The following is a 57671-nucleotide window of genomic DNA, read 5'->3' on the forward strand; positions in this document are numbered from 1 at the left end:
CCCCGGCACTTCCGGCATCGGAGGGATACCGGGCCAACTCGGAATCGGCAGGCCGGGTGGTGGCGGCGAGGGTTTCGGCGCGGGCCAGCAGACCGGCCAGCGCGGTGCGTTGTGCCGCGGTGCGTGCGGTCGCGGGCACCCGGACCAGCGCGGTCCATCCGGCCTGCACGGCGACCGCGGCGTCGTGCCGGGCACGCGGCACTCCGGCATCGTCGAGCGGCACTCGCAGCAGCCGAGCGGTCGATTCGAGGGCGCGCGCCACGGCGAGCCGCTGCGGCCCGTGCGGGCGGATCAGTGCCGGGGCCATACATACACACCACGCCAGGACGCCGCCCAGCAGGATCAGGGCGAGGTGGCCGGGGAGTTGCTCAGTGCGCTGCGGGATGAAGGCCGCGCTGGAGACCACGAAGGTGAAGATGATGTTGCCGGGCGGGCCCATCCGGGAGGCATCGCAGACCAGCTTGTACAGCCCGGCGAGCACCGCGATCACCAGGACCCGCACCGCCGCGGATTCGATCAGCGCCGACGCGGTCAACGCGACCGCGGTGCCGGCGAACATCCCGAGCACCACCCAGGCCAGCGTGCGGCCGCGGGCGGCATACGGCAGGCCGTGCCCGTACAGGGCGCACAGACCGCCGGCGCTGGTGTAGAAGGCCAGCTGCACCTGTCCGGTAGCCAGCAGCACGACCTCCGGCCCGCCGATGGCGATCACCGCGCACAGCGCCGCCTGATACCAGGTGTCGGCGACCGGTCGCATCCGGAACACGCCTCGCAGCGACAGCATCCGCAGGGTGGTACGGAAACCGGCAGCTGGGGAGGAGGGGGCACGATGCGACACCCGAGAAGATTAACAGGTATTTTACTAGGAAACTATATGACGGGCAGCACTCGCTTCCGACAGGGCGGGCGACGGAGCGGCCACCCACTCCGCTCGGCGCAATTTTTCGGCATTCGGTCGCCATATTGCGAATGCAGAATGCGGGCTGCGAAATGTGCCGCAGTGAGTTATCCGGGACACCGTGCCACACATTGTTTCGGGCACCGGAAATCACGGATTCGGCGAAATCCGAATACGGGTCAGGACACGGTTCGCTATCGATTTCGAGTCAGCGACTGGCGGTATGCCCGCGGCGACATCCCCATCCACCGCGTGAAGGCATGAGTGAAATTAGCCGTTTCCGCATATCCGAGCCGGCGGGCCACATCCTCGACCGTCGACCCGGCGCGCAGCAGTTCCGCCGCGGTGCTCTCCCGCACGGTGTTGAGCAGGCCGCGGAAACTGGCGCCCTCGGCGGCGAGCTGCCGGCGCAGCGTACGGACGTTGATGTGCAGCTCCGCGGCTACTTCGGCCATCGACGGCACCGAACCCGGTTCGCGCAGCAGGCGCTCGCGGACCAGCGTCGACAACTTCCAGCCGCCGTCCAGCAGCACCTGCAGCGCCTCGCGGCACTGCCGTTCGATCAGGTTCGCGGTATGCGAATCGGCATGTGGCATGCGCAGATCCAGGAACGAGCGCGGCAGTACCAGCGCGGTCCGCGGACAGTCGCTGAGGATGTTGTCGATCGAGGCGAACTCGGCCAGTGCGGCAGCCCGATCGGCACCCAGCTCCAGTTCCAGGCGCACGGCGGGGATGGTCACATCGAGCGCCCGCTCGGCGACGAAGATCAGCGCCACCTCGCGTTCGACGAAGTATCCACGCAGGTCCGCGGGTATTCCCGAGCCGTCGGCCACCAGTGCGACCTCGTCGCCGCCGGACTCCTCCAGGTGATAGCGCGCCGAGACCGAGACCAGATCCTGGTAGCGGACCGCGATGTTGAGCACATCGCGCATGGTCGCGCTGGCCAGGGCCGCGAGGCCGACCAGACCGGCCTTGCCGAGGGAGGCCTGCGCGGCGGTCTGCACGCCGAGACCGGGCCGGTCGCCGAGCGCGCGAATCAGATTGCGCGCGACAGCGAATTCTTGATCCGGCCAAATTCGCAGCTGTTCATCGGCCAGATCCGCGGGCTCGATTCCGGTGCCCGCCAATAACAGCGGTTCGTCCAATCCATGCGCGAGCCCGACACTGACCATCATTCGCACACTGACGCTGCCGTGCGGCAACACATCGGACGGCGTACCGATCCCAACCACAGTCCGAAATTACCAATATTCGGTCCGTTCGGCACATTCCGGCCCCCGAAAGTGGGGGCATAACCTCGACAGACCGACATCGGCACGGGATGGCCGATGGGCAGGCAGGGATCGAGGAGGGCGACTACACCGTGGATATGTTCAGCACCTGTTGGATGGAACCGCTCGACCTCACCCCGCAGAAGGCGCATCAGATCATGCAGATGCACCGGGGCTGCCGGACCGACGAATGCCCCCGCCGGCGCGCCGCGCTGCGAGTGCTGGTCGAGGAAGGCCGGCTGATTCCGGATTCCTCACGGGTGCACTGACAACGCACCAGCGGTGGTCGCTAGCCCGCCCAGCGACCGGTCCAGCCACGCGCGATCCGGCGCGCCCGGGCAGGCGGCATGCGATCGGGTTCGGTGAGGACCGCGAGCGTCAGCCCGTCGAGCAGCGCCAGCAGTTCCGCTGCGGCATCACCGGATTCGGCGGCCCGCTCCGGATTCACGGCGACCAGCGCCCGGGCGATCAGATCCTCCGTGCGCTGCCACTGAGCACGATGCAGCGCCGCGATCTCGGGGTCGTGGGCGGCGCGCGCGACCAGCGCGAACCACACCCGGGCGAGGCGATCCTCACTGTCGGGAGCGATGAGCAGGTCGACGAGGCGGGACAAACGCTGCGCCGGCGGGAGTCGCGCCACCGCCGCCGCATCGAAACGGTGGGCGGCCTCGTCCCGCACGTACTCCCAAACCCGATGGAGGAGTTCGTTTTTCGTCGAGAAGTAGTACTGCACCGTACCGATCGACACCTCGGCGCGCGCGGCCAGCGTGCGGATGCTGACGCCCTCGATACCGTCCTCGGCGATGACATCGGCCAGCCGGTCGAGCAGGTGGCCACGACGGTCCGTCGCGGTTGCGTCCGCCGCTGCCCCGGTCCGCTCAACGCCCACCGCGTCGACTCCTCTCCCGCTGATCGCGAGCCCGATAGTAGTGCCACGCCTGTGCCCCCACTCGACGCGCCAGCGCCACGGGTTCCCGGCGGCCGTCGCCTCGGGAGGTCCGCTCCACGACGGCCGCGAAGAACAGCAGCAGCACCCCGGCACCGCCCAGACCGAAGTAGACGGTGTCGCCGAGCAGGGTGACGAGCATGCGAGCCGATTCGTGGTCCGGCCCCGGCAAGGCGGGCAGGACCGCTTCGAGTTGCAGCAGGCGTACGCCCTCGGCAACCAGCCACAGCACCGCCGCCGCGGCCAGCGACCACCCGGCGATGCGATAGCTGCGCGCCAATCGCGTCGCGGCCACCAGCGAGACCCCCGCCAGTACCACCACCGCCAGTTCGCCGGCGCCGAACACCACCTGCGCGCCGCTCATCGCACCTGCTCCGGTCGCGCCGGACGGCGCAGGATGGCGACCAGCAGCAGCGCCCAGGCCAGCACCAGCAGGAGATTGCGGACGCCGGCGCCGAACTCCATGCGATGCGTCATGCCCTCGGCGCCACCGGATCCGAACCACATCGCCCGGCTCGTGACCAGCCCGGCCACCGAACCGATCATTGCCACCACCGCGGCGAGTACCGCACTGCCGAAGGCGCGCCCCAGCCGCCGGCGGTAGTACAGCACGAGCGCCGCTCCCAGCAGCGGCGCGCACAGGCCGAGCAGTTCCACGAGACGAAACATCGACGCCCACCCTTTCATACGTTCGTATGAGACCTACCATACGAACGTATGAGGCTTCGGTCAATACGACCGTATGAGAGCGATCAGGGCACGGCGAAGCTCCACTCGTCGCCATCGGGCCAGATGACGCGGGAGCCGTCGCGGCGGCGCATGGTCCCGGACGGGTCGACGATCCAGTCCGCCGGGTCGAAGCCGTCACCGCCGGTGGCCGGGTGCTCGACGGCGGTGTGGTCGCGGCGCACATAGGCCCCGTCCTCGCGCGGCGTCCAGACGGCCGAATCGTAGGTGCGCAGCGCGTTGTCCGCCGTGATCACCGCCATCGGGCCGTAGCGACGCAGACGGGAGCCGTCCGAACGGGTGGTCCAGGCCGCGTCGGTCATCGGCTCGGCGTGGTCGGTACCGGCCCAGACGATCTCGGACGTACCGGGCGCGTACAGGTCGCCGCGGTCACCGTGCTGCCAGTATCCGGGCTCGTGCCGCAGCCACGGCCGGTCACCGACGAGAGCGACGACGGCGTCGAGATCCTGCGGCTCACCGAAATGCGCTGTGCCGATGCCCTTTTCCGATCGGCGCAGCATGGATGTAAGACGTGCGCCGGGCCCGGCTTCGATCACATATCGAACACCGCGGGCCGCCAGTCCGGCCATCACCACATCCCAGCGCACCGGTGCGCAGATCTGCGCGGACAGCGAGTCGACCGGGTCGGCGTCGGTTCGCCACCGCCCGGATGTGCCCTCCACCAACGGAATTCGCGGCGGCATGAATTCGGCGCGGGCGAGTTCGGATCGGAACGCGGCGGCGGCCGGTGCCATGAGTGCGCAGTGGAACGGCGCACTGACGTCGAGCGCACGGGTGATCGCCCCGTGTTCCTCGGCGAGTTGCCGGGCTCTGCCGACGGCGCCGGTGTGCCCGGAGATCACCACCTGACTCGCGCCGTTGTAGTTGGCGACCGCGACGACCTCGGATTGCGCCGCGGCGGTGCAGATCCGGTCGACCTCGTCGGCGCCGAGACCCATCACCGCCACCATCGCGCCCGCCCCCGGCGGCACCGCTTCCTGCATCAGGGCGCCCCGGCGACGCACCAGACGCACCGCGGTCTCGACGTCGAGGGCGCCTGCGCAGACGTGGGCGGTGATCTCACCGAGGCTGTGCCCGGCCACGACCGTCGGATGAATGCCGGTCTCCGACACCAGCACTCGATAGGCCGCCACACTGGTGGCCAGGATCGCGGGCTGGGCGTACTCGGTCCGGGCCAGCTCCGCCGGGTCGCCGGCGAAGCACAGCTCGCTCAGGCCGAAGTCGATCGCGGCGTCGGCACGGTCGAATATCTCGCGCGCGACCGGGTAGGTGCCGGCCAGCGCCTTGCCCATGCAGGGCATCTGCGCGCCCTGACCGGGGAATACGAATGCGAGCATGTCAGGCGATCCTCAACAGTGCGACGCCCCAGGTGCCGAACCCGTGGCTGATGGTCATGACGATCTCCCCCGGCGCGACGCCGTCCTCCAGATACGTCTGCAGATTGATCAGGTTGTCGGCCGAATGCACATGCGCGTAGTCGGCGATGTTGTCCAGATAGCACAGGTCGTGGTCGAGTCCGGCCGAATCGGCCATGAATCGCACGGCCTCCTCGTTGACGTTGTTGGCGATGATGCGCCGCACGTCGCCGCGGTCCAGGCCGGCGCGGTCGAGCATATCGGCGACGGCGCGGGACAGGCCCCGCTTGGTCAGCCCGGCCAGGGCCGGCATCTTCGCCACCCGGATCAGCTGGTTGGTGCCCTGGTTCGAGCCGAGCACCTCGATCCGCGACGGTTCGGCGGAGGTGATCAGACAGGCGGCGGCGCCGTCGCTCAGTACCGAGAGCGCGTCGCGCAGAATGCGGGCGTGCGGGTCCGGGCACGCGTCGGAGGTGACCACCAGGACGTTGCGGGCCGATCCGGCGGCGACCAGGCTGTGCGCGATGCGCAGGGCACTGCCGAAATTCGCGCATTCGGCCAGCGTGACACCGATCGGAGTGGCGCGGGTGAGGCCGAAACGCTCACAGAAGCGCAGGAAGTCTCCACCGGCCAGGGCGCCGGTTTCGGGGCTCGACGACGCGTAGACCAGCAGGTCGATCTCGGCGGCATCGACCGGGATCCGGTCGAGGGTGCTCGCGACCACTTCCGCGGCCAGTTGCAGCGGCGTCTGTTCGGTGCGGCAGTAGTGGTACAGGCCGAGGCCGTGCATATCGCGCAGCATGGCCGGATCGTCCCGCAGCGGTTCGAGGCCGGCGATCGGCTCGCGGGCGCCGACCGCGTAGGAGATCCCGTGCAGATAGACGCTCATCGGGACTCCTCCTCGCGTAAGCGGGCGGACAGATAGCGGTGCATCGCCCGTACGGTCGGATGTTCCCAGTGCACCGCGCCGGGCAGGTCGATGCCCAGGGCGGCCGACAGTCCGTTCTTGAATTCGAGCAGCGCCAACGAACTCATGCCGAGCTCCAGAAACGATGTGGCCGGATCGATTTCGTCGGTGTCGATGCGCAGAACCGTCGCCGTCCTGCTCAGCAGCAGCTCCCACAGCGCGGCCTCGCGCTCCTCGGCCGGGAGGCGGCGCAACTCCTCCGCCAAGGCCGAGGTGGCGCCGGAACCCATGGCGCGCAACGGTTCGTACAGCGGTACGGCACGCGCGAAGGGGTGCGCGCCGAGCCAGGCGTCGGCATCGAGACCGATGATCGCCGCGCGGGGGCGGCCGTCGTCGAGCAGCGTCTCCAGCAGTGTGTACCCCGCCGCCGGTGTCAGCGAGCGGATTCCGCGGCCCGCCAGAAACTCCTCCGTCGCGGTGCTACGCGCGGCGAGCCCGGTATCGCGGAAGGGACCCCACGCCACCGCGGTGGCCGCCAGCCCCTGGGCGCGCCGGTAGTGGGCCAGGCCGTCGAGAAACGCGTTGGCGGCGGCATAGTTCAATTGACCGCCCGAGGGCAGCACCGTCGCGGTGGAGGAGTACATCACGAAGTACTCGACGGGATCACCCGCCACGGCGCGGTGGACATTCCACGCTCCCAACGCCTTCGGGCGCAGCACCGGATCGAACTGGGCCCAGCTCTGATTGGTCAGTACGCCGTCACGCAGAACGGCCGCGAGATGGAACACACCGCGCACGGGACCGACCCGGGAGCGCAGCCGCGCGACGGCGGCGCCGACCTCGGCCGCATCGGCGACGTCGGCGTGCTCCACCCGGACCCGTTCTCCCCCGGCATTGAGTTCGTCGATGATCGCGCGTTCCTCGGCATTCGGTTCGCGGCGGGCCAGCAGCCCGATCTGCGCGCCGCCGCGTTCGACCAGGGTGCGGGCCAGGTCGAGACCGAGCCCGCCCAGGCCGCCGGTGATCAGGATGCAGCCGGGTTCGGCCAGCCCCTGGGCAGCGCCGCGCACGATGTCGGTGGTGGCCGCGTCGTCGGTCACCAGCACCAGTTTCCCGGTGTGCGCGCCGGTGCTCATGAGACGAAAGACCTCGGGCGCCGCGGCGATCGGATAGGTCCGCACCGGAAGCGGTGTCAGTTCGCCGGAGACGACGCGGTCGAGGGTGTGGTGCAGCAGTTCGGCGAAGACGGCGGCACGTTCGCGATGCAGTCCGGCCATATCGACGGCGGTGTAGGTGATGCGGCGTTTGAAATGTTCCAGCGGGAGCCGCCCCGAGCCGTAGATATCGCGTTTGCCGAGCTCGAGGAAGATTCCGTCGGCGGCGACCGTGCGCAGACTCGCCTCGGCGGCCGCGCCGGTGAGGGAGTTGAGCACGATGTCCACGCCCGCACCGGCGGTGACGTCGAGCACCTGTTGCTCGAATTCCGTAGTGCGCGAATCGAAGACGTGCTCGATGCCCAGCTCGCGCAGGTAGCGGCGCTTGTCCTCGGTACCCGCGGTGGCGATGATCTCCAGTCCGTGTCGCCGTGCCACCGCGATGGCCGCCGAACCCGTTCCCCCCGTACCCGAGTGGATCAGGATGCGCATGCCCGCGCGCACCCGGGCGAGATGTTCCAGCGCGTAGCACGCGGTGGTGTAGGCGGTGGGCAGCGCCGCGGCGTCGGTGAGCGGGAACGTCTCCGGCAGCCGATGGACCAGCGCCGCGTCGGCGACGGCATGGGTGGCCAGGCTGTTCAGTGCCACCGCCACCACTCGATCGCCCACGCGCACCGTATCGACCTCGGCGCCCACGGCGACGACGGTGCCGGCGCATTCCGATCCGAGTGGCACCTCGTCGAGATCGGAGAAGAAGCCCATCGCCCACATGACGTCGGCGAAGTTGAGACCGGCCGCCGCCACGGCGATGACGACCTCGCGCGGGCCCGGTCGCGGCAGGCCGCGTCCGCGCAGCGTCAGCGTCTGCAATCGGCCCGGCTCGTCGATATCCACCCCGAACCCGCGGGTTCCGGCTGCGACGACGGGCGGATCCGGATTCAGCCGGACCCGGTCGAGGCGCGCGACCCAGCGCGTTCCGGCGCGCAGCGCGATATGTCGCTCACTGCCGTCGGCGAGTTCCGCGACCAGGTCGGCCGCGTCGTCGCCGTCCACGCCCGCATCGGCGGCGAGGTCGATGAGCGTGGTTCGCAATTCGGGGTGTTCGGCGGCCAGGGCCGTGCCGAAGCCCCACAGACCGGCCTGCCACGGGTCGACGCATTCTCGCGCCACCGCCTGTCCGCCGCGCGTGACCACCCACAGGCGCGGCGCGGAGGGCATCCGCACGAGGGCGCGCGCGAGGCCGAGCAGGGCGGCGAGATCAGCGAATGCCGTTGCGCCGTCCTCGGTTCCGGCGAGGTAGAGGATGTGGTCCGCGGGTTCGTCGAAGGTCGCGGCCTCCGATTCGCTCTCGTCGGCGCTCGGCGCGGCGGCTGCGATGGCGGTCTCGGCGCCCGCTGCGACGAGCGCCCGGATCAGCGTCGCGGATCCCAGCGGTGCGTCGTCGTCCGCGTCCCCGCCGACGACCACCCAGCGCCCCGAGAGCCGGCCGGTGGTGCGCGGGCGCTGCTGCCAATCGACCGCGAGGACGGCGGCCTCGGCGGTATCCGCGCCGTCGACGCGGGTCGCGGTCAACTCGCGCACCGTGGCGACGAGGGAGCCGTCGTCGGCGTAGATGTCGAGATCGGCGGTCTGCAGGCGTCCCGCACGGGAGTAGCGGCGCACATGGGCGTGGACCTGCGGCGGAATGTGATCGGCGACGGACAGGGCGCCGATCGCGGACGGCAGGAACAGTTCGTCCCGGGCCAGGGCGCCGACCACCTGGAAACATCCGTCCAGCACCGCGGCCGCCGTCACCCCCTGCTCGGGATCACGCGCGCCGGTGACCGCGCTCACCCGGCCGAGCGCCTCGCCGTCGCCGACCGACAATTCCGTCACGGTGCGGAACGCGGGCCCGTAGCGGGTGCCGTTGCGGGTGTAGGCCGCGTAGAGATCCTGCGGGTCGACCGCGGTGCGACAGCGCCGCTGTGCCGCGCTCAGGCCCGGCGCCTCGGGAAGGTGCTCGCCCGCGACGATCCGTCCGCGAGCGTGCTCGGTCCACACCGTGGCCGCGCCGCCCGGCTCGGCCGAACGGGCGCTGATCCGAAATTCGTTGTCGCGCAACACCACCTGGACTCGGCGGCCGGACTCGGACAAGGTCAGCACCCGTTCGAACCGGATATCGGCGAAATGGCATCCCGGTCCGAAACCGTGCTGCAAGCGTGCCGCGGCGGCGAGATTGACCAACCAGGCACCGGCGGCGACGGGGGTGTCGCCCACGGCGTGGTCGAGCAGCCAGGGCGAGCGGGCGGGATCGACCACCCGCTGCAGAAGGCGTTCGCCGCTGACGGACGATTCGACCACCGCCTGGCCGCCGTGCTGTTCGGCGGCCACGTCCCAATCGGAGCGCGCCCAGAACCGCTTGTGCTGCCACGGATACGACGGCAGGTCGACGATCCGGCCGCGCACCCCGGCAGCCGCCCAGTCCACGGGGAGTCCGTGCACGTACAACCGGGCGATCAGCTCCAGGATGTCGCGGCGCGCGTAGCCGTTGCGTTTCAGGGAACCGGCCACCGCGCCCCGGTCGTTCGAGGCGTCGATGCGGGCGCGGATACCGTCGACCAGAACAGGATTCGGCCCGATCTCGACGAAGGTCGCCGGACCCTCCGCGAGCACCCGCTCGACCGTCTCGTCGAGCCGGACCGTGCTGCGCAGATTGCGGGCCCAGTAGTCGGCGGTCAGCGCACCGGTGGGGACGTAATCGGACTCGACGGTGGACAGGAATGCGGCCCGGCCACCCGGGATCGCGGTGATGCCGGCGATCCGCTCGGCGAAGGCGTCCAGGTGCGGATCCAGCTGGCGACTGTGCGCGGCCGACTCGATCTTCACCCGGCGCGGGTCGTAACCCGCTGCGGCGAGAGCCTTTTCGAGCCGGTCGAGATCGGCGACCGAGCCGGAGACGACGACCTGCGCGGGACCGTTCACCGCGGCGAGGTCGAATTCGCCTTCGATCCGTTCCAGCCATCCGTCGAGCTCGCCGACGCTCATCGGCACCGACAGCATGCCGCCGGTTCCCTCGATCGCGCGCAGCACCCGGTTGCGGTGGACGATGACCGCGGCCGCGTCGGCGAGGCTCAGTGCCCCCGCGACCCGGGCGGCCGCGATCTCACCGACACTGTGGCCGATGACGGCATCGGGGCGGAATCCGTTCGCCGCCAGCAACTCCGCCAATCCGATCTGCACGGCGAAGGACATGGGCTGGGCGAGATCGATACGGCCGCCGTCGGATTCGCCGGCGGCCAGCAGTTCCGCGATATCGATGCCCAAGTGGGGTTCGAACGCGGCCGCGCATCGCCGCGCCGCCTCCGCGAAGACCGGATGTTCGGCCATGAGCTGGGCGCCCATCCCGGGCCAGTGCCCACCGAATCCGGCGAAGACGAAGACCAGCGCGCCCGGTTCGCCGCGGCGGCCCCGAATCACGCCCGCGCGGTCACGGTCCTCGGCGATGGCGGTAAGGCCGCGTTGCAGCGCGGCGGCGGTTTCGCCGATCACCACGGCACGATGGTCGAGGGCGGCGCGGCGGGACGCGGTGAAGCACAGGTCACGCGCCGGCGTACCGGTCCCCAATTCGTCGCGCAGGCGAAGTGCCGTCTCTCGCAGCGCCTGCCCGGTTGCCGCCGACAGCGGCAGGACCAGCAGTTCCCGCGCCGGTTCGGCGGCTTCCTCGGGTGCCGGCCCGGTTACGGGGGCCGCGGTGATGATCGTATGGGCGTTGGTCCCGCTGAATCCGAACGCGCTGACCCCGGCGTAGACCGGTTCGGCGCCGGGGATCTCCTGCGCCTCCGCTGGGATCACGATCGGCGTGGCATCCCAGTCGATCAGCGGATTCGGCGCGTCGAAATGCAGTGTGGGCGGGACGATCCGGTCGCGGACGACCGTGATGGCCTTGAGCAGCCCGGCGATCCCGGCGGCCGGTTCCAGATGCCCCAGGTTGCCCTTGGCCGATCCGACGAGCAGCGGACGGTCGCGTTCGGCGCCGAAAACCGCCGAGAGCGCGCGTAATTCGATCGGATCGCCGAGCGGGGTGCCGGTGCCGTGTGCCTCGATGTAGTCGATGCGGCCGGCTTCCACCTTGGCCTCGCGCAGCGCATCCCGCAGCACCTGTTCCTGCGCGCGGCCGTTGGGGGCGGTGAGGCCGTTGCTGCGACCGTCCTGATCGACGGCGGTAGCCACGATCGAGGCCAGTACGCGGTCGCCGGCGGCGTGAGCGGCGGATTCGCGCTTCAGCACGACCACGCCGCAGCCCTCGCCGCGTACCAGTCCGTCGGCGGCCGCGGAGAAGGGTGCGCAGCGATTGCTCGGCGAGGGCGCCCGCAGTTTCGACATCGAGATCATCGACTGCGGGGAGACGATCAGATTTACTCCGGCCACCAGGGCCAGATCGCACTCGCCCGAACGCAGGCTCTGTACCGCCAGATGCAGCGCGACCAGCGCGGACGAGCATGCGGTGTCGACGACCAGGGCGGGGCCCTGCAGTCCGAGGTGATAGGCGATCCGCCCGGCCGCCACCGACGGCGCCAGACCGGTCGCGGAGTAGATGTCGATCGCCGCCGGGTCGGTGGCCGCGGCACCGTAATCGTTGGGGCACATGCCGACGAAGACGCCGGTTCGGCTCTCACGCAGGGTTTCCGGTGCGACAGCGGCGTGTTCGAGCGCCTCCCACGTGACCTCGAGCAGCAGCCGCTGCTGCGGGTCCATGGCCTCGGCCTCGCGCGGTGAGATACCGAAGAAGGCGGCATCGAAATCGCCGATATCGGTGAGGGCGCCCATCTTCGCGATGAAGGATCGGCCGGGTGCGTCGGCATCGGCGTCGTAGTAGTGCTCGACGTCCCAGCGGTCGGACGGAATGTCGACCACACCGTCGCCGCCCGCACGCAGGAATTCGGCGAATCCGTCCAGCGAATCGACCCCGCCGGGCAGGCGGCAGCCCGCACCGATCACGGCGACCGGCTCACTGCGCTGGGCCAACGCCCCACGGGCGGTACGCAAGGCGGCGATGGCGCCGCGTAAGGCCTCGCTGCTGTCGCCGCCCTCGGGCAGCGCACTCGGATTCGTCGCGGTCGGGGTCAACGCAGCACCTCTTCCAGGGCGGCCACTTCCGCGCGAGCCAGCGCGATGAGATCGGATTCGCTCAGCCCGTCGAGCGGCGTGCGGGTCGTGCTGACGGGGATGTCGAACGGCGCGGGGTGCGGGTCCGCCGCGGTCGCCGGTTCCGCGACCGGTTCGGGCGGAATCGTCGGCGCGACGGCCAACCGAGCGGTGAGTTCGGTGATTTGCGCCGTCGCCGTGGGGAATTCGAAGGCGAACGCCGCCTCGATCGGCAGTGCGAGCGCACGGCCCAGGACGGTGCGCAGTTCGATCGCCATCAACGAGTCGAAACCGAGTTCCTGCAACGGGGTGTGCAGATCGACGGGATCGGACTCCGGCATCTGGAACACCTGCCGGATACTCGCCACGACGACCACGCTCACCCGGCGGCGCAGGAGAAACAGGTCCGCGTCCGACCGCGCGGGTGCGACGTCCGCGATCGCCGGGGCGTTCGGCACGGTCGCACCGGCTCCGGTGCGCGCGGGCGATTCGGCGACGGTGGAATCGGCGGCAGCTCCCCGGACTTCGCCCGATGCGGTCGTGGCCGGACGCGACGCGTCGGCCGCGTCGAGTCCGGCCGTCCGGGCGGCGTCGCGGGCGTCCACGCCGAGCGCTTCGGCATGCGGTGGGAGCGCCGTCGCGGCCGGTGCACTCGGTTCACCGTGGGTCGAGCCGGGTGCTTCCACCCAGAACCGGCGGCGTTGGAATGGATAGGTGGGCAGCGTGATCCGGGGGTAGTGGGCGCCGTGCAGGTCACGCAGGTCGTCGACGGCTCCGGCCGCGAACAGTCCGGCCGTGCACCGGGTCAGCTCGCCGCGGGTGGTACCCGTGGTGAGCCGGCGGTTCTCGGATTCGGTCAGGCGGGTGCCGCCGAGGTCGGTCAGCGTCGCCCCCGCGACTTCGGCGACGACGGTGCAGTCGAGTTCCCGCAGGGTGTCGAAGGCTCGGTCCAGGTGTGCGGGCCACAGCGGGCGGGCCGACCAGTAGGCGGGATCGGCTGCTTCGCGGCCGAGGCGCGTCCCGGTGTGCGCGGAGACGACGGTGAGTTCCGGCTCGCCCGGCTGCCCCAGGTCGGGCACGGCCGTTCCCAGGTGGTCGCGCAGTTCGGCGTGGGTCGTGGCGGCGATACCGGCGGCGCGCAGGCGGTGCAGCAGCGGCTCGCGGCCGCCGGGACCGGCCTCCAGCAGGTAGCGGTTGCCGGTGTGACCGCACAGGCGCGCACCGGTTTCGCGGACCACCGCGTCGAGCAGCTCACCGTCGTCGGTGCGTGCCACCGCACGCTCACCGAGCAGGGCCGCCGTCGACACCGAGGCGCGCAGTGCCACAGCGGGTTCCAGAATTCCGGCGATCGCGGCGACGACGTACTCCCCCACCCCGACGCCCAGGACGGCCGCCGGGCCCAGTCCGAATGCCAGCAGTTGGCGAGTGAGGGCGTAGCGGTGTACGAAGGCCAGCGCATCCGCCAGGCCGGGTACCCGCTGCGCCTGATGGGGTGCGAGCCCCGCGAACAGGGCGGTGCGGAAACTCTCCCGGGACGAGGTCGCGTCCAGGCATTCGTCGACCGCGGCGCGGAAAACGCCGGAGCCGGTGTAGTTCTCGCGATCGAGCGGCTCCACACCGGGTTCGCGATGGCCGATCAACAGGGCGGTGCGCACGGCGCGACCGCGCGGCACATGGCCGGTCACGACCGCCGGCTGCCACTGCCCTGCGGAGTGGGCGTCCAAGGCGGCCGCCATCGCGGTCGTACTCCCGGCCACGACGGCGAGCCGATGTTCGAACGTATTCCGGCCTAGATTCGCTGTCGCACAAATAGATTCGAGCTGGGTGGGCTCGGCGGTGCGCAGCGCCAGCGCGAAGCGCCGCGACTGCGCCCGCAACGCTTCGTCGGTCCGCGCGGACAGCGTCAGCAGACCCGAGGGCACGGCGGTGCCGGGTGCAGCGGCCACCGGCGGCTGTTCGACCACCACGTGCGCGTTGGTCCCGCTGAACCCGAACGAACTGACACCCGCGATCCGCGATCCCGCCGGCCACGGCGTGGTCTCGGTGACCACCCGCGCCGAGCCGGACGCCCAATCGATGCGCGGATTCGGTTCCCGCACATGCAGCGTCGGCGGCAGCACACCGCGTTGTACGGCCAGGGCCGCCTTGATCAGGCCGGCGATCCCCGCAGCCGTCTCGGCGTGCCCGAAATTCGATTTGATCGACCCGACCCACAGCGGCGCCCGGGCGGCGCCGAAGACGGAATTCAGCGCGCCGATTTCGATCGGATCGCCCAGGGCGGTGCCCGTGCCGTGCGCCTCGATGTAGTTCACCTGCGCCGGTTCGACATTCGCAGTCCGCAGCGCGGCCCGCACCACCGCCTCCTGGGCACGGGCGCTCGGCACGGTGAGCCCGCCGGTCCGGCCGTCGTGGTTGACCGCGGAGCCGCGGATCACCGCGTAGATCCGGTCGCCGTCGCGCTGGGCCTGCGACAACCGCTTGAGCACCACCAGACCGGCCCCCTCGGCGCGGCCGTACCCGTCGGCGGAGGCATCGAAGGTCTTGCAGCGGCCGTCCGGCGAGAGCGCGCGTATGCGGCAGCAGAACATCGTCGAGAACGGCGAGAGGATCAGATTCACGCCACCGGCCAGCGCGGTCGAACAGTCGCCGTTGCGCAGGCTCTGCACCGCCTGATGCACCGCCACCAGCGACGACGAGCACGCGGTGTCGACCAGCGACACCGGTCCGTGCAGATCGAGGGTGTACGCCACCCGGCCCACCGCGATACTCGGTGTATTACCCAGTCCCGCATAGGCGTTCATGGCCTCGGGGACATCGGCGACGGCGACGCGGTCGTAGTCGCGCCAGCTCAATCCGACGAACAGCCCGGTATCGGATCCGCGCAGCCGCTGGGGCGCGATACCCGCGTTCTCCACCGCCTCCCACGCGATTTCCAGCAGGAGCCGCTGCTGCGGATCCATCGCGTGCGCTTCGCGCGGGGAGATGCCGAAGAAGTCGGCGTCGAACATGTCCACGGCGTCGAGGAATCCGCCGCGGGTGGTGTAGATCGTGCCGGGCTTGTCCGGGTCCGGATCGTAGAACCGCTGCACATCCCATCGATCGCCGGGCTGTTCGTCGGTGGCGTCGACACCGCCGGCGACGATGTCCCACAGGCTGTCCGGATCGGTGATGCCGCCGGGGAACCGGCAGCCGATGCCGACGATCGCGACGGGTTCCGCCGGGCGGGGTTCGGCCAGCCGCTCGCGGGCCGCACGCAGGGCCGCGGCGATGCGCTGTTCGCGGTCGGGTGTCGCACCGCCGGTGCCGGCGGATTCGGAAGGTGCTGCGGACATATCCCTCACCACTGTGCGTCGCTGTGTAATGCCGCCTCCAGCAGAGCCAGCTCGGCGGCGATCGGGTCCTCCGGCGGTGGTGCCGCGGGCCGGGCCGACGGGGCCGGTGGCGACTCGGCCGAAGCCGACGCGGCCGCACCCGAGACAGGCGGAGTTGTCCCGGCCAAGGTCGGTTCACTCGAAGCCGTTGTGTCCGAATACGACTCGGTCGGCGCGTCCGGCGCGTCCGCTTCCCCGGAACCGATTGCGGCCGAAAGATATTCGGCCGCTTTCTCGACGGTCGGATAGTCGAATCCGAAGGTCGCGGGCAACGCGAGTCCGAAACCGTCCTGCAGGCGCGAGCGCAGTTCGACGACCGCGAGGGAGTCCATGCCGAGCCGGGTGAAACCCTCCTCCGGGTCGATCAGATGCCCGTCGTCGAGTCCCAGCACCGCCTTCACCTCGGTGGCCGTCAGATCACGGACGAGGGCCGGCCGGTCGGTCCGGGCAGCGGCCAGGACCCGTTCCCGCAGCGAGGCGGCCGGTCCGGCAGCGGCGGGGGTGGCGGCGATACTTCCGTACCACGGGTCACCGCCCGCGGCCGCGGCCAGTTTCGGCCAGTCCAGATCCGCGGCGACGACGGTCGGTCCGGCTGCGACCAGATTGCCGGCGAGCAACCGCAGCCCCTGTTCCGGTGAGAGCGGGCGATAACCGCGCAGCCGGGCCCGCTCGCGTTCCTCGGCGTCGAGACGGGCCGCCATCCCGATCTCCCCCCACGGGCCCCACGCGATGCTGGTGGCGGGAATGCCCTGGGCCCGCAGCACGGACGCGTACCCGTCCAGATAGGCATTGGCCGCGGCGTAGTTGGCTTGCCCGCCCGCACCCACGGTCGCCGTCAGCGACGAGAAGCACACCACGAAATCGGTTTCCGCGCCGATGATGTCGCGCAGCGAACGAATCCCGCCGACCTTGGGCGCGAGGACCTTTTCGAACCGGCCGGCGTCCAGCCCGGCGATCGTCGCATCGTCCAGCACACCGGCCGCGTGCACGATCCCGCCGAGCGGATGCGGCGCGGCGGCGACCACGCCGGCGAGCGACTCGGCGCCGATATCGGCGGTATGCACGGTGACCGGGCAACCACCGTCGCGGATCTCGTCCAGCAGCTGCGCGGTCTCCGGATCGGGGGCGGCGCGGCCGACGAGTACGAGGTGGCCCGCGCCCTGTTCGGCCAGCAGCTGCGCCACGCGCGGGCCGATGCCCCGCAGACCACCCGTGACAAGATAACTGCGATCGGACCGGATCCGCACATCCGTCCCCGGATGTGCACGGCGAAGGCGCGCGACGTAGCGATCCTGCCCGCGATGCGCGATCCGCATCTCCGGCGACCACCGGTGGATCTCTTCTGCCAGACGCGCCAGCGAAGAATCGGAGTCGTCGTCCAGATCGACTGTGCTGCACTGCAATTCCGTATACTCGCGACGCACGACCGTGGCGATACCCCACAGCATGGTCGCGGCCGGATCGGTGACGTCGGCGTCGCCGGTCACCGGCTGAGCGCCACGAGTCGGCCACCATACGCGGACGCGTTCGGACGCCAGCGCCGGTAGCGGTCGCACGGCCGCGGCACACCGCTGGGCGGCCTCGCCGACGAACTGCGCGCTCTCACCGTCCGTCGCGGACAGGCCGCGTAGGTCGACGAAGCCGCGACGGTCAGCCGCGGCGAATTCCGCCGGCCACGCCCCTATTTCGGCATCGGTGGTGGTGTGGCGGGTGATGCCCGCTCCCGGCGGTACCTCCGTGCCGATCAGCACGGTCACGGCCGGAATCGCCCGCTCGCGCAGCACCCGCGCGAACCGGCTCAACCGGTCGGGTTCGTCGTCGACCACCAGCAGCGACACCGGCTCGGCGCCCGTCCCGGCCGCCACGGTGCGCTGCCAGTGCTGTTCGTGGGTGATATCGGCCGTCTTGTGGGCGAGCGCCCGCTCCACCTGCGCGCGGCTGATGCGCCGCGATTCGAATCCGTCCACGGCGACCACCAATTCGCCGGTGACGTCGTACATCCGGATATGCGCGGTGAACGCCTCGTCCCCCGCGCCGTGCCCGCCCGCCAATCGGGCGTGGATCCACAGCGGGCCCTCGGTGCGGCGACCGGAGAAGTAGTAGCGGTCGATACTGAACGGAACGTAGATGTTCTCCTGTGCCCGCAGCAGCGCGTTGTCGTATTTCCAGCAGCTGTTGAGCACCTGGAACGCGGCTTCGACCAGCCCCGCGTGCAACGGTTCCGGTCCGATCTCCACACCCTCGGGGCGGGTGGTCAGGCACAGTGCCTCGTTGTCGCCGCGCCAGATGGTCTCGATCCAGTGGAAGGAGTTCCCGGTGTCGAGCCCCGGCACCCAGACGTCCCGATAGAACTCGAGTCCGGACAGCTCCTGTGGACAGCGGGCGAGAACATCGCCGCGATCGGCAGCACCGAAGGTCGAATCCGATTCGGCGGGAGCGCTGTCCAGTGCGGTGCGGAACAGCGCCGGCCAGGCCGCGCCCGCACCGGATTCCTCCTCCGCCACGAGGGTCACGTCCCAGCCCGAACCGTTCGGGCGCAGCACCAACTGCGCACGGCGGCTCCCGCCGTCGGACACGGCGAACGGATTGAGGAACAACGTGTCCCGCAGCGCGCACGGCCCGTCGATGTGGCGAGCCGCCGCGGCCAGCACCATCGCGATATGCGAGGCACCGGGCACGACCGCGGTGCCGAACAGCCGGTGATCGGTCACATACGACGGGGAGTCGCAGGCGAAACTTCGTTCGTAGCGGATCTCCTCCGAAAGCGGCAGATCCACCGCACGGCCGGGCAGCCCGGCGTCCTCGGCGGCGCCGACGGTACGGCGGAGCGCACGTTCCGGTTCGACCCAGAAGCGGCCGCGCTGGAAGGCGTAGGTGGGCAGCGGGATTCGGCGCCCCAGGGCGAACGGGCCCCACGGCGTCGGGCAGATGTCCATACCGCCCGCGTAGAGTTTCGCCGCAGCGATCAGCAGCGTCCGCTGGAAATCGTGCGGCCCGTCGGCCGCGAGCACGGTCTGCACCCCGTGCCGATCGGCGGCCAGCCGCAGCCGGGCGCGTTCATCGCTGCGCCGGCCCAGTACCAGCATCCGATCGCAACCCGCGGCCGTCACACACGACTCGACGTCCGATGCTTGCGAGACGAGCCACAGCTCGCGGCGATCACCACCCGTCGTCAGCGGTGTCGCGGCGGCGGCGTGTCGCATCGCGGTCGTCAGATCCAGGACGCCGGATATCACCGCTGCCACGTATTCGCCTGTACCGTAACCGATCACCGCATCCCACCGCAGACCGCACGCCCGCCACACCTGCACCAGGACGTACAGCCGGGCCAGATCCGCTTGTACTCCGGTGGGTTCGGCGCCGCCGAGCGCGGCGGTCACCTCCGCCCGCGCCGTCCGCACCACCGCATCGTCGGCGTACAGGTCGAGGAATGTGTCGACGCCGGCTTCGGGAGCGTCGCCCAGGACCAGGCTCAGCCGCCGGTCCGCATGCTGTTCCGCCCCGGTGAACAATGCCGCTGCTGGTTCCCCACGCAGGTACGCCGCCAGCGCCGCCCGCAACTCGGGCAGCGAGGAGATCACCGCGGCTACTCGACGCTCGTGCTGCTCGCGACCGAAACCTGTTGTGTAGCAGATATCTTCGACGGCGGTATCGTCGGTCAGCCGATCGACATAGCGTTGCGCCAGGTCGCGCAGGGCCGCATCGGAACGCGCCGACAACCGGAACAGGCCGGTCCAGCCCGCGGGTAAGTCGGTGGCGGCGCGCGGCGGCGCGGCCTCGAGCACCGCGTGCGCGTTGGTGCCGCCGATGCCGAACGCCGACACGGTGGCGATCCGCGGCCGATCCGACGGCCACGCCCGCGACCGCGGCGAAACCTGGAACGGCGTCTCGGACCACGGGATCCGGCTACTGGGCCGCTCCAGATTCGCCAGTCCCGGCAGAACCGCGTGATCCAATGCCAGCACGGCTTTGACGAATCCCGCTATTCCGGCGGCGGTATCGAGATGGCCGATATTGGCCTTCACCGAACCGACGTCGCACCGATCCTCGCGCGGGCCCCCGAAAGCTTCGGTGAGCGCGGCGATCTCCATCGGATCGCCCATCGGAGTGGCCGTTCCGTGTGCCTCGACGTATCCGATCTGCGCGGGCACGATCCCGGCCACCCGGTGGGCCCGGCGGATGACCTCGACCTGCCCGTCGACACTCGGCGCGGTGAAGCCGACCTTCGCCGCGCCGTCGTTGTTGATCGCGGTGCCGCGCACCACGGCGAAGATCCGGTCACCGTCACGCACCGCGTCGTCGAGACGTTTGAGGACGACCACGCCCGCACCGTTGCCGAAGATGGTGCCGCCGGCCTGTTCGTCGAAGGCGCGGCAGTGCCCGTCGGGCGAGGCGACCATCCCCTCCTGATGCAGGTACCCGACCCGATCCGGCACGCGCACGGCGACGCCACCGGCCACTGCGATCTCACATTCGCCGCGGCCGATGGATTGGCAGGCCAGATGGACCGCGACCAGCGAGGTCGAACACGCGCTCTGCACGGTGACGGCAGGTCCGTGCAGGTCGAGACGGTAGGCGATCGAGGTGGGCAGGAAGTCCGGTTCGTTGCCCACCTTGATCTGGTAGTGCTGGGTGGAGGGCAGCCGGGTGAAGTCGTCGGCGAAATAGCGATGGAAGTAGCTGCTGGGCAGTCCGCCCACGAACACCCCGGTGCGCGGCCGCTGCGGCGCACCACCGTAGCCCGCGTGTTCGAGCGCCTCGACCGCGCATTCGAGCAGCAGCCGGTGCTGCGGATCGGTGACCTGAGCCTCGCGGGCGGTGAAGCCGAAGTAGTCGGCGTCGAATCCGGCGACATCGTCCAGGAGCGCCGCGGTGCGCACGTAATTCGGCGCGGCCATGCGCTCGGCCGATTCGCCCGCGGCCCGGAGTTGCTCGTCGTCGAGTTCGGTCATCGTCGTGCGCGCCCCCGCGATGACATCCCAGAATTCGTCGAGATCGGCCGCGCCCGGCACGCGCACGGCCATCCCGATCACCGCGAACGGGCCGCTGTGGTCGGCGGCCTCGTCGGCCACGTCTCGGGCGGCCACCGAGCCGGCGAGGGCAGCGGCCAGTGAGGCCACGGTCGGATAGCGGAAAAGGTCCGTGCGCGCGATCGAGATGCCGAGTGCCTCTTCCAAGGCCAGGTGCACCCGGGCGACGAGCAGTGAATTGCCGCCGAGATCGAAGAAATTCGCGGTGGCGGGGACCGAGTCGCATTCGAGCACTCGCGCCCACACCGCCGCTATCGCATCGGAGAGTTCGTTCGCTGACGCCGTGGTTGCACTGGGCACCGTCGTGCCGGGTGCGGGCAAACTCCTGCGGTCGATCTTCCCGGCGGCATTGCGCGGAAACTCTTCGAGCACAACGAATCTCGACGGAACCATATAGGCAGGCAGCAGCGCACGGGCATGCTCACGCAACACCTCGGCGTCGACCTCCGCGTCGTGCGCGGAGCTCACGTAGCCGACCAGTTCGCTGCGCTGCGGATCATCACCGAAGACCGTGACCACGGCCTCGCGCACCCCGTCGGCGGTGCGCAACACCGCCTCGACTTCACCGGCCTCGATGCGCAGGCCACGCAATTTCAGCTGATGGTCGGCCCGGCCGAGGTATTCCAGGCGTCCGTCCGGCAGCCGCCGCACCCGATCGCCGGTGGCGTACAGCCGTTCTCCGGTCCGCCGGTCGGCCACGAAGCGGCCAGTCTCGTCGGCGGGATCGACGTAGCCGCGCGCCAGGCAGACTCCGGCCAGATGCAGCTGACCCGGAACTCCCACGGGTACAGGGTGTCCCGCCGCGTCCAGGACGACGGCGCGCACGTTCTCGATCGGCCGGCCGAGGGTGACCGCCGATCCCGGAAGTATCTGTTCCCAGGTGACGTCGACGGCCGCTTCGGTCGGTCCGTAATAGTTGCAGAGCGCGGTATCCGGCAGCAGCCGATGGAATTCGGCGGCCACATCCGCGGGCAGCGCCTCACCGCTGGTGGTCACATAGCGCAGCGAGGTGCACGCCTCGACTCCCGGCTCGGCCAGCCACGTGCGCAACATCGAGGGCACGAAGTGAGCGACGGTGATCCTCTGCGCGCGAATGGTTTCCAGCAGGTAGCGCGAATCCCGGTGTCCCTCCGCATCGCACAGCACCGACTGCGCGCCGTGCACCAGCGGATAGAACAGATCCCACACCGAGACGTCGAAGGTCAGCGGTGTCTTCTGCAGCACCCGATCCGATTCGTCGATGCGAATCGCGTCGTGCAGCAGGCGATTACAGATCGCCGCGTGTTCGATCAGCACACCTTTGGGCCGGCCGGTCGAGCCGGAGGTGTAGATGACGTAGGCCAGATCCGTCGGCGCGCCGACCCGCGCGGGCGCGGGCTCGACCTGTTCCAGGTCGTCCCATACCGCATCCAGATCGATCGCCGTGACGCCCTCGACCGATAAGCGTCCGGCGATGTCGGCGTCGTCGCACAGCACCACCGACGCACCGGAATCCGCGAGGATCGTCGCCAGCCGCGCATCCGGATCCGCGGGATCCAGCGGCAGATAGGCCGCACCGGCCTTCATGACGCCCAGCGCCAGCACCGGTACCCGGGGCGAGCGCCGCAGGCACAGCGCGACGATCTGCCGGGGCCGCACACCCACGGCGCTCAGATATCCGGCGGCCCGCGCGGCGCGGTCGTCGAGTTCGCCGTAACTCAGCGTGCCCGCCTCGGAAATCACCGCGGGCCTGTCCGGCCGGCGCGCCGCTCGTTCGGCGATCAGTGCGTGCAGGGTGGTCGCGGGGCGGGCCACCAGCGGCCCGGTCGACCACTCGTCGAGGGCCGCCCGGTCGTCGTCCGGCAGCATCGGCAGGGCCGCGAGCGCGGTATCCGGATGGGCGGTGAACGCGTCGATCAGCAGCGCCCACTGCGCGAGGAGCCGGCGCACCGTCTGCGGCTCGAACAGTTCGGCGTCGTATTCGCAGCGCAGTTCATTGGCGCCGCGATCGTCGACGAAGACCAGATCGCAGCCGACGACGGCCTCGAGCGCATCCTCCACCGCGTCCGGATCGTGGTCGCCGGTGACCTCGCAGTAGGCGATCTGGAACAGCGGATGACGATCGAAGATCGGTGTGGGGCAGAGTTTCCCGATCAACTCGTCGATGTCGAAGCCGGCGCGTGCGGCCACCAGCCGCGACCGGGCGTCGTCGACCTCGACGGCCAGCGCTTCCGCCGTGCGATCCGGTTCGACGGCGATCCGCAGCGGAATCGGTGAATCATCCTCTGGCGCAATCACACCGAGTGTGACCTCGGCGTGTCCGGAATACCTGTGGATCAGGGCGACCAGCGCCGCCACCGCCGGACCCGGCGCGCCGGGACGATACTCCTCCCGGGCACGCAGATATCGCTGCACCGGTGCGCGGCGGAAATCGGTGGCGATGGCGAGGACGCCGGGAAGAAAGTCGGCTTGCACAGTAACTCGATCCCACTTATCCGGCGCGAACCGGCTCTACCAGGTAATTGCCGATGGCCAGCACGTCCAGTCCGGCGGTGACGAAGGTGTCGAGGCCCTCGCCCGGCGTGCACACGATCGGCTGGCCCTTCACGTTGAACGAGGTGTTCAGCAGGATCGGCGTACCGGTTTCGTGCCGGAAGGCGTCGATCACCGTCCAGAACCGTTCGTTGCGGTCCCGCGACACCGTCTGTACCCGGGCCGATCCGTCGACATGGGTGACCGCCGGCAACCCCTCGCGGAATTCCGGCCGCACCGAGGTGATGAACAACATCCAGGCGTAGGTGTCGATCTCGGTGTCCTTGATGTCGAAATACGTGGTCGCGTACTCGTCGAGGACCGCGGGGGCGAAGGGCCGGAAGCCCTCCCGCTTCTTCACCTTCGCGTTGATGATGTCGCGCATCCGCGGATGGCGCGGGTCACCGAGGATGCTGCGATTGCCCAGGGCTCGCGGACCGTACTCCAGGCGCCCCTGGAACAGTGCCCCGATCTGCCCGGCGGCCAACCGGCGGCCCAGTTCCCCGGCCAGCGCCGCGAAGTCGTCGAATCGCGTTGCGGTGCAATCGGTCCGACTCGCCAGCGCCGCCGCGATCTCGTCGTCGGAATATTCCGGGCCGTTCAGCGGGGTCTCGATGCCCGCGATCGGGGCGGCCTGCTCACGCTGATGGTGAACGTACAGCGCGGCACCCAGCGCGGTGCCGTCGTCACCGGCCGCGGACTGGATGAACATGCGCTTGAACTGGCGGCTGCGCAGAATCACGCCGTTCGCCGTGCAGTTGAGCGCGACCCCGCCGGCCATGCACAGATTCTTCGCACCGGTCTGTTTGCGGAAGTGGCGCAGCGTATGCAGCAGCGTCGCCTCGAGCGCCGCCTGCAGGGCGGCCGCGATATCGCGGTGGTGGTCGGTCAGTTCGTCCTCGGGGCCGCGGGCCGGTCCGAAGATCTCCTCGACGGCTTTCAGTGTGCCGCGGTAGGTTTCCCGGTCCAGATCGGTTTCGTTGCGGTACAGGATGGGAATCGTGAAGGTACCGTCCGGCCGCAGATGAATGAGATCCATCATCGCCGCGAAGTGTTTGCGGTGGTCACCGTAGGGCGCCAGCCCCATGATCTTGTATTCGTCGAGGCCGAACGCGAAGCCCAGATAGTAGGTGAAGACGCCGTAGAGAATTCCCAGGGAATTCAGCTCCGAGACCGTCGCGATCGGTTCGATGCCCGCATCCGTTCCGAGCGCGACGGTCGCGCTGTGCTGCTCTCCCATGCCGTCGGCCACCAGGATCAGCGCCGAATCGAATCCGCTCGGATAGAACGTGCTGGCCGCGTGGGCCAGGTGATGCGGTACCTGCACCAGCCGGTCGTCCCAGTCACCGCCGAAGGTTTCCGCGAGTGTGTCCAGCAGCACCTGGCGGGCGAAGACCTCACGGAAGCGCGCGCGCCCGAGTTCACTGTGGTCGAATTCGGCGCGCAGCGGCTCGTAGGAGAAACCGTGCGCCAGGACGTCGAGCGCATCGACCGAGATCCCGGCCCGCTCACAGCCGAAACGGATGGCGTGTTCGGGAAAGGCGCCGGTCGCCTTCTCGCCGGTGAACCGCTCCTCGGCGACCGCGCTGACCAGCTCGCCCTCGTGCAACAGCGCCGCCGCGGAATCGAAGCCCTGGGTGATGCGATAGTCCCGCCAGTCCAGTCCCGGGAAGCGGGCCTGCTTGAACGGCACACTGTTGTGCAGACCGCTGATCCCCATGATCGACTTCGGTTGCGCGGCTGGTGTTCTCACCATGGCGAAGGCTCACAATCTTCGTGCCCGCGGACGTTTGCGGGCGAAATACTGGCTGGTCGCATACAGTTCGACGGCGATGTCGGTATCCGGGACGACGCGCCGCAGGAAGGCGCGATGGGCATCGATGGCCGCCGGGTCGGCGCCGGCGTGTTCCAGGTAGGCGGGCACGCACTGCTCGAAACCCAAGGCGTGCAACATCTTCGCCTCCGGCATCGCCGATACCGGCTGGAAGCGGTCACGGCGCGCGATGATGAAGCCGGCCTCGGTGAGCAGCTGCGGAGTGCGGTCGTAGATGTCGTGTGCGGCGCCGCGCGCCCGGCCGAGGGCGAACCACCACTGCCGCCACAGATCCGCGGCCGGATCGTCGGCGGGGACGAATCGCAGTGCCCCGACGTCGGACATCTCGAGCAGCAGCGCACCGTCGTCGGCGAGCATGCGCTCCATCGCGGTGAGCGCGGCGGCGGCGTCGGCCACGTGCATCAGCAGGAAGCGGCTGTACACCCAGTCGACCGAGCCGGGTTCCAGCGGTGCGTCCTCGATGCGCGCGTGCACGTAACGCACCTGCGGCAGATCCCCGACCAGCCGGCGGGCGATCTCGAGTTGTTCGGCGGAGGCGTCGACGGCGTAGACGATGCCGTCCGGCCCGACCCGCTCGGCCAGCCAGGCCGTCATCGCGCCGTGCCCGCAGCCGATATCGGCCACCGTCGCACCGGCACAGACTCCCACCGACTCGAGGAAGGCCCGGGAACTCGGGTTGTAATGCTGATCCAGCAGGGCCAGGCGCGCCGCGTCGCGATCGCCGACGGCCATGCTGTAGGTCATCGCTGCAGCCATATCGGATTCGTCTCTCTACGAACGCGCGGCCGGTTCGTGCTCGAGCGTGGAGGCCCACTGCAGGCTGTGTGCCCGCTCCGGATCGGGCAGCAGATAGGCCCCGTCCTGGCGCGGCCGGCGGCCCGGTGTCACCAGAGCGACCGGCGGCCCGGCGCCGAAATCCAGCCAGGAGGCGGGGATCCGGGACAGATTGCTGACCAGGAAGCCCGACCGCGGCGGATATCCCCACACCCGATCGAGCCCAGCGATACCGTGCACCTGCAGGAACGCCTCGAGTTCGGCGATCGCGTCGTCGATGCGCTCCGGCGCGGAGGCGACCGCGTCCCGCACCCAGCCGGCGATCTCCGGAACCGAGGCGTTGCGCACCCGCTCGGTCTCGACATCGACCAGCACCTGCACGAACGCGTTACCGAAATACGTGGGGCCCAGCTCGCGGACGAAGCGACGGATGTCGACCGGGCAGGCCAGGGTCACTCGCTCGGTGTCCTTGGTCGCCGCGTAGTCGCGAAACAGGCCCGCCGCCACCAGATCCGCGGTCGACAGCCCCGAGACCTCCGCCTGCGCCTCACATTCGGTGAGATCGAGCCGGCCGGTGTGGACGTCGAGTTCGGGCAGTTCCAGATCCGGCTCGACGATGACGAAACCCGCCCGGTGCAACGCATCCGGATCGACGCTGTCGCGTCCGCGGGCCTGTGGCCGCGTCAGCACCTCGCGGTCACAGCGCGGCGACAGGAACCGAGCACCGCGTGCCCGGGCCGCCCAGGCCGCCAGGAAGAAGAACATGCCGTAGCCGTCGGCCAGGCCGTGCGACATCGACAGCCCGACGGCCGTGCGATCGCCGCGGGTCACCACCCGGCCGCGTGCGAGCACATTGCCCACTCCGATCTCGACCGGGTCGAGGCATTCGCTCAGTGGCACTGTGGATTCGGCGACCGTGGCCCGGATCGCGGGGCGCGGGTCGTCGACGTCGAATGCCAGGGTGCGCTCGTCGAGTTGCACCAGTGCCGCGTCCGCACCGACGAATTCGCGCGCGGTCTCGACATAGGCCTCGACGATCCGATCGGCGTCGAGCACCTCGCCGAACTCCACCACGAACTGCAGCGGACCGGCCATATTCGCCGTCCACATGTGGTCGACGGTCGACAGCGGTACCGGCGCCATCGTCAACTCCTCTCCAGGGCGTCGAATTCGCCCTGCAGCAACTGGTTCCACATCACCCGCCGCCGCGGTTTACCGCTGGTGGTGCGCGCGATGAGTCCCCGGTCGCCGATGAACAACCGCAGCGACGTCTCCGCTCCGAGCTGCCCGGCCAGGACCTGCCGCAGTCGCACGGCCTCCACCGGCTTGTCCTCGACCAGCACGGCGACGCGCGCGGCGCCGAAAGCGTTGCCGGCCAGCGCGACCACCCGATTGGCGGACACGCCGAACGCCTCCACCACGGCCGCCTCGATGTCCTCGGCATAGACCGTGCGCCCGCGCACCTTCACCGCGTCGCCGACCCGGCCGATCGGATACAACTGCCCGCCCACCAGCAGGCCCGCGTCACCGGTCGCCAGAGCGCCGTCCTCGGCACGCGACAGGTCGCGAGTGCCCTCGGCCGTCTGGTACTCCCGAGCGACGCTCGGACCACCGACGATCAATTCGCCCGGCGCTCCGGCATATTCGTCGGTCGACGCGGTCCGCACCGTCACCCCGTCCAGCGGTGCGCCGCAACCGACCAGCCAGCGCCGGCCGTCCTCGAGCGGGGCGGCCATCAGGTCGAACGGACCGTCCACGGCGCCGGTGTCGGGTGTCACCGCGGCGACCTGCACCGGCTCCGAGGGCCGCAGACCGGATACCGCGAGCGTGCCCTCGGCGAGCCCGTAGGCGGGACACGGTGTGCGCGAATCGAATCCGTAGGGCGCCAGCCGCTCGGCGAAGCCGCGCAGAATCGCCGGATCGATCCGTTCGGCGCCCACGATCATCACCCGCCAGGGATCGAAATCCATTCCGGCCAACGCTTCGTCGGTCATCTTTCGCAGCAGATACGCCAGCGCGAAGTTCGGTGTCGCCGTGATCGTCGCACCGTCGCGGCCGAAACAGGACAGCCACGACAGCGGATCTCGAATGAAATCGATCGGCGTCATGGCCTGAATGTCCAGATTCAGAATGGTCGGCGTGATGATGCAGCCGATCAGCCCCATATCGTGATACGGCGGCAGCCAGGTGGCGATCCGGTCCGTCGGCCGAAACTCCAGCCACCGATCGATCGCGGCGCAATTGGCCTCCAGATTCGCCACCGATACCCGCACCGCTTTGGGCGAACCGCTACTGCCGGAGGTGAATTGGAGCAACCCGATCCGGTCGGGCTCGCAACCCGGCAGTTCCGTCACGGCGGGAGTCTCATTCGACGTCCCGACAATCGTGACTTCGCCCAGGGATTCGAGCACCGGATGAACCACCGCGGCGAGTTCCTCCGCCACGATGATCGCCGACGGTGCGGCCGCGGCCAGCAATGCCGACAGTTGCTGCCGATACGCCGACTCGTTCTGCAGCGGTAGCGGCGGTGCCAGCGGATTCGGTGTCGCCCCCGCGGCCAGCACGCCGAAGAAATTCGTCATGAATCGTTCCGGGGCCGATTCCACGATGGAAACCACCGCACCCGGACGCACCCCGGCGTCGAGACAGGCCGCGGCCACCCGCCGCACCTGCTCACTCAGCCGGGGGTAGCCGACGCGCCGCCATTCGCCCTCGTCGGCGATGGTCCAGCCCCGGTCCTCGCCGTCGTAGGCCAGCCAGTCGAGCAGGCCCGTCACGGCTGTTTCGCCCGCAGCGCGTCGCATACCATCTGCTCGATATCGCCGACGGTCACCACATTCGTCGCACCGGAGTCACCGCCGGCGTCGATTCCGAAACGCACCTGCAGCCCGAGCGCGAGTTCGATCAGGGCCAGCGAGTCGTAACCCAACTGTTCGGCCAGCACATCATCGGAGGCCAATTCCGCCGAAGGCTGGGGGGCGTGCCGACGGACCAGTTCCCGTACCTGGTCGCGCACTTCACTTTCGTCCACGAAATGCTCCCGAATTGTCTGTGTTCACCGCACGAGGTACGTGATCGGATGTGGTTCGCCGTGTATGTCGGCATATTCTCCGGCGGCCGCCGCGCAGGATTCCCGCCAATTTTCCGTGAGTTCCGAGATAATGTCGCTCGGTATTCCGATCGACGTCATTCTCCGGCCGAGAGAATTCTCCGCGAATTCCCATTGTTCGTGAAGTATCTCGGCGCGTTTCTGCAAAACCGGAACCAATCGCGGAAACGGGTCCCTGGTTTCCGGATCGACCAGAGTCCGGGCCGCCGCCGGAAGATGTCCGCGAATCATCTCGACAATATGTTCGCGATATCCGCCGCGGACTCCGTTGCGCAATGCCAGCACACCGAAGGAAATATGCCGCGATTCGTCACGAGCGACATTCGTGATGCCGGTCCGCAGGATGTCGAAGCGCGGCAGCGCCCGCACGGTGCCCAGGACGGTGTGCAGACCGGTCATCGCCACCGCACCCTCGACCAGCAGGTGGTAGACCACCACCCCCTCGTACCAGGCGGCGGTGTCGGCCGGGTCCTCCCGCACCCGCTCGACCGCGTCCACGAGCGCCTTCTCGAACAGGTCACCCACCCGATCGACGCCGCTGACCTGCGATAACTCCTCGTTGCCGAGGGTTTCGGAGAGGAAGGACAGGTAGCGCCGGAAGAAGACGGTGTGGCGCGCCTCGTCGGCCAGCTGCGTGGCCAGATACATCTTGTAGTCGACCTCGGGCGCGGCGTAGGCCAGCGGCGCCAAGGTCTCGGTGACGGTCGTCTCGCCGATCAGGAAGCGGGCGAGGGTGGCCAGCAGCGGCAACCGCGCGAAGGCCGGCAGCTGGGTCCACCCCTCGGCATCGCGCTCGTATTCCAGGCTCTGCGCCTGCCATTGCTGCATTTCCCAGCGGCGATAGAGATCGAGCGCGGTCACCCGTTCGGCAAGATCGATCTCGATCTCGTCGATGACCGTTGAATTGTTCATCGCGATTTCTCGATCTGTTACGACGGCAGGCCGGTGAAAATCGATAGCAGAGTGCTTTCATACACGTCGATCAACCCTTCCAACCGCCCAGCTACCCCACGCGCAGCGTCCTCACCTGCTGCGGCGTGTCAATACCCGTGACCACGCATCCGTACCGGAAGGATTAAATCCTTCGATCTTGTGGACAGCGATTCTGCACGGTGCCCGAGCTTACTCCCGAAATAGCCCGCGAGCCACTCGTAACGGGCAGATCACAACGGCAAAAGGTTATCTATGAATTAGCCGCCTTCTCGACACTCCCGGTGAGTGGACACGGGCGTTTCACATTCCGGCTGACAGTTCACCACACCCCACCCCCCAAGTGGGATGCGGAAAGTTAGCCACAGATGCCGATTCGCCCCCTCGCAGCGGCGAAAAATCGCCCCAGCACGCCGAAACGGCCGCCGCATCGCAGCCCCTGGCTACGATGCGGCGGCCGTCGTCGACCGGCTGTCGGCTCCTATTCGCCTGCGGCGCGGCGGATTTCGCCACCTGCCGCCCGGTTCCGGGTGGCCCGGGCAGCGGCGGCGTCGAAATGCTCCAGATGGTCGAACAGCGGGTCCTCGTCGTCGACGTCGAGCACCACCGCGCGGCGGCGCAGGGCACGAGCGGCGTCGCGGTCCATACCCGGGCGCCGCTCGGCCCGGACCTGGTCCTGCGCAACGGGTTCGGCGTTGGCGGCCGGGCGCTGCCGCGCCCCGGGCAGCCGCGCCGCGCGTCGCCGGCGGATGTCCTCCTCGAAGCGCACCTGCCGCCGCAGATACGCCAGATAGGCCCCGAACGCCACCACCGAGAGCGCACACCCCCACCACAGGGTCGCGCTCACGACGATCGCGAAGGCGCCGAAAAGCAGTGTGCTCAGGATCAATCCGAGTGCGGTGCGCTGCCGGAAGCGGTACCGGGCCGCGCGCGCGATCGCGTCGGCCTCCGGATCGAACCCGCCGCGGCCACGCCGGGACGGGACGAAATCGCGTGCGGTCGATCCGGGTTCGTCGCCGGCGCGGTCGTCGAGGTCGCCGGAGTCGTCGAGGTCGTCATCGAGGTCGTCGTCGGGATCCACGTCGCCGCGCCGGGCGGGAACGACCGCGCTGGGCGCGGGTGGGATACGGGCCATACTCGTCTGCGGGCGATCCTCGGTCTCGGCGGCGGCCGGTACGTCGTCGGCCTCCTCACGATCCTCGGCATCGTCCGGATCACCGGTGTGGGCGTCTCCGGCGAGGTCACGGTCGCCCTCGCCTTCGGCTGTGCCGTCGACGTCGCCGCGTGCGTCGCCGCCCGGCTCGGCATCGGCGGCGTCGACGGGGGTTTCGGGTGCGTGTTCCTCGGCCGCGTCGGCGCGACCGGGCGGATCACCGGCACTCCGGCGGGCCCGCGTCACCTCCGATTCGGCGCGCCCGGGTGCGTTCCGGTCGTCCTCGATGACGGGCTCATCGGCCGATGTCGTCATCCGGTCCTCCGCATCATCGCCGTGGGAAAGCCTTTTCTGCCGAGGGGCCGGCACCCAGTCCGGATCGGTCTCATGTCCGGTGGCCGGCCCTTTCTTCGCACGTCGTCTGGTACCGCCTCGATGCAGCACCCGGGTTGCCAGGGCCACGTCCGTGGTGCGGCGGATTCGCGGATGCCGATCCGCGAGCATCGGGAACAGCACGAAGACCCAGAGCACGACCAGCGCGATCCACAAGATCGAATTCGGCATCGCGCTCCCACCTCCGTCCCCGCCTGACCACTGTCCCTTCTCGACCACTGGGCAGGTTCTCGCCACCTGTTCCGTCCTGGCACCGGACGCACCACCGACGTCCGTAGGTTAATCCGGCGTCACAGGAATATCGCGCAGGCGCGCCGCCCACACCCGTCCCACCCGTCACAAGCCGGTCATCACCCGGCCCGGGCGCGTCGACGCGGGACACGCCGCGTGACCGGGCCACTCACGGCGGCGTGGCACGACCGGAGCGGATGAGGCGATCGACGACCGTGCCGGATACCTCCTCGGCGGTCATCGCGACCAGCAGATGGTCCCGCCACGCGCCGTCGACGTCCAGATAGCGCCGCAATGTGCCCTCCTCGCGGAAGCCCACATTGCGCAGGACCGCCTGGCTGGGCAGATTCTCCGGACGTACCGTCGCCTCCACCCGGTGCAGGCCCACGGGCCCGAAACAGTGGTCCAGGCCCATCGCCAGCGCGGCGGTGGCCACCCCTTGGCCGCCGACGTCCTTGGCGACCCAGTAGCCGATCCACGCCGAACGCAGCGCCCCGCGCACGATGTTGCCGATGGTCAGCTGGCCGCCGAAGGATCCGTCGACCTCGATCACCAACGGCACCATCGCACCCCGCCGCGCCTCGGCCTTCAGACTCGACCACAGCGCGGGCCAGTTGGAGGCGTGATTGCGCGCCTCCCAGCTACCCCGGCCGGTCGGTTCCCACGGCTCCAGATGTTCGCGGTCGCGCAAGCGGATACGCGACCACGCGGCCGCGTCGCGCAGCCGGATCGGGCGCAGGGTCACCCGTCCGCCCGCGACCCGAACCGGACCGAGATGGGCGGGCCAGCCGGGATGCTGGGCGGCCCGGAATACGTTCATGTCCACAGATCACCCGCGCTGTGCGAGAAATGCGACCTGGACCTCGTCACCGGTGCGAATATCGGTGACCTCCGGGTCGATGACGATCAGGCTGTTGGCCTCGGCCAGGGTCGAGAGCAGATGCGACGAGCCGTTGACCCCCAGCGGCTGGACCAGGTACTCACCGGTCTGCTCGTCGCGCATCAACTGGGCGCGCAGATAGCCGCGGCGGCCCTCCATCGAGGTGATCGGCATGATCGTGCGGGCCCGCACCACGCGGCGCATCGGATGCCGGCGCCCCAGCGCGATCCGGATCAGCGGCCGCACCATGATCTCGAAAACCACTAGTGCGCCAACGGGATTCGACGGCAGGAGGAACGTCGGGACCTCGTCGCGGCCGAGCCGGCCGAAACCCTGCACGGAACCGGGATGCATGGCGACCCGATCGATGGTCAGTTCGCCCAGCCCCTCCAGGGCCTCGCGGATCTGATCGGAGGCCCAGCCGCCGACCGCGCCCGCGATCACGACCACCTCCGAACGCACCAGCTGTCCCTCGACCACATCGCGCAGGCGCTTGGGATCGGCACTGACGATGCCGACCCGATTCACATCGGCGCCGGCGTCGCGGGCGGCGGCGGCCAGGGCGTAGGAGTTCACGTCGTAGACCTGTCCCGGACCGGGCGTGCGGTCGATGTCGACCAGTTCGCCACCGATCGAGATGACCGACAGCCGCGGCCGCGGATGCACCAGCACCTTGTCCCGCCCGACCGCCGCCAGCAGGCCGACCTGCGCCGCGCCGATGATGGTGCCCGCCCGGACCGCGATATCGCCGGGCTGCACATCGTCACCGATGCGCCGCACGTAATCGCCGGACCGGACCGGCTCGTAGATCTTGATCCGGGCCCGGCCGCCGTCGGTGAAATCCAGCGGCAGCACCGCATCCGCCAGCGTGGGCAGCGGCGCACCGGTGTCGATCCGCACCGATTGCCGCGGCTGCAACCGGATCGGCTGGCGCGAACCGGCGGCGACCTCGCCGACCACCGGCAGCGTCAGATCGATCGGATCGCCGTCCTCGGTGCGGATATCGGCGCCGGCGCCCTGCACATCCACGCTGCGCACGGCATATCCGTCGATGGCGGCCTGATCGAATCCGGGCAGCGGACGCTCGGTGACCACATCCTCGGCGCACAGCAGACCCTGGGCCTCGGAAATCGCGACCCGGACCGGCCGCGGGGCGACGGCCGCCGCGGTCACCTTGATCTGCTGGTCCTCAACCGAGCGCATGCCGCCCTTCCCCTTTACTCCGACTGATCACCCGGTCCCGCGGTGACGAGACCCGGCCGACCCCGCCGTCACGACGAGATCAGCTGCGGGTTCCAATCCGGAGCAAGCCGACGCTGCAACCACTCGCGCAAGGCGGGGCCGTATTCGTCTCGCTCCAAAGCGAAATCGACCGCAGCACGAAGATAACCGCCAGGGTTGCCGAGGTCGTGGCGCGACCCACGGTGGACGACGACATGAACCGGATGTCCCTCAGCGATCAGCAGCGATACGGCGTCGGTGAGCTGGAGTTCACCGCCCGCACCCGCCTCGATGCGGCGCAGCGCGTCGAAGATCGCGCGATCGAGCAGATACCGGCCCGCGGCGGTGAAGGTCGACGGCGCCTCCTCGAGCGCCGGCTTCTCCACCATGCCGACCACGCGCAGCACGTCGGGGTTCGTGCTGTCGGTCACCGGCTCCACGTCGAAGACGCCGTAGGCGCCGACCTCCTGCTTCGGGACGTCGATCGCGCAGAGCACCGTGCCGCCGCGTTTGCGCCGGACGCGGCTCATCACGTCGAGGACGCCGCAGGGCAGCACCAGGTCGTCGGGCAGCAATACCGCGATGGCGTCCTCGTCGGGATCGAGCGCCTGCTCGGCCTGGGCGACGGCGTGGCCCAGCCCGAGCGGCTCGTCCTGTACGACCGAGGTCACATCGAGCAGGCCGGGAGCCTTGCGCACCTTTTCCAGCAGCTGGAATTTCCCGCGTTCGGCGAGCGTGCTCTCCAGCACCAGATCCTCGACGAAGTGCGCGACGACCCCGTCCTTTCCGGGCGAGGTCACGATGACCAGCCGCTGGGCGCCCGAGCCGGCGGCCTCGGCGGCCACCAACTCGATACCGGGTGTGTCCACCACCGGCAGCAGCTCTTTCGGCACGGTCTTGGTCGCGGGCAGGAACCGTGTCCCGAGTCCGGCCGCGGGAACCACCGCGGTGCGGAAGCAGGAACTCACGGCCTGCGTCGCCTCCGATCCGGCGTCAGCTGTCATAAGTGCACACCCTATCCATCGCTCTTGTCGTCGGACCGGCTCAACACCGGCCCGGCATCTGGGAAGCCTAGGCGGCCGCGGCGGCGCCGTCGCACCGAAACGGTGCGGCAGCAACCCTCACCAGCGAGTTCGCGGTACCGCGTCGGGTCAGCGATTCCCCGCCGAGGGCACCCGGAAACACGGGAGCGGGCAAACTCACCGTTCGCCCACCTAGGGTGAGCCCTGTGGAGATCGCCGGTCAGCGGGACAAAGGGCGGTGGCGAGCGGAATTGCTGGCCGCCCGGGCGGCGGTGCCGCCGGAGACCAGGGCCGCGGAGGCCGAGGCGCTGAGCCGATCGGTGGCGCGGGTACTGGACATCGACCGGCCGCGAGGCGCTGGGCCGCACAGCGACGATCGCCGCCCGGCGGGAGGATCCGGCTCGGAGGCTCCCGGCTCGCGGTGGGTGGCGGGGTATATCCCGGTCGCGGGTGAGCCCGGTTCGGTCGCGATGCTCGACGCGCTGCGGGTCGCGGGGGCTCGAGTGATGGTCCCCGTGACGGGACCGCCCGGTCCGCTGGGGTGGTCGGAATACACGGGAATCGAGGGGCTGCGGCGCGCCCGCTACGGACTGCTCGAGCCCGACGGGCCGCCGTTGGGCGTGGCGGCGATCGAATGGCCGGAGGTGATCGTGATCCCGGCCCTCGCGGTCGATCGGCGCGGTGTGCGGCTGGGGCGAGGCGCCGGGTATTACGACCGGACGCTGCCCGCGGCGCGACCGGACGCACGTCTGGTGGCGGTCGTTCGAGACCCGGAACTGCTGGATGCGCTGCCGGAGGAACCCCACGATCGCCGGATGGGGTGGGCATTGCTGCCGGAGGCCGGGCTGTGCAGGCTCGATGCCGGCGATCGCGAGATCGGCGGTCGATACTCGAGCGTATGAAGCGGGCACCGGGCGCCCGGACTCGGTGGCGCCGGTGCGACCTCACGAGCACCATGGGAATCAAGACCGGATTGGCACTGTTGGCACTGTCGGCTGTAGAGTGCTAAAAGACGAAAACCGTGGAGGTTCGCAGGTGCCTACTTACTCGTATCAGTGCACGCAGTGTGGCGACAAGTTCGACATCGTGCAGTCGTTCTCCGATGACGCCCTGACCACCTGCGAGAAGTGCAACGGCAAGCTGCGCAAGCTGTTCAACTCGGTCGGCATCGTCTTCAAGGGCAGCGGCTTCTACCGCACCGACAGCCGCAACGGCTCGTCGTCGGCCAGTGAGCCCGCCGCGAAGTCGAGCGAATCCAAGTCGAGCGATTCGGCCGGCTCCAGCAGTTCGTCCAGCTCGTCGAGCAGCTCGGGTTCGTCGTCGACCTCCTCGTCGACCAGCACCGCCGTCGCCTGACCCATCGCCGCACCGGGCGGCCACGCACCGCCCGGCCGGTCACGCCCCTTCCGGCCGTGCCGTCCTCAGTTGTCCACAGCCTTTCCGTTATCCACAGAAAAGTTCTGACCTGCTCTTTTCCTGGATGACAGTCCTGCCGTGGACCCTACGGTGGCCGGTATGCGGACCTTGCGATTCGATCGGCTACGCGCCGGCGATACCGATCTCGGCCATGCTCGTGGCACCGAATTCCTGTCCCGGATACGGCCACCCTGGCTGGACCTGACCCTGATCCGCCGGCTGGCCGCCGTCGGACTGGCCGCCACGGCAGCCGTCGTCGCCCTGCGCGGCGATCCAGCGGGGCACCGCACACCGGTGGTGGTCGCGGCACGGGACGTCCAACCCGGACAGGTGCTGGTTCCCGCGGATCTGCGGTACGCGGACCTGCCACCGGACGCGGTACCGGAAGGCGCCGTCACCGATCCCGCGACAGTGCTCGGCGCGACCTCGACCGGGGCTGTGCACGCTGGGGAGATACTCACCGACCTCCGGATCGTCGGCCCACGCCTGGCAGCCGCGGCGGCCGGCACGCCGAATGCCCGAATCGTGCCGATGCGTCTGGCGGACAACGCGATTGCCGACATTCTGCGCCCCGGCGACCGCGTGGACGTGGTCGCCGCGGAGGACACCGGCGCGCACGGCGATCCGGAGGCGATTGCGCCACGGGAGCGTTCACCGTCCGCACATACCCTCGCCACCGATGCCGCGGTCGTCCTCATTTCCGGTGCGGCCGACACCGGTTCCCGGACCCGCGCGTCCCCCGAACGAATCGTGCTGCTGGCCCTCGATCCGGGGCATGCGACCACTGTCGCGGCCGCCTCGTTGCACACCGCCCTGACCGTGGTGTTTCACTGATGTTCGCTGTGTTCGCCAAGCATTTGCCACAACTGTCCGTTAGCATCCCGAGTACCTCATTCGATAGCGGAAAGCAATCGCATCGGATGCCACGACCAGACCGAACGGCGAGGCCCGGGCACGCCGGATGAGACAGGAGCCGCAATGCTGAAAGGTTTCAGGGATTTCCTGCTCCGCGGGAACGTGATCGATCTGGCGGTCGCGGTCGTCATCGGTACCGCGTTCACCGCGGTCGTCACCGCCATCGTGACCGGAATCGTCAATCCCCTCTTGGATGTGTTCGGCGGCGCGAACGAACACGGCTGGGGCTTCTATCTGGATTCCAGTAAACCGTCCACATTCATCGCACTCGGCCCCATCGTCACCGCCGTGGTGAACTTCATCCTCATCGCGGCGATCCTGTACTTCATTCTGGTGCTACCGGCGGGCCGGCTGATGAAGCGCTACGGCACCGAGAAGGAAGCCGTGATGACCGAGGTCGCACTGCTCACCGAGATCCGTGATCTGCTCTCGGAGGGCAGCAAGAGCGCCGGCGGCCGGCACGAGTTCGCCGACGTCGATTCCCTACGCCGACAGGGAGATACGCAGCGGAGCCGGTGACGGCGCCGGCCCTGCCGCATATCCGGACAGCTCAGCCCAGGCTGAACGCCTTGCCCCACAGCGTCACCCAGGAGATGACGTTGTCGGTCTCGACCTCGACGCTGACGAATGCGCGCGCCTGCGCGTAACCGGCACATCCGGTCAGGCCGATGGTCTCGTCGGACCAGGCCACCGAACCGTCGGCACCCTGGAACTTGTTGCGGGTCTTGTGCACGTCCTGTCCGAAGTCGTCCTTCTCCTCGGTGTCGAGGACGTAGAACGACTTCGCCTGGCCCGGACCGAGAGTCAGGTTGCCGCCGATATTTCCGCCGGCATCCGGCTTGGCGTTCTCGCCGTCGCTCCAATCCATGCTCGCGCCGGGACCGCCGTCGACGCCGCCGCCGGAGATGTCGACCTGGCAGCCCACGGTGTATCCGGGGTAGATGCTGCCGCCCACGACGGTGGTGTCGCCGGACAGTTCGACATGGGCGTTGCCGGAGACCCGCGCATTGCGGTGCAACGGCGTCGCGCCGAGCGACGGTTCGATATTCGCGGATTCGTCGTCCAGCCAGACGTGCACCACGGTGCCGTCGGACAGCGTCTTGGACAGATCGCCGCCGGGCAGCGCGACGAAGGTGTCGGCGTTGGCGGCGCCGGTGGAGAACAGGCCGAGCGCTACGGCCGCGGCGGCGCCGAGGCCCGAGACGCGCGCACCCCACTGCCGGCCGTTCGCACGGGTCGTATTCATATGTCCCCTCATCAGGTTCTTGCGGGCGGCCTCGAACTCCACCGGGGGGCGCGACGCGCGCCTATCCGGAGCCCTCGAGAACCGCAGGTGAAGCAGCCCGAACGGGACAATAAACGGCACGCCTCACCGCCGCCAACATCGGACGGTGAAATGCCTCATGATCTGGGACACAGCCGATAACCGCAGATATCGGCATCAACGTCACGGGTTATCCGTGATGAGGGGGCACCTGCGCGCGCAGCCAATCGTCCGAGGAGCTGGGGAGCTCACCGTCGGGGGCGCGCTCGTCGCTGCTGGTGCGCGGCAGCGTCTCGCCGAAGACCCGCGCCAGGCGCGCGGCCTCCGCGGCCGACCGGGCGCGGCCCTTCGCCGGGCGATCCGCGGAGTGCGAATCGCCCGGGGGTTGCGCCCTTGCCGGCCGGTCGGTCATACCGTGATTATTCCGCCAAGCCGGACAGTTCGTCGACGACCCGGCTCACCAGCGGGCCGAGCGTCGCCATACCGTCGCGCACGGCATCGCGGGTGCCGGGCAGATTGACCACCAGGGTGCTGCCCGAGACCCCGGCCAGACCACGCGAGAGACCGGCGTCGAGCGAACCGGCCGCGAGTCCGGAGGCACGCAGCGCCTCGCTGATGCCGGGCAATTCGCGATCGAGCACCTCGAGGGTCGCCTCCGGGGTGACATCGCGCGGCGACATACCGGTGCCGCCCACGGAGATCACCAGGTCGACCCCGCCGATCACGGCGGTGTTGAGGGCGTTGCGAATCTCGATCTCGTCGCCGGCCACCGACACCGTGGCGTCGACGAGGAAGCCGAATTCGGTGAGCAGTTCGGTCACCAGTGGCCCCAGCGAGTCCACCCCGCCATGCGCGGTTCGATCGTCCACGACCACAACAAGTGCCCGGCCCGCAACGGGAGCATCGATTTCCATGTTGCTCACCGTAGCGTCCGTGGGCGACAACCACTCCGGTCCCCCGGGCTCGTCGGCGTCGGGTGTCGGGAGCACTGTCAAAGGACGCGGTTCACGGATCATCGGCCACCCTCCGCCGGTGCGGCGCCGAGGGTCACCTCGACGGTTTTCGGATTCTGTCCTTGTGGATCGGTGTAGGTGACCTTCACCTTGTCACCCGGTTGGTGCGACCGCACGGCGGCGATCAGCGAATTGCCCGAGTCGATGACCTGATCGTCGACCCGGGTGACGATCGCACCCGACGGAATGCCCGCCTTGGCGGCCGGACCGTCCGGTGTCACGTCCAGGACCCGGGCGCCGTTGACGTCGTCCTGCGCGCGCACCGAGATCCCGATCTGAGCATAGGTGGCGTGGCCGGACTTGGTCAGCTCATCGGCGACGCGACGGGCCTGATCGACCGGAATCGCGAAGCCCAGGCCGATCGAGCCGCTCTGCGAACCGGGCATCTCCGAGGCGCCGAGGGTGGCGATCGCGGTGTTGATGCCGATCAGCTTGCCGTTCGTATCGACCAGCGCGCCACCGGAATTGCCGGGGTTGATCGCGGCATCGGTCTGGATCGCGGAGATGACCGTGCCCTGCGAGCCCGCCTCGCCACTGGTCGACACGGGGCGGCTGAGCGCCGACACGATGCCGGTGGTGACGGTTCCGGCCAGGCCCAGCGGCGAGCCGACCGCCACCACGGGCTGGCCCACCATCAGGTTGCGCGAGGTGCCGAGTTCGATCGGCGTCAGGTTGGTCTTACCGGCCGCCTTGATGACGGCCAGATCCGAGACCGGGTCGACGCCGACGACCGAGGCGTTGGCGGTCGTGCCGTCCTGGAACGCGACCTCCATCTTGGCGTTGGGGCCGGCACCGCTGGCGACGTGATTGTTGGTCAGGATCAGCCCGTCCGAGGACAGCACCACACCCGATCCCTCACCCTCCGCCTTGGCGCCCGCGACGCGGATCATCACGACGCTGGGCAGGACCTTCTGCGCGACCGCGGGCACGGATCCGGGCGGTGCGCTCGCCGAGGCGGGATCGACCGGCGCGGGCGCGTTCAGGGCATTGTTGACCGGAGCGTTGTTGTCGTCCGAGCGCGTGGCGAGGGTGCCGACCGCACCGCCGATACCACCCGCGACGAGCGCCAGGACGACGGCGCCGGCCAGCAACCCCGCGCGGCCGCGGCGGCGCGGAGTCCCGGCGTAGGCACCGGTGGAATCGGCGCCCGGACCGGCGGGATACGGTTCACCGGCGCGGTGCTGGCCGGTGGCGTAGGGCGTGCCGGAGGGGTACGAGCCCGGCTGCTGATAGCCCGGGCCCGAGGCGTGTCCCGCGGCGTACGGGTTGTACGGCGGCATCGGCGCGGTGTGACCGGCCGCGGGATCGGCGGCGAACCCCGGATGTTGTCCCGGTCCGTACCCTTGCCCCGGTCGGTCGGGCCCGCCCTGTCCGGGATTCGTGAACTGCTCGGTCCGATGCTCGCCGGATGCTTGCTCGCCGGGCTGTCCCTGCGGGCCCCCACTCGAACCGGCCGGTCCCGATCCCGGCGACTGCGCACCCGTGTCGGCCCCACCGGCCTGCGACGACGGCCCTGCCCACTGCGACGGTTGCCCCCACCCGGGCGAAGCGGTCTCACCGGCCCCCGACTGCGAAGCGGTTCCGGAACCTGTCGACGGCGGAGTCGGCTCGGCCCCGCCCGACTGGGGAGTCGAACCGGTCGGCTCGCCGCGCCTGTCCCTCGAATCCTCGGTCATATTTCTCGTTTCTCCTCGAGTCTGTCGCCCAGCCTGGTGACAGCGACTGAGAGCGGACTGAGACCGTGCTTTCAGTTCTCCGTGACTCCGTGCCGTATCCGGGTTTCCGCGGGAGCGGGACGCCGCACGGGTCACAGTTTATGGGGCGCCCCGGCGCGCGCCCGGCGATTCCGGATCGCCGGTGATCACGCCCGGCGCTCTCCGGCGACCGGCGGTTCGCCGGGAAGGACGATGCGCACCAGCGTGCCGCCGCGCTCGGAGGTGTCCACGGTGATCGTGCCGCCGTGTTTGGACACCACCTGTTTCACGATCGCCAGACCCAGCCCGGATCCCGGCATCGATCGCGACGCCGTGGTGCGGTAGAAGCGTTCGAAGACCAGTTCCCGTTCCTCCGGCGGAATACCCGGCCCGGCATCGTCGATGGCGATTTCCATGAGCCCGGGCCCGGTTTCGCGCATGGTCAGGATGACCTGCGCCTCCGGCGGACTCCACTTCGCGGCATTGTCGAGCACGTTCAGGATGGCCCGCTCCAGTCCGGCGTCGTGGCCGTAGACGAACCACGGCCGCAGCTGCGCCGAGAATTGGACGTCCACGCGCCGCCGCCGCACCCGTTCCAGTGCGCGCTCGGCGACCTCGCCGAGATCGACCCGCTCGTAGACGGTTTCGGGCGCGTCCTCGCGGGCCAGGTCCACGAGGTCTCCCACCAGCGTGGACAGCTCCTCGATCTGGGCGATCACATCCGCGCGCAGCCCGGCCATGTCCTCCTCGGGAATCGGCGGCGCGTCCGGTCGCGAGGAGGCGATGAGCAGTTCCATATTGGTGCGCAGCGAGGTCAGCGGGGTGCGCAGTTCGTGTCCGGCGTCGGCCACCAGTCGCCGCTGCCGATCGCGAGATTCGGCCAGCGCCCGCAACATCAGATTGAAACTCTCGGTGAGCCGCGCCAGTTCGTCGTCACCGGTGACCGGTATCGGCGCCAGATCGTCGGTGCGCGCGACGCGTTCGGTGGCCGCGGTCAATCGCGCGATGGGCCGCAGCCCCGTTCGCCCGACCGTGGCACCGGCGGCTCCGGCGACCAGCACGCCGCAGCCGCCGATCGTGAACAGCAGCCACGCGAGCCGGTCGAGCACTTCACGGGTGGGTTCCAGCGACCGCGAGATAACCAGCGTGGCACCGGATTTCGTGCGCCGGGCGAGCACGCGCTGATTGTTCGCCGTCCGCAGCGAGACATCCGCCTTACCGTGCGCCACCGCCATCTCGGCCGGGCCGATCGGCGGATCCATCGGCTGCGGCGGGGCATAGGGCACATCGACGTCGGGATAGATCAGAGCGATACCGATATCGTTGGAGTACAGGCTGCTGAACATGATGATCGCCTGAAATCCCTGCAGGTCGATGTTGTTCTTGACCATCACCTCCGAGCGGCTGCGCAACTGGCTGTCCACATCGGCGTACAGGGCGCGGGCGACCAGTGCGTAGGCGGCGATCGAGGTCACCGCGACGGCGATGGCCACCACCGAGGCGGCCAGCAGCGTCACCCGCCAGCGCAGCGACACCGATCGGGTCAGCGGCATCGGCGGGCGCATTTCGTGCGGATCGGGACGCGGCCCCAGCCGGGCCACGCGATCGGGACGGCCACCGTGCCCCGGATGAGCTCTCGCCACGACGACCCGGCCTACGGAGGAGTCTCGCGCAGCACGTAACCCACCCCGCGCACGGTGTGGATCAATCGTGGCTCCCCCTCGGCCTCGGTTTTGCGGCGCAGATAGCCGATATAGACCTCGAGCGCATTACCGGAGGTCGGAAAGTCGTAGCCCCAGACCTCTTCCAGAATGCGGCTGCGCGTCAACACCCGGCGCGGATTGGCCATCAGCATTTCCAGCAGCGAGAATTCGGTGCGGGTCAGGCTGATGGCGCGCTCGCCGCGCGATACCTCGCGCGTCACCGGATCCAGGGACAGATCCGCGAAACGCATCGTCTCCGAGGAATCGGCGGCCGGGTCGGCCGTGGTGCGGCGCAACAGCGCGCGCAAACGCGCCAGCAATTCCTCGAGCGCGAACGGTTTGGGCAGATAGTCGTCGGCGCCGGCGTCGAGGCCGGCCACTCGCTCCGACACCGAATCCCGGGCGGTGAGTACGAGAATCGGCAGATCATCACCGGTGCTGCGCAGGCGGCGGCATACCTCCAGACCGTCCAGCCTCGGCATCATCACATCGAGCACCAATGCATCGGGCCGGGACGCGCTGACCTTCTCCAAGGCGTCGACGCCGTCGACCGCCAGCTCGACGGAATATCCATTGAAGGTGAGCGACCGGCGCAGCGACTCGCGCACCGCGCGATCATCGTCGACTACCAGAATGCGCATGGCCTCCAGTTTGACCGGATCGACTGAGAGCCGACTGAGAACCGACCATTCGACACGCCGCACATCCACAACAGGTGACCTGCGGAATCATCGAAAATAGTTCCGAGAAGTATGTGTCGCACACGAAAGTTGTTGCGCCGAGCCGATTTAGACCGTTGTCGCTGGACCCCTCCAAATTGCCGCGAACGTGTTCTCGCGGTATGTTGCCTGCGGTAAAAGTAAACCTCTAGTTGGTTCTCAACCCGTTGGACCCGAACGGCCAGACGCGGGCGGCGGCCGGAACCCGGGGCACGTGCGCGAGCGGAGGCGACGGAAGCGGGATGGGCACTGCACCGCGGCCATGGCAGAGGAGTCTGTCCAACCTGTCCGTGACCAGCAAGGTCGGCATCGTGCTACTGCTGCCGGTCGTGCTGGCATCGGCATTCGCCGTTCTTCGAATCAAGGACGAACTCGGCACCATCTCACAGCTGAACACGGCCAGTGAGCAGGCGCGGATCATTCGGCCGACCCTCGACTTCGGTTCGGCGGCCAACAATCTCGCCGTCACCCTCGGCAACGGCGACCACGTTCCGCAGTCGGCGCTGGACCAGGCCGCGGCCCGGTTCGACCAGGCCGCGGCGGATCTGCAGACGGCGCTGCAGAATTCGGCGGCCGACAAGCGGGTAGCCACCGAACTCACCGAGGCGCTGGCGGCCGGGCGCACCCTGCGCAACAGCCTGCACGGTGGTGCGCCGCAAGAGGTGGTCAAACAGGCGAGCGAGGTGAACGGCCACGTCAGCAACGCCGTCTCGTCGCTGGCGACGCCGAAGGAAACCACCCTCGAGCGCTATTACGTGCAGATGGGTGTCATCGCGATCGCCCGCCAGATGTTCACCCAGCAGCAGCTGGCACTGGAGAGCGGCGAGATCGGCAACAACCCGGCCGTGCTGGCCCAGGTCCTGACGGCCACCGGCGCCGAGCTGACCATGATCAACCAGTACGCGGTCGTGCAGCCGGAATCGGCGCTGAAGCCGGATGTGCTGCTGGGCGCGCTGCAGACGCGTATCGCGGCGATGAGTCAGAACGCGGTCGAGCCGATCAACGTGCCCGGCGTCGTGCAGTCGCTGCAGACCAGCACCGACACCTACAACGAGGCCACCAACCATCTGGTCGACCTGATCGACTCCGGACTGTCGGACCGCTCCGTCGACGCGCGCGGCACGGTCCTGCGCGATGTGGCGCTGGTGGTCGTGACCCTGCTGGCCGGTCTGGCCCTCGCGCTGGCGGTCGCCCGCTCGCTGGTCGTCCCGATTCGCCGCCTGCGCCGCGATTCGCTGCAGGTCGCGCATACCGACCTGCCCGCCGAACTCGCGGTCGTGCGCGGCGGCGGCGCGACCCCGGAGATCGTCCCGGTCGACGTGCAGACCACCGAGGAGATCGGCCAGCTGGCCCGAGCGGTCGACGACATGCACCGCCAGGCGTTGTTCCTCGCCGCCGAACAGGCCCGCCTACGCCTGCAGATCAGCAATATGTTCGAGACGCTCTCGCGGCGCAGCCAATCACTGGTCGAACAGCAGCTGTCGCTGATCGAGGATCTGGAACGCGACGAGGACGACTCCAATCGGCTGCAGAGCCTGTTCCGCCTCGATCACCTCGCCACCCGCATGCGCCGCAACGGCGACAACCTGCTGGTACTCGCCGGCACCGCGCTGCGCCGCGGACATCTGCCGCCGGTGCCGCTGTCGGACATGCTGTGGAGCGCGGTCTCCCAGGTCGAGGATTATCAGCGCGTCGAAATCGGTTCGGTGCCCGACGGTATCGTCGCCGGTGAGCCCGCCGTCGACATCGAACACCTGCTGGCCGAGCTGATCGACAACTCGTTGCGCTACTCGCCGCCGAATACGCCGGTGGCGGTCTCGGTGTCGCGCGCGGTGGACGGCGGATATCTGATCGAGATCACCGACCGCGGACTCGGCATGTCCGCCGACGATATGCGCGCGATCAACGAGCGGCTGGCCTCCGGTGGTGAGGTCACCATCGAAACCGCTCGCCGCATGGGTCTTTTCGTGGTCGGCCGCCTGGCGGCACGACACACCATCACGGTCAGCCTGCGCCGCACCTCCACCATGGCACAGCAGCCGGGCATCACGGCCAGTGTGCATCTACCGGGTGCGCTGGTCTCGCCCACCGAGGCCGTCGTCCCGCCGGCCATCTCGACGTTCACCACACCGGCCGCGGACTTCCCCTCCGCGGTCACCGAATTCCCCGCTCCCGGCCGCACACTCACCGCGGTGCCCAATCCGCCGGAGCGGTTCGGGGAGACTTCGGAGCCGGCCCGATTCACCAGCGCCGGACTGCCGCAGCGCCGCCCGGCCGGCCAGTCGGATTCCGAATCCGCGGCCCCGGTCACCCGGCTCACCCCGCTGCCGGACGTCGCCGAGAGCGACAACCGCGCGCCGGAACCGCTCGACGACGGCGTGCTGCGCGGTGCCGACACCGGACGCGAGAACGCCTTCCACGACGAACGCGCCGAAGAGAATCACCGCGACGAACGCGCCGAGGCCGAGGAGGCCGAAAACGCGAGTCGCGGCGAGAATTTCACCCCGCCCTCCGATCCGTGGAACCCGGTGACCGACCGCGATCTGGAACAGATCGTGCCGCCCCGGCGTCCCGCCCCGGCCGACCCGCGGCCGCAGCCCCAGCCGCAGCCCCAGCCGCAGCCCATCGATATCTGGGCCGAAACGGCGATCATGGCCCCGGCACAGCGCACTCCGGACCGCGAACCGGCGCCGCTGTCCCGCCACGGCGCGACTCTCGCGCCGCCCCGGCCCGATGCCTATCAGCACGATGCTCCTCAGCAGGATGCTCAGGCGCCGGCCAAACCGGAATCCCCCACGCCGATCTATCAGCGCATGGTGTCCGAATGGCTGGTCGAACCGTCCTCGAACGCGCCGACCGGCGCCTGGTCGTCTCCCGCCGACGAGGGCTGGGCGGCGGCCGCGGACGCCAGCACCCCGACCGCGACCACCCGTACCACGGGTGGCCTGCCCATCCGCCGGCCCGGTGCGCAGCTGGTGCCCGGCGGAGTGACGCAGGACGATGCCGTCGAGGCCCGGGATCCGGAGGAAATCCGCAACAACTTGTCCAGGCATTTGAGCGGCGTCCGTAGCGGACGCGTCAGCGTCCGAGACAACACGGCCCAGTACGACCCTGCCGATGCGGCCGGATACGACCAGGCCGGGCGGAACAACGCTCAGCAGAACGACGGAGGCTTTGCATGACCGACACTGCGCAGAACAGTACGGACGAGAATTTGAACTGGCTCGTCACCCGCTTCACCAGAGAGGTGCCTGGAGTCTCGCACGCGGTGCTCGTCTCGGCCGACGGCCTGCTCCAGGCGACCAGCCCGCACCTCCCGTCCGATCGGGCCGAACAGCTCTCCGCGGTGACCGCCGGTCTGGCGAGTCTGTCGGCGGGGGCGGCGCAATTGTTCAACGGCGGCAAGGTGATGCAGTCGATCGTCGACATGCAGCGCGGCTACCTGCTGGTGATGAGCGTCGGCAACGGCTCGCATCTGGCGGTACTGGCCAACAAGCAGCACGACATCGGCCGCATCGGTTACGAGATGGCCCTGCTCGTCGATCGAGTCGGATCGGTCGTGCAAGCCACGGCCCGTTCGGCGGTCTGACGATTGCGATGTCCAGTTCGTTCGGGGCCGGGTCCGGCCGGCCAACCACTCGCGTCCGTCCTTATGCGCTGACCGCTGGGCGCACCGAACCCGCGGTCGAACTGCCTCTCGAGGCGGTCGTGGAGACACTGCCCTACGCCAATCAATTCGATTGGCCCGCAGGCGATATTCGAACAGATATTCTGCGCCTGGGCGCGGGGCGGCTCTCGGTCGCCGAAATCGCCGCCCATCTGCAACGTCCCCTGGGCATGATCCGGGTGGTGATCGGCGACCTGGTGGTGGCCGGCACACTGCGGGTGCACACCACGCTCAGCGAGGACGCCACATTCGACGAGCGGCGATCCCTGATGGAGAGGACCCTGCGTGGACTCCGTGCCCTTTGACACCGCGGCACCGCCCCTGCACACCGGAGCGCCCTCGACGGCCGAGCGGTATCCGCCCGCGCCGCAGACCGATTCCGCGCAGATCGGACCGCTCGGACCCAATTCCCCGGGCTCGCACCCGCAACCGCCGCTTCCATACCAGAATCCCCCCATGCACTTTCAGAACTCGACGGCTCCGATGCCGCCCCACCCGGAGCTCGACAGCCGCACCGCCTCGACCAAGATCGTGGTCGCGGGCGGGTTCGGCGCCGGGAAGACCACCTTCGTCGGTGCGGTCTCGGAGATCGTGCCGCTGCGCACCGAGGCCATGGTGACCGGCGTATCCGACGGCATCGACGACCTGTCCGCCACCCCGGGCAAGGAAACCACCACGGTGGCCATGGATTTCGGCCGCATCATCCTGCCCGGCAACCTGACGCTGTATCTGTTCGGCACGCCCGGGCAGCGCCGGTTCTGGTTCATGTGGGACGACCTGATCCGCGGTGCGATCGGCGCCGTCGTGCTGGTCGACACACGCCGGATCGAGGACAGCTTCGCCGCGGTCGACTTCTTCGAGGCGCGCGGGCTGCCATTCCTGGTGGCGGTCAACAGGTTTCCGAGCGCACCGCGTTTCCCGGTCGCCGAACTGCGGGAGGCGCTGTCGATCCGCGAGGGCGTGCCGGTGGTCGATATCGACGCCCGGGACGCCGGGGAGGTTCGGCGGGCGCTCGCCGCGGTCACCGAATACGCGATTGCGCGGTTGACCGCCACCCACGCGACGGTGGGACAGAGCTGAGCGGTGCGAGCTGAGGGGAAGCGATGAACTACTTCACCATGGGGTACTGGGTGCTGGGCCTGGCACTCGGGGTTTCCGCGGCCGGCGCGGTCGTCGGACTGGCCTGTGTTCGCCAGTCGACGCTCTCGGTCACCGCGCGGTTCCGGATGGTGTGGCTCACCGCGGCGGCAGTGTCCATCGGCGGCGTCGGCACCTGGCTGGCGGTGTACGTCACCATGCTCGGCGTCGGGGTGTCGTCCGGTGAGATCCGCTACGACATCGCCCGGATGGTCGTGGCGACGGGCGTCGCGGTGGCGGGGGTCCTGGCGGGTCTGGTGATCACGGGCAAGGTGAGCACGCTGGTGCGGGTGATCGGCGGCGGCGTGGTGATGGGCCTCGGCATCGGGATCATGCACCTGCTCGCGATGGGCGCGATCCGAGTGCAGGGATCGGTCGACGTGAACATCTGGATGTCGCTGAGCGCGGGGGCGCTGGCCGTCGCGGCCTCGATCGGTCTGCTGTGGGCCACCACCCGTTTCCACGCGATGCTGCCGTTGGCCGGGGCGGCCGCACTGTATGCGCTGGCGGTCACCGCGATCCACTACCTCGGCCAGGCCGGGGTGCACGTACATCTCGACACCGCGGTCGGCCAGCCCGACGGCGACGATCTGTTCACCCTCTTCGTGCCGGTGTTCGTGATGGGGACGCTGTCGTTGGCGGTCCCGATCACCGCGGTGCTGGTCGCCCCCGACCGCACCGGAACCACCCGCTCGCGGCAGTTGGCACAGGCGGCGAATTCCCCTGCCGGACAGACCGCTTCGCCGGCCGGCAAGGCGCGACCGGCGGTTCGGGCACCGCAGCCGGTGAGCTGAACGAAGTCGCGGCGGCCGGGCCGCGCACAGACGAGAATCGGGGCGGGCCGTACGGCCCGCCCCGATCGCGTTGCGCTACTGGTGATTACCCTTCGGCGGGCGCGTTGATCCGGTTGAAGTACTCGATCGCGACGAGCACGCCGGAGATGCCGCCGACGCCGACCAGACCGGCCGCGGCACCCAGCGGGGCGCCCAGGGCGGCACCGGTCAGGCAGCCGCCGATCCAGCCCGGGACGACCAGGAACGGGGTGCCGAGGACGGCACCGAGCGCACAACCGCCGGCCAGGCCGATCGCGGTGCCGACGAGGGTGCCGATGCTGGTGGCGATACCGAGCTCGTTGATCGCACTCTGGTTGGCCGCGTCGAGATCCGAACGGCTGGCCACATCGTGCAGCATCGGCGCCGGGTGGGCGGCGGCGCGGTCGGTGCTCGGCACCAGGGTGGCCTGGTTACCGTCGATCTGCGCGGCGATCGGGAACTCCAGACCGTCGTGCTGATAGCTCAGCGGAAATCCGGCTACCACCGTGCCCTGGTTGTCGCGGACCTGGAACTCGTTGCCTTCGGTCGTCAGCGACCCCGCGTCGGTCTTCACCACGACGGATTTGTCGACAACGTTTGCCGTGTAATGAATATCGGGGTTGGCGGCCGGAGCCGGAGCTGCGAATGCGGTGCCGGTGGAGATCCCAAGAGCAGCGATGACCAGAGCCGATGTTGCGGCGAACTTCCTGAGCTTCATTCCCTCATACACTTTCTTCAGCAGTTTGCGGCGCCGATACCCTGGCGCCTGAGCTCGAAATCGAAACCCTTAGACAGGCTGTCGTGCACCCATTACGAACACGTAACAAAGGCCGTTAATAAGCCGCCAAGAAGATGCCAGGAATGTTAATAAACTGAAAATTCGGACATTTTCCGGTCGATGAGCGCGGGTCGGCAAACGCTCAGCCGCCCGCGCACCGACGTCTCGGGCCCCCGATATGCGGCACCCGCCGGCCGACCGGCAGCTGTACGGAAACCGCTTCGCCGGGCGTCACCGCGCCGATCTCGGCGCACACCGGAGGAGCTCCGCGAATTACAGTGTGGAGCAGGCATTTCGGCCCGCGGCGGGAGCGATGAGGAAGGTACCGGATGTGACTCCGGAGCAGGAAGCGATATTGCGCGATGTACAGGTGCAGCTGCGCGGTCCGGATTTGGCGGGCTGGCCCCAGCTGGGCGACGACGACGGCACGGACGGCGGCGCCATATCGGAACGGACGGTCGTCGAGGCGCTGGGCGCCGCCCTGCGGCAGATCGCCGAGCTGCGCACCGAGATCGCCGATCTGGAGACGACCGTGCTGGAACTGAGTCGGCAGGCGCCGCCGGCGACCGAACTGCCGTGGCCGCTGTCGCTGGTGGCCGCCCTGCTGGAGAACCCGGCGGCGGTGATCGGCGAGCAGATCGCACGCTGGGAGTCATTGCTCGAGGCGTTGCGGCCGAAGCCGGATGATGCGCCGCAGCCCGGACAGCGAGCGCTGGAAGCGCCGTCACCTCCGCGCGATATGAGTGAACGGCCCTGAAAGTGGCGATGAGCGGGTTCTCCTGTTGCCAGGAGAACCCGCCCTCAGCCACGAGGGTACCGGGGCCGCCTCAGGAAAACAGCGTTTCCGCTGGACTTTTTCCGGCGCCAAAAACCAACCAGCAGTTGGCAATTCACATCACAGCTACCGCCTCGCTAGCGCGATGACACCGATATCCCTGCTGACTCCGATTTATTCGATAACCAATTGGTCGCTCGATTCAGGCAAACGCCACATATTTTCAGCGCCCGAAACCCGTGTCCTACAGCCGGGTCGGGTCGATCAGGCCACGTCGGACGGCGGTGACCAGTCGGCGCGGGATCTTGTAGACGACGCCCCCGACGCTTACCGGCACCAGGTCGGGCGGAGTCGCCTTCCAGTTCGAACGTCGGCTGTGGGTGTTGGCGCGCGACAGTCGTCGCTTCGGCACCGCCATCTCAGTTCTCCCCTCGCGAAGAACCGGGACCCGGTGTGCGCCTGCCGTATTTGCGTTCGAATTTCTCCACCCGGCCCTGGGTGTCGAGGACGCGGTGCGCCCCGGTCCAGAACGGGTGGGAGTCCGCGGTGACGTCGACGGTGATCAGCGGATAGCTGTTGCCGTCGGACCATTCGACGGTGCGGGTGCTCGTCGCCGTCGATCGGGTGAGAAAGCGTTTGCCCGTGCTCACATCCTCGAAGACCACCGGGTGGTACTCCGGATGGATCCCTGATTTCATCGCCCTACCTTTCGTTCGGCCGGGATTCGACGCCGCGGCCGCCTGAGTTGTCGGATTCGGTTGTGTCGCAGGGGTCCTCGTGGAACTCGCCGAACGGATCGTCCCAGTGCGCGACCAGATCCGGCGCGTTGCGCAGCAGGATCATCTCGGCCTCGTCGAGCAGCGCCCAGTGCAGCGCGGTGCGGATGTCGTCCGGATTCGCGCCGCAGGTGAGGACCACCAGCGAGATGTCGCGGTCACCGAAATCCTCGTCCCAGCGCAGCGCCGCCAGCGCCCGCCGATCGGGGTCGACCGAATCCCGCTCCGTGGGACTCATGGCCGCCAGCCAAGTCCCGGCGTCGCCGACCCGTACTCCGCCGCCGGCGGATTCCAGCCACACCACGCGCTCGGGCTGAGTCGCCAGCCAGATGCGTCCGCGCGCGGTGACCACGCCGTCGAACAGCACATCCATCGCCTCGTGCAGGCGGGTCGGATGGAACGGGCGATCGGTGGCGAATTCGATCAACGCCACACCGTTCTCCTCCGTCAGCGGTGGCCGGCCGCGCAACAACGGTGCGTGCGCGTCGAAGATGCGGCCGCGCCGGGAATCGGCCGGAATGCGGTCGAGCAGCATCTCGATGCGCGCCGCGGCGATATCCCGCCCGTCACCGACCCAGATCGACGGAGCCCGGGGCACCAGCCGATCCACGACCGCCCGCAGTACGTCGCGCTCACCGTCGCCCACCTGGTCCGTACCGAACACCACGAGCGCGTCGGCGAATTCGACCTGCCCGACGGCGAGCTGCGCCACCGTCCGGTCGTCGTCACCGGGGCCGCCCGCCCGTTCGTCGATGGTCTCGTCGCTCAGCGCGTCCGGCAGCCAGCTGCGGGCGTCGAGGCCGGTCACGACCGCTTCGATACGCACATCGCGGGCGGCGGGACCGTCGACGCGACCCACCAGGTCGACCACGGGCACGTTGCCGATCGCATGACACACGGCTTCCGCCTCGAAGGCCGGGTCGAGCGCGATCACGATGCGGTGCACCGAATCTCGTGCCGCCAACCGGCACAGCAGCGGCAGCAGATCGGCGCGCAGCGTGCAGGAGACACAGCCGTGCGCGAGTTCGTGCGCGCTCGCCGTCTCCCGGCCGTCGAGGTGCACCCGGCGGCGCACCACACCCTCGGGCAGTGAGCTCAGATCGTGTCGCACGACGACGGTGCCGGGCGCCGCGCCCAGCAGTCGCGCGAGGTGATCCATACCGTCCGCGACCGGCCCCTGGAAGCCCGCCAGCAGCACGACGGGCGTGCGGCGGTCGGGATGTGACAGCACCGGAACCCCTTTCGATAATGATTTTCATTTGCTCCAGCCACACGGTACAGTCTGCGGCGACCGTTGTCGAAAATGATTTTCAGAAAGGAGTCCCATGTCGGCCCACTGCCAGGTCACCGGTCGCAAGCCGGGCTTCGGTAAGTCCGTCTCGCACTCCCACGTCCGGACCAACCGGCGCTGGGACCCGAACATCCAGCGCAAGACCTACTTCCTGCCCAGCGAGGGCCGCCGCGTCACGCTGCGCGTCTCGGCCAAGGGCATCAAGACCATCGACCGCGACGGGATCGAAGCGGTCGTGGCTCGTATCCGTGCGCGCGGGGACAAGATCTGATGGCGCGCAGCAACGAGATTCGCCCCATCGTGAAACTGCGGTCGACGGCCGGCACCGGCTACACCTACGTCACCCGCAAGAACCGCCGCAACGACCCCGACCGCATGGTGCTGCGCAAATACGATCCGCTGTTGCGCCGGCACGTCGACTTCCGCGAGGAACGGTGATGGCGAAGAAATCCAAGATCGCACGCGACGAGCAACGCCGCGCCGTCGTGGCCCGCTACGCCGAACGCCGGGCCGAGCTCAAAGAGTTGATCCGCGATCCGGCCACCGCCGACGATCGCCGAGCGGCAGCACAGCTCGCGCTGCAGCGACTGCCACGTGACGCCAGTCCGGTACGATTGCGCAATCGGGACGCCACCGATGGCCGCCCCCGCGGTCATCTCCGCAAGTTCGGACTATCCCGGGTACGTGTGCGCGAGCTGGCCCACCGAGGGGAGCTGCCCGGTGTACACAAATCGAGTTGGTAGACCATCGCAGATCTCGTCGGAAGGAACCGGCAGGAGCGGTCGGGGCGCCCGCGCGACAGCGTAGGACCAGAGCTCACGCCGAGAAAGGATGGCCCACATGGCAGTCAAGCGAGCACCGTCGAAGCGCATCCGCGCCGAACAGGCCCGGCGGCCCAAGAAGAATCCGCTGATCGCGGCCGGCGTCGAAATCGTCGACTACAAGGATGTGAACCTGCTGCGCACGTTCATCTCCGACCGCGGCAAGATCCGCAGCCGCCGCGTCACCGGGCTCACCCCGCAGCAGCAGCGGCAGGTGGCGGTCGCGGTGAAGAACGCGCGCGAGATGGCGCTGCTGCCCTTCACCAGTAGGTAGCGAACGAACAACGAACGCCCCCCGGTGCCGCGGCACCGGGGGCGTTCGCCGTTTCCGGTCACGGAATGGTCAGCAGCTGACCCTCGTTGATGACATCCGGGTTCTCGATGCCACTCGCCCCGGCGATTTCCAGGTAGCGGTTGCCGTCGCCGTAGAACCGTTCCGCGATGGCCCACAGCGTGTCACCGGACTCCACGGTGTAGGTGCGGGGTTCCGGCGCCGGCGGCGGCGGCACCTGCTCGGCCGCGGGTGCGGCGACCGGCTCCTCGACCACGATCGGGTTGTCGGTATTGGTGCCCGACGCCCACAGCGAGGCACCGTCCCGGCCGTACAGGACGAGGTTGCGGTCCGGTTGCACGATCAGATGATCGGCGGCCTGTCCGTTGGTGTCGGTGGCCCATACGGGCCCACTGCCGGAGTACAGCACGAAGTTGCCGTCCTCCTGCAGGACGGCGCGCTCGACGCCACGCTCATGCGTCATGGTCGCCCACACCACGGTGCCGTCGGGCTCGGAAAGCACCAAGTTGCCATCGTTTTGGAGAGTCAGCGTGTACGCGCCGCCCTGAAGGGCCTGACCCAGGCCCAGTTCCTCGCCTACCTGCAACGTGTCGCCCACGCGGTGGATCCTTTCGAGAAGAGGTCGTGTCGATCGGTGATTCGATGGCGCAGAACCGCATTCGCTCATCGTTTGCGAACCCTACTTGTCCCGCCGCGGATTTCGCAGCTGTTACGCGCCGACGTTCGCAGAATGTTCACTGGGACGTGCATCACAGCCGCCGCGCCCCCGCAGATAGGGTGAGGCCCATGGACTCCATCCCCGGACGACGCCGCATCACAGCGGCGGCAATCGCGCTACTCGCACTACCGGCGCTGCTGGTCACCGCATGCGGGAACTCCGACAACGGTGGGGCACAAGCGAATACGACCACGGCCGCGGTCAGCACGCCGACCGAGCAGAACCCGCCGCAACCCGGCCGGATGTTCACCGCCAACTCGGCGATCACCAATCCGCACCCGCTGCCGTTCGACAGCTGGAGCCGGGTGGCCCCGGACCGGATCGCGGTGAACTTCCAGATCGGCTCGCCGGAGTGTTACGGCGTGGACGCGTCCACCACCGAAACCGACACCACCGTCACCGTCGCCCTGAAGGCCGGCACGCTGCCCGAGGCGGCCGGGCGCATGTGCACCATGATCGCCGTCTTCGGCACCCTGGAGATCCCGCTGAAGAAGCCCCTCGGCGATCGGAAAGTGTTGAGCGCGAACTGATTCGCCGGGCCTGCGGACCGAACGTGTAGAACGACGTCGCCGCCCGCCGGAGGCACCGGCGGGCGGCGACGTTCATGGTGACTCGATCAGTGCGCGAAGTGGCGCGCCCCGGTGAGATACATCGTGACCCCGGCCTCCCGGCAGGCGTCGATGGTCAGCTGGTCGCGCACCGAACCGCCCGGCTGCACAATGGCTTTCACGCCCGCGGCGATCAGCTGCTGCGGACCGTCGGGGAACGGGAAGTAGGCGTCGGAGGCGGCCACCGAACCCTTGGCGCGGTCACCGGCGCGCAGCACCGCCAGATGTACGGCGTCGACGCGGTTGACCTGCCCCATGCCGACCCCCACCGAGGCGCCGTCGTGGGCCAGCAGAATCGCATTCGATTTCACGGCACGGCATGCGCGCCAGGCGAATTCGAGATCGGCGAGGGTTTCGGCATCGGCCGGCTCGCCGGTGGCGAGCGTCCAGTGGGCGGGATCGTCACCGTCCGCGTCGACGATATCGGTCTGCTGCAGCAGCGCCCCGCCGCTGATCGGCCGCAGTTCGACGCCACCGCGCCGGGGTTCGTCGGCGATCAGGATGCGCACGTTCTTCTTGCGCTGCAGCACCTCCACCGCGCCGTCGGCATAGCCAGGGGCCACGATGACCTCGGTGAAGATCTCGGCCACCTGTTCGGCCATCTCGACGGTGACCTCGCGGTTGGCCGCGATCACGCCACCGAACGCGCTCACCGGATCACAGGCGTGCGCCTTGCGGTGCGCCTCGGCGATATCGGCGCCGACCGCGATGCCGCACGGATTGGCGTGCTTCACGATGGCCACCGCGGGTTCGGCGTGGTCCCACGCGGCCCGCCAGGCGGCATCGGCATCGGTGTAGTTGTTGTACGACATCTCCTTGCCGTGCACCTGCTTCGCCTGCGCCAGCCCGGCCGGGCCGGAGTCGTTGCGATACAGCGCGGCGGCCTGATGCGGATTCTCGCCGTAGCGCAGCACCGCGTCGCGGGTCCACACACCGCCCATCCACGACGGGAACCGACCGCCTGCAGCCGAATCCGCGGCGTCCTCGGCCGTCAGCACGTTGGTCATCCAGCTCGCGACCGCGACGTCGTAGCTCGCGGTGTGCTGGAAAGCCTTGGCGGCCAGCGTGGTTCGCTCGGCGAGGGTGAAACCGCCACCGCGCACCGCGGCCAGCACGTCGTCGTAGTCACCGGTGTCGACCACGACCGCGACCGAGGGGTGGTTCTTCGCCGCGGCGCGCACCATCGACGGACCGCCGATATCGATCTGCTCGACGCATTCGTCGGGGGTGGCGCCGCCGGCGACGGTCTGCGTGAACGGATACAGGTTCACCACCACCAGCTGGAATGCCTCGACGCCCAGCTCCACCAGCTGATCGAGGTGCTCCTGCTTGCGGGTGTCGGCGAGGATGCCGGCGTGCACGCGGGGGTGCAGCGTCTTCACCCGGCCGTCGAGGGTTTCCGGGAAACCGGTGAGGTCTTCGACCTTCGTCACCGGAATTCCGGCGTCGGCGATGCGGGCGGCGGTAGAACCGGTCGACACCAGCTCGACACCGGCGTCGTTCAGTCCGGTGGCCAGCTCGATGAGCCCGGTTTTGTCATAGACGCTCACCAACGCCCTGCGGATCGCCCTGCGTGCACTAACCGGGGCCTCACTCATCTGGGATTACTGCCTTTCGTCCGTCGCAGACAATGCCTCGCGTGGCGACGGCGGCGACGGTGTCCGCCAGCAGCCGACGCTCCACAACTTTGATGCGCTCGTGCAAGCTCGCCTCGTCGTCACCGGGCAGCACCGCGACCGGCTCCTGCGCGAGGATCGGTCCGGTGTCGACACCCGCGTCGACCAGATGCACAGTGGAACCCGTCACCCGCACGCCGTAGGCCAGCGCGTCGCGCACCCCGTGCGCGCCCGGGAACGCCGGCAGCAGCGCGGGATGGGTGTTGATGATCCGGCCCTCGAATCGCTCCAGGAATTTCGGGCCGAACAGGCGCATGAATCCGGCCGACACCACCAGGTCGGGCGCGTAGGCCGCGACCGCGTCGGTGAGCGCGATATCCCAGGCGGACCGATCGGGATGGTCGGCGGGGGCTACCCGGAAGTCCGGGATGCCGGCCCGGGTCGCATGCTCGGTCGCCGCGCAGATCCGGTCCACGCCCACGGCCGCGATCCGCGCCGGATAGTCCGGGCGCTCGGTGGCCGCGATCAGCGATTGCAGCAGTGATCCCGTGCCCGAGGCGAGAACGACGAGGGTCGCAGGCGCGGTCGGAGGGACCAGCTGGGCGGGCGGGGTGGTCAGCGCTCTACTCCCTGTGCGTCGGGGCTGCCGGAGGGCGGCGAACCCGAGGTCCGCCGGGTTAGAGCCTAACGACCGCCCCTGCCGGGGCTCTCCGGCAGGTCACCCTCTACCACTTCGGCGTCGACGATGTCGGAGTTTCCGGCGTCGAATTCGGCGTCCGGATCGGCGTGCGCGGG

General features: G+C 69.2%; 49 protein-coding genes and 1 pseudogene (1 of these 50 running past the window's edge). 16 read left to right on the forward strand and 34 right to left on the reverse strand.

What is annotated here, in order from left to right:
• A pseudogene (locus RJ03_RS21940) lies at positions 1-838 on the reverse strand (hypothetical protein); the annotation flags it as partial.
• 254 nt (positions 839-1092) lie between these two features.
• Positions 1093-2073, reverse strand: a complete 981-nt coding sequence (locus RJ03_RS21945) for an AraC family transcriptional regulator (RefSeq protein ID WP_063820429.1) — start codon at positions 2071-2073, stop codon at positions 1093-1095.
• Between the two features lie 146 nt (positions 2074-2219).
• Between RJ03_RS21945 and RJ03_RS21950 the strand changes: the two genes are divergently transcribed.
• Entirely contained in the window at positions 2220-2438 is a 219-nt protein-coding gene (locus RJ03_RS21950) for a hypothetical protein (protein ID WP_036505435.1), read from the forward strand.
• Between the two features lie 20 nt (positions 2439-2458).
• Here the strand turns inward: RJ03_RS21950 and RJ03_RS36190 are convergent, their stop codons facing one another.
• The 18 genes from RJ03_RS36190 to RJ03_RS22040 all read right to left on the reverse strand — a co-directional run bounded on the left by RJ03_RS36190 (position 2459) and on the right by RJ03_RS22040 (position 34843).
• Positions 2459-3058 carry a TetR/AcrR family transcriptional regulator gene (locus RJ03_RS36190; RefSeq protein ID WP_051025068.1) on the reverse strand — a complete coding sequence of 200 codons (600 nt, stop codon included), beginning with the start codon at positions 3056-3058 and terminating at the stop codon, positions 2459-2461.
• Positions 3048-3479: a hypothetical protein gene (locus tag RJ03_RS37295; protein WP_036505437.1), complete on the reverse strand. Its 432-nt coding sequence runs from the start codon at positions 3477-3479 to the stop codon at positions 3048-3050. The genes RJ03_RS36190 and RJ03_RS37295 overlap by 11 nt, the downstream gene beginning before the upstream one ends.
• Complete coding sequence (locus RJ03_RS21965; protein ID WP_106955431.1) at positions 3476-3784, reverse strand: hypothetical protein; 309 nt, start codon at positions 3782-3784, stop codon at positions 3476-3478. Before RJ03_RS21965 ends, RJ03_RS37295 begins: the two co-directional genes overlap by 4 nt.
• A gap of 83 nt (positions 3785-3867) precedes the next feature.
• Entirely contained in the window at positions 3868-5199 is a 1332-nt protein-coding gene (gene fabD / locus RJ03_RS21970; RefSeq protein ID WP_063820427.1) for an ACP S-malonyltransferase, read from the reverse strand.
• Between the two features lies 1 nt (position 5200).
• Positions 5201-6106: a 3-oxoacyl-[acyl-carrier-protein] synthase III C-terminal domain-containing protein gene (locus tag RJ03_RS21975; RefSeq protein WP_036505441.1), complete on the reverse strand. Its 906-nt coding sequence runs from the start codon at positions 6104-6106 to the stop codon at positions 5201-5203.
• Positions 6103-12384, reverse strand: coding sequence for a type I polyketide synthase (locus tag RJ03_RS35160; RefSeq protein ID WP_051025069.1), 6282 nt, complete (start codon positions 12382-12384; stop codon positions 6103-6105). Before RJ03_RS35160 ends, RJ03_RS21975 begins: the two co-directional genes overlap by 4 nt.
• Positions 12381-15734, reverse strand: coding sequence for a type I polyketide synthase (locus tag RJ03_RS21985; RefSeq protein WP_051025070.1), 3354 nt, complete (start codon positions 15732-15734; stop codon positions 12381-12383). The genes RJ03_RS35160 and RJ03_RS21985 overlap by 4 nt, the downstream gene beginning before the upstream one ends.
• A gap of 5 nt (positions 15735-15739) precedes the next feature.
• Positions 15740-23257 carry an amino acid adenylation domain-containing protein gene (locus RJ03_RS35165; protein WP_051025071.1) on the reverse strand — a complete coding sequence of 2506 codons (7518 nt, stop codon included), beginning with the start codon at positions 23255-23257 and terminating at the stop codon, positions 15740-15742.
• A gap of 16 nt (positions 23258-23273) precedes the next feature.
• Positions 23274-25070: a carbamoyltransferase family protein gene (locus RJ03_RS21995; protein WP_036505443.1), complete on the reverse strand. Its 1797-nt coding sequence runs from the start codon at positions 25068-25070 to the stop codon at positions 23274-23276.
• A gap of 9 nt (positions 25071-25079) precedes the next feature.
• Complete coding sequence (locus RJ03_RS22000) at positions 25080-25904, reverse strand: class I SAM-dependent methyltransferase (protein ID WP_083871252.1); 825 nt, start codon at positions 25902-25904, stop codon at positions 25080-25082.
• Positions 25905-25919: 15 nt separating this feature from the next.
• On the reverse strand, positions 25920-27065 hold the full coding sequence (locus RJ03_RS22005; RefSeq protein ID WP_036505446.1) for an acyltransferase: 1146 nt from the start codon (positions 27063-27065) through the stop codon (positions 25920-25922).
• Between the two features lie 2 nt (positions 27066-27067).
• Positions 27068-28726 carry an AMP-binding protein gene (locus tag RJ03_RS22010; protein WP_051025072.1) on the reverse strand — a complete coding sequence of 553 codons (1659 nt, stop codon included), beginning with the start codon at positions 28724-28726 and terminating at the stop codon, positions 27068-27070.
• Positions 28696-28953: an acyl carrier protein gene (locus tag RJ03_RS22015; RefSeq protein ID WP_036505447.1), complete on the reverse strand. Its 258-nt coding sequence runs from the start codon at positions 28951-28953 to the stop codon at positions 28696-28698. The genes RJ03_RS22010 and RJ03_RS22015 overlap by 31 nt, the downstream gene beginning before the upstream one ends.
• A 24-nt stretch (positions 28954-28977) precedes the next feature.
• Positions 28978-29943, reverse strand: a complete 966-nt coding sequence (locus tag RJ03_RS22020; protein WP_036505448.1) for a ribonucleotide-diphosphate reductase subunit beta — start codon at positions 29941-29943, stop codon at positions 28978-28980.
• A gap of 499 nt (positions 29944-30442) precedes the next feature.
• Complete coding sequence (sepX, locus tag RJ03_RS22025) at positions 30443-31678, reverse strand: divisome protein SepX/GlpR (protein ID WP_036505449.1); 1236 nt, start codon at positions 31676-31678, stop codon at positions 30443-30445.
• 229 nt (positions 31679-31907) lie between these two features.
• Positions 31908-32558 carry a GNAT family N-acetyltransferase gene (locus RJ03_RS22030; RefSeq protein ID WP_036505451.1) on the reverse strand — a complete coding sequence of 217 codons (651 nt, stop codon included), beginning with the start codon at positions 32556-32558 and terminating at the stop codon, positions 31908-31910.
• Positions 32559-32567: 9 nt separating this feature from the next.
• Positions 32568-33821, reverse strand: coding sequence for a molybdotransferase-like divisome protein Glp (gene glp / locus RJ03_RS22035; protein WP_036505452.1), 1254 nt, complete (start codon positions 33819-33821; stop codon positions 32568-32570).
• Between the two features lie 68 nt (positions 33822-33889).
• Positions 33890-34843 carry a UTP--glucose-1-phosphate uridylyltransferase gene (locus RJ03_RS22040; protein WP_036505453.1) on the reverse strand — a complete coding sequence of 318 codons (954 nt, stop codon included), beginning with the start codon at positions 34841-34843 and terminating at the stop codon, positions 33890-33892.
• 224 nt (positions 34844-35067) lie between these two features.
• On the opposite strand from RJ03_RS22040, the gene RJ03_RS22045 reads away from it, so the two are divergent.
• From RJ03_RS22045 to mscL, 4 genes are all read left to right on the forward strand, one after another.
• Positions 35068-35763, forward strand: a complete 696-nt coding sequence (locus RJ03_RS22045; RefSeq protein WP_036505455.1) for a 5-formyltetrahydrofolate cyclo-ligase — start codon at positions 35068-35070, stop codon at positions 35761-35763.
• Positions 35764-35896: 133 nt separating this feature from the next.
• On the forward strand, positions 35897-36217 hold the full coding sequence (locus RJ03_RS36195; RefSeq protein WP_083871254.1) for an FmdB family zinc ribbon protein: 321 nt from the start codon (positions 35897-35899) through the stop codon (positions 36215-36217).
• Between the two features lie 159 nt (positions 36218-36376).
• Positions 36377-37111: a Flp pilus assembly protein CpaB gene (cpaB, locus tag RJ03_RS22050; protein ID WP_083871255.1), complete on the forward strand. Its 735-nt coding sequence runs from the start codon at positions 36377-36379 to the stop codon at positions 37109-37111.
• A 144-nt stretch (positions 37112-37255) separates the two neighbouring features.
• On the forward strand, positions 37256-37711 hold the full coding sequence (mscL, locus tag RJ03_RS22055) for a large conductance mechanosensitive channel protein MscL (protein WP_036505457.1): 456 nt from the start codon (positions 37256-37258) through the stop codon (positions 37709-37711).
• Positions 37712-37742: 31 nt separating this feature from the next.
• Here mscL and RJ03_RS22060 read toward each other — a convergent pair whose 3' ends face one another.
• The 6 genes from RJ03_RS22060 to RJ03_RS22085 all read right to left on the reverse strand — a co-directional run bounded on the left by RJ03_RS22060 (position 37743) and on the right by RJ03_RS22085 (position 43507).
• Positions 37743-38438: an MspA family porin gene (locus tag RJ03_RS22060; RefSeq protein WP_036505527.1), complete on the reverse strand. Its 696-nt coding sequence runs from the start codon at positions 38436-38438 to the stop codon at positions 37743-37745.
• Positions 38439-38646: 208 nt separating this feature from the next.
• Positions 38647-38868: a hypothetical protein gene (locus RJ03_RS22065; RefSeq protein WP_036505459.1), complete on the reverse strand. Its 222-nt coding sequence runs from the start codon at positions 38866-38868 to the stop codon at positions 38647-38649.
• 7 nt (positions 38869-38875) lie between these two features.
• Positions 38876-39370 (reverse strand): MogA/MoaB family molybdenum cofactor biosynthesis protein, encoded by a 495-nt coding sequence (locus RJ03_RS22070; protein ID WP_081879443.1) that lies wholly within the window; start codon positions 39368-39370, stop codon positions 38876-38878.
• A gap of 98 nt (positions 39371-39468) precedes the next feature.
• Entirely contained in the window at positions 39469-40749 is a 1281-nt protein-coding gene (locus RJ03_RS22075) for a S1C family serine protease (RefSeq protein ID WP_245552357.1), read from the reverse strand.
• A 581-nt stretch (positions 40750-41330) separates the two neighbouring features.
• A complete protein-coding gene (locus tag RJ03_RS22080; protein WP_083871259.1) occupies positions 41331-42728 on the reverse strand; it encodes a sensor histidine kinase in 1398 nt (465 codons plus the stop codon).
• Between the two features lie 89 nt (positions 42729-42817).
• Positions 42818-43507: a response regulator transcription factor gene (locus RJ03_RS22085; RefSeq protein WP_036505531.1), complete on the reverse strand. Its 690-nt coding sequence runs from the start codon at positions 43505-43507 to the stop codon at positions 42818-42820.
• A gap of 320 nt (positions 43508-43827) precedes the next feature.
• On the opposite strand from RJ03_RS22085, the gene RJ03_RS22090 reads away from it, so the two are divergent.
• From RJ03_RS22090 to RJ03_RS22110, 5 genes are all read left to right on the forward strand, one after another.
• On the forward strand, positions 43828-46767 hold the full coding sequence (locus RJ03_RS22090) for a HAMP domain-containing sensor histidine kinase (protein ID WP_083871257.1): 2940 nt from the start codon (positions 43828-43830) through the stop codon (positions 46765-46767).
• Positions 46764-47174: a roadblock/LC7 domain-containing protein gene (locus tag RJ03_RS22095; protein WP_030515097.1), complete on the forward strand. Its 411-nt coding sequence runs from the start codon at positions 46764-46766 to the stop codon at positions 47172-47174. The genes RJ03_RS22090 and RJ03_RS22095 overlap by 4 nt, the downstream gene beginning before the upstream one ends.
• A gap of 8 nt (positions 47175-47182) precedes the next feature.
• Complete coding sequence (locus RJ03_RS22100) at positions 47183-47557, forward strand: DUF742 domain-containing protein (RefSeq protein ID WP_051025076.1); 375 nt, start codon at positions 47183-47185, stop codon at positions 47555-47557.
• Positions 47558-47708: 151 nt separating this feature from the next.
• A complete protein-coding gene (locus RJ03_RS22105; protein ID WP_228533681.1) occupies positions 47709-48332 on the forward strand; it encodes a GTP-binding protein in 624 nt (207 codons plus the stop codon).
• A 23-nt stretch (positions 48333-48355) separates the two neighbouring features.
• Complete coding sequence (locus RJ03_RS22110; protein ID WP_051025078.1) at positions 48356-49183, forward strand: MHYT domain-containing protein; 828 nt, start codon at positions 48356-48358, stop codon at positions 49181-49183.
• Positions 49184-49268: 85 nt separating this feature from the next.
• Here the strand turns inward: RJ03_RS22110 and RJ03_RS22115 are convergent, their stop codons facing one another.
• Complete coding sequence (locus RJ03_RS22115) at positions 49269-49919, reverse strand: DUF8020 domain-containing protein (RefSeq protein ID WP_036505461.1); 651 nt, start codon at positions 49917-49919, stop codon at positions 49269-49271.
• A 391-nt stretch (positions 49920-50310) separates the two neighbouring features.
• Here RJ03_RS22115 and RJ03_RS22120 point away from each other — a divergent pair, with 391 nt between their 5' ends.
• On the forward strand, positions 50311-50736 hold the full coding sequence (locus RJ03_RS22120) for a hypothetical protein (RefSeq protein ID WP_167331999.1): 426 nt from the start codon (positions 50311-50313) through the stop codon (positions 50734-50736).
• A gap of 262 nt (positions 50737-50998) precedes the next feature.
• Here RJ03_RS22120 and rpmF read toward each other — a convergent pair whose 3' ends face one another.
• From rpmF to mrf, 3 genes are read right to left on the reverse strand one after another with little or no spacing between them, the layout of a single operon-like run.
• Entirely contained in the window at positions 50999-51172 is a 174-nt protein-coding gene (gene rpmF, locus RJ03_RS22125; RefSeq protein WP_036505465.1) for a 50S ribosomal protein L32, read from the reverse strand.
• A gap of 1 nt (position 51173) precedes the next feature.
• Positions 51174-51452, reverse strand: a complete 279-nt coding sequence (locus RJ03_RS22130) for a type B 50S ribosomal protein L31 (protein ID WP_036505467.1) — start codon at positions 51450-51452, stop codon at positions 51174-51176.
• Positions 51453-51456: 4 nt separating this feature from the next.
• On the reverse strand, positions 51457-52761 hold the full coding sequence (gene mrf / locus RJ03_RS22135; RefSeq protein ID WP_036505469.1) for a ribosome hibernation factor-recruiting GTPase MRF: 1305 nt from the start codon (positions 52759-52761) through the stop codon (positions 51457-51459).
• A 94-nt stretch (positions 52762-52855) separates the two neighbouring features.
• Here mrf and rpmB point away from each other — a divergent pair, with 94 nt between their 5' ends.
• From rpmB to rpsR, 4 genes are all read left to right on the forward strand, one after another.
• Entirely contained in the window at positions 52856-53092 is a 237-nt protein-coding gene (gene rpmB / locus RJ03_RS22140) for a 50S ribosomal protein L28 (protein ID WP_036505470.1), read from the forward strand.
• A complete protein-coding gene (gene rpmG / locus RJ03_RS22145; protein WP_036505471.1) occupies positions 53092-53259 on the forward strand; it encodes a 50S ribosomal protein L33 in 168 nt (55 codons plus the stop codon). The genes rpmB and rpmG overlap by 1 nt, the downstream gene beginning before the upstream one ends.
• Positions 53259-53564, forward strand: a complete 306-nt coding sequence (gene rpsN / locus RJ03_RS22150) for a 30S ribosomal protein S14 (RefSeq protein ID WP_036505472.1) — start codon at positions 53259-53261, stop codon at positions 53562-53564. Before rpmG ends, rpsN begins: the two co-directional genes overlap by 1 nt.
• A gap of 97 nt (positions 53565-53661) precedes the next feature.
• Positions 53662-53916: a 30S ribosomal protein S18 gene (rpsR, locus tag RJ03_RS22155; protein ID WP_036505473.1), complete on the forward strand. Its 255-nt coding sequence runs from the start codon at positions 53662-53664 to the stop codon at positions 53914-53916.
• 58 nt (positions 53917-53974) lie between these two features.
• Here rpsR and RJ03_RS22160 read toward each other — a convergent pair whose 3' ends face one another.
• Entirely contained in the window at positions 53975-54532 is a 558-nt protein-coding gene (locus RJ03_RS22160; RefSeq protein WP_036505475.1) for a LysM peptidoglycan-binding domain-containing protein, read from the reverse strand.
• 188 nt (positions 54533-54720) lie between these two features.
• Here RJ03_RS22160 and RJ03_RS22165 point away from each other — a divergent pair, with 188 nt between their 5' ends.
• Positions 54721-55182, forward strand: a complete 462-nt coding sequence (locus RJ03_RS22165; RefSeq protein ID WP_036505477.1) for a hypothetical protein — start codon at positions 54721-54723, stop codon at positions 55180-55182.
• 86 nt (positions 55183-55268) lie between these two features.
• Here the strand turns inward: RJ03_RS22165 and purH are convergent, their stop codons facing one another.
• The 3 genes from purH to RJ03_RS22180 form a co-directional block, all read right to left on the reverse strand.
• Entirely contained in the window at positions 55269-56858 is a 1590-nt protein-coding gene (gene purH / locus RJ03_RS22170) for a bifunctional phosphoribosylaminoimidazolecarboxamide formyltransferase/IMP cyclohydrolase (RefSeq protein ID WP_036505478.1), read from the reverse strand.
• Positions 56851-57495, reverse strand: coding sequence for a phosphoribosylglycinamide formyltransferase (gene purN, locus RJ03_RS22175; RefSeq protein WP_174372337.1), 645 nt, complete (start codon positions 57493-57495; stop codon positions 56851-56853). Before purN ends, purH begins: the two co-directional genes overlap by 8 nt.
• A gap of 65 nt (positions 57496-57560) precedes the next feature.
• Positions 57561-57671: the 3' end of a cell division protein PerM gene (locus RJ03_RS22180; protein ID WP_083871258.1), read on the reverse strand. The gene runs 1596 nt beyond the window's last position; the window shows 111 of its 1707 coding nt (coding positions 1597-1707); its start codon lies beyond the right edge, outside the window; it ends in the stop codon at positions 57561-57563.

It is taken from the genome of Nocardia aobensis NBRC 100429 (assembly GCF_000308375.1).
In the GTDB taxonomy this organism is placed as follows: Bacteria; Actinomycetota; Actinomycetes; order Mycobacteriales; family Mycobacteriaceae; genus Nocardia; species Nocardia aobensis.

Excerpts from the sequence above, each read along its gene's own strand:
- RJ03_RS21945 (WP_063820429.1), bottom strand. The coding sequence starts at position 2,073 with ATGATGGTCAGTGTCGGGCTCGCGCATGGATTGGACGAACCGCTGTTA.
- RJ03_RS21950 (WP_036505435.1), top strand. The coding sequence starts at position 2,220 with ATGGCCGATGGGCAGGCAGGGATCGAGGAGGGCGACTACACCGTGGAT.
- RJ03_RS37295 (WP_036505437.1), bottom strand. The coding sequence starts at position 3,479 with ATGAGCGGCGCGCAGGTGGTGTTCGGCGCCGGCGAACTGGCGGTGGTG.
- RJ03_RS21965 (WP_106955431.1), bottom strand. The coding sequence starts at position 3,784 with ATGTTTCGTCTCGTGGAACTGCTCGGCCTGTGCGCGCCGCTGCTGGGA.
- fabD (WP_063820427.1), bottom strand. The coding sequence starts at position 5,199 with ATGCTCGCATTCGTATTCCCCGGTCAGGGCGCGCAGATGCCCTGCATG.
- RJ03_RS21975 (WP_036505441.1), bottom strand. The coding sequence starts at position 6,106 with ATGAGCGTCTATCTGCACGGGATCTCCTACGCGGTCGGCGCCCGCGAG.
- RJ03_RS21985 (WP_051025070.1), bottom strand. The coding sequence starts at position 15,734 with ATGTCCGCAGCACCTTCCGAATCCGCCGGCACCGGCGGTGCGACACCC.
- RJ03_RS21995 (WP_036505443.1), bottom strand. The coding sequence starts at position 25,070 with ATGGTGAGAACACCAGCCGCGCAACCGAAGTCGATCATGGGGATCAGC.
- RJ03_RS22000 (WP_083871252.1), bottom strand. The coding sequence starts at position 25,904 with ATGGCTGCAGCGATGACCTACAGCATGGCCGTCGGCGATCGCGACGCG.
- RJ03_RS22005 (WP_036505446.1), bottom strand. The coding sequence starts at position 27,065 with ATGGCGCCGGTACCGCTGTCGACCGTCGACCACATGTGGACGGCGAAT.
- RJ03_RS22010 (WP_051025072.1), bottom strand. The coding sequence starts at position 28,726 with ATGCGACGCGCTGCGGGCGAAACAGCCGTGACGGGCCTGCTCGACTGG.
- RJ03_RS22020 (WP_036505448.1), bottom strand. The coding sequence starts at position 29,943 with ATGAACAATTCAACGGTCATCGACGAGATCGAGATCGATCTTGCCGAA.
- sepX (WP_036505449.1), bottom strand. The coding sequence starts at position 31,678 with ATGCCGAATTCGATCTTGTGGATCGCGCTGGTCGTGCTCTGGGTCTTC.
- RJ03_RS22030 (WP_036505451.1), bottom strand. The coding sequence starts at position 32,558 with ATGAACGTATTCCGGGCCGCCCAGCATCCCGGCTGGCCCGCCCATCTC.
- glp (WP_036505452.1), bottom strand. The coding sequence starts at position 33,821 with ATGCGCTCGGTTGAGGACCAGCAGATCAAGGTGACCGCGGCGGCCGTC.
- RJ03_RS22040 (WP_036505453.1), bottom strand. The coding sequence starts at position 34,843 with ATGACAGCTGACGCCGGATCGGAGGCGACGCAGGCCGTGAGTTCCTGC.
- cpaB (WP_083871255.1), top strand. The coding sequence starts at position 36,377 with ATGCGGACCTTGCGATTCGATCGGCTACGCGCCGGCGATACCGATCTC.
- mscL (WP_036505457.1), top strand. The coding sequence starts at position 37,256 with ATGCTGAAAGGTTTCAGGGATTTCCTGCTCCGCGGGAACGTGATCGAT.
- RJ03_RS22060 (WP_036505527.1), bottom strand. The coding sequence starts at position 38,438 with ATGAATACGACCCGTGCGAACGGCCGGCAGTGGGGTGCGCGCGTCTCG.
- RJ03_RS22065 (WP_036505459.1), bottom strand. The coding sequence starts at position 38,868 with ATGACCGACCGGCCGGCAAGGGCGCAACCCCCGGGCGATTCGCACTCC.
- RJ03_RS22070 (WP_081879443.1), bottom strand. The coding sequence starts at position 39,370 with ATGGAAATCGATGCTCCCGTTGCGGGCCGGGCACTTGTTGTGGTCGTG.
- RJ03_RS22075 (WP_245552357.1), bottom strand. The coding sequence starts at position 40,749 with ATGCCGCCGTACAACCCGTACGCCGCGGGACACGCCTCGGGCCCGGGC.
- RJ03_RS22080 (WP_083871259.1), bottom strand. The coding sequence starts at position 42,728 with ATGCGCCCGCCGATGCCGCTGACCCGATCGGTGTCGCTGCGCTGGCGG.
- RJ03_RS22085 (WP_036505531.1), bottom strand. The coding sequence starts at position 43,507 with ATGCGCATTCTGGTAGTCGACGATGATCGCGCGGTGCGCGAGTCGCTG.
- RJ03_RS22090 (WP_083871257.1), top strand. The coding sequence starts at position 43,828 with ATGGGCACTGCACCGCGGCCATGGCAGAGGAGTCTGTCCAACCTGTCC.
- RJ03_RS22095 (WP_030515097.1), top strand. The coding sequence starts at position 46,764 with ATGACCGACACTGCGCAGAACAGTACGGACGAGAATTTGAACTGGCTC.
- RJ03_RS22100 (WP_051025076.1), top strand. The coding sequence starts at position 47,183 with ATGTCCAGTTCGTTCGGGGCCGGGTCCGGCCGGCCAACCACTCGCGTC.
- RJ03_RS22105 (WP_228533681.1), top strand. The coding sequence starts at position 47,709 with ATGCACTTTCAGAACTCGACGGCTCCGATGCCGCCCCACCCGGAGCTC.
- RJ03_RS22110 (WP_051025078.1), top strand. The coding sequence starts at position 48,356 with ATGAACTACTTCACCATGGGGTACTGGGTGCTGGGCCTGGCACTCGGG.
- RJ03_RS22115 (WP_036505461.1), bottom strand. The coding sequence starts at position 49,919 with ATGAAGCTCAGGAAGTTCGCCGCAACATCGGCTCTGGTCATCGCTGCT.
- rpmF (WP_036505465.1), bottom strand. The coding sequence starts at position 51,172 with ATGGCGGTGCCGAAGCGACGACTGTCGCGCGCCAACACCCACAGCCGA.
- RJ03_RS22130 (WP_036505467.1), bottom strand. The coding sequence starts at position 51,452 with ATGAAATCAGGGATCCATCCGGAGTACCACCCGGTGGTCTTCGAGGAT.
- rpmB (WP_036505470.1), top strand. The coding sequence starts at position 52,856 with ATGTCGGCCCACTGCCAGGTCACCGGTCGCAAGCCGGGCTTCGGTAAG.
- rpmG (WP_036505471.1), top strand. The coding sequence starts at position 53,092 with ATGGCGCGCAGCAACGAGATTCGCCCCATCGTGAAACTGCGGTCGACG.
- rpsN (WP_036505472.1), top strand. The coding sequence starts at position 53,259 with ATGGCGAAGAAATCCAAGATCGCACGCGACGAGCAACGCCGCGCCGTC.
- rpsR (WP_036505473.1), top strand. The coding sequence starts at position 53,662 with ATGGCAGTCAAGCGAGCACCGTCGAAGCGCATCCGCGCCGAACAGGCC.
- RJ03_RS22165 (WP_036505477.1), top strand. The coding sequence starts at position 54,721 with ATGGACTCCATCCCCGGACGACGCCGCATCACAGCGGCGGCAATCGCG.
- purH (WP_036505478.1), bottom strand. The coding sequence starts at position 56,858 with ATGAGTGAGGCCCCGGTTAGTGCACGCAGGGCGATCCGCAGGGCGTTG.